This is a genomic window from Flavicella sp. IMCC45537, assembly GCF_057197705.1.
Map to the genome: position 1 here is coordinate 576713 of NZ_CM170067.1, position 57671 is coordinate 634383.

The 57671-nt window shown below is 32.9% G+C and carries 57 protein-coding genes (2 of these 57 running past the window's edge); 29 read left to right on the forward strand and 28 right to left on the reverse strand.

Going from position 1 to position 57671, the window contains the following annotated elements; all coding sequences use genetic code 11:
- From AC2DGP_RS02645 to AC2DGP_RS02655, 3 genes are all read left to right on the forward strand, one after another.
- Nucleotides 1-565, forward strand: the final stretch of a protein-coding gene (locus tag AC2DGP_RS02645; protein ID WP_484491479.1) for a bifunctional aconitate hydratase 2/2-methylisocitrate dehydratase. It extends 2210 nt beyond the left edge of the window; 565 of the gene's 2775 nt are visible here — the last part of the coding sequence; its start codon lies off the left edge, out of view; its stop codon occupies nt 563-565.
- A 111-nt stretch (nt 566-676) separates the two neighbouring features.
- Nucleotides 677-1357, forward strand: a complete 681-nt coding sequence (locus AC2DGP_RS02650; protein WP_484491480.1) for a Crp/Fnr family transcriptional regulator — start codon at nt 677-679, stop codon at nt 1355-1357.
- Between the two features lie 175 nt (nt 1358-1532).
- Entirely contained in the window at nt 1533-2411 is an 879-nt protein-coding gene (locus tag AC2DGP_RS02655; RefSeq protein WP_484491481.1) for a hypothetical protein, read from the forward strand.
- Between the two features lie 71 nt (nt 2412-2482).
- On the opposite strand, the gene AC2DGP_RS02660 is transcribed toward AC2DGP_RS02655, so the two are convergent.
- From AC2DGP_RS02660 to AC2DGP_RS02725, 14 genes are all read right to left on the reverse strand, one after another.
- Nucleotides 2483-3142 carry a porin family protein gene (locus AC2DGP_RS02660; RefSeq protein ID WP_484491482.1) on the reverse strand — a complete coding sequence of 220 codons (660 nt, stop codon included), beginning with the start codon at nt 3140-3142 and terminating at the stop codon, nt 2483-2485.
- 33 nt (nt 3143-3175) lie between these two features.
- Nucleotides 3176-4147, reverse strand: coding sequence for a transketolase family protein (locus tag AC2DGP_RS02665; protein ID WP_484491483.1), 972 nt, complete (start codon nt 4145-4147; stop codon nt 3176-3178).
- Nucleotides 4148-4278: 131 nt separating this feature from the next.
- Nucleotides 4279-4866: a Maf family nucleotide pyrophosphatase gene (locus AC2DGP_RS02670; RefSeq protein ID WP_484491484.1), complete on the reverse strand. Its 588-nt coding sequence runs from the start codon at nt 4864-4866 to the stop codon at nt 4279-4281.
- Between the two features lie 2 nt (nt 4867-4868).
- Nucleotides 4869-5762 carry a UbiA family prenyltransferase gene (locus AC2DGP_RS02675; RefSeq protein ID WP_484491485.1) on the reverse strand — a complete coding sequence of 298 codons (894 nt, stop codon included), beginning with the start codon at nt 5760-5762 and terminating at the stop codon, nt 4869-4871.
- Nucleotides 5763-6218: an SsrA-binding protein SmpB gene (gene smpB / locus AC2DGP_RS02680; protein WP_484491486.1), complete on the reverse strand. Its 456-nt coding sequence runs from the start codon at nt 6216-6218 to the stop codon at nt 5763-5765.
- A 56-nt stretch (nt 6219-6274) separates the two neighbouring features.
- Entirely contained in the window at nt 6275-6907 is a 633-nt protein-coding gene (locus AC2DGP_RS02685; RefSeq protein ID WP_484491487.1) for a hypothetical protein, read from the reverse strand.
- An 84-nt stretch (nt 6908-6991) separates the two neighbouring features.
- A complete protein-coding gene (locus AC2DGP_RS02690; RefSeq protein ID WP_484491488.1) occupies nt 6992-8749 on the reverse strand; it encodes a hypothetical protein in 1758 nt (585 codons plus the stop codon).
- Between the two features lie 242 nt (nt 8750-8991).
- Nucleotides 8992-10158 carry a tetrahydrodipicolinate N-succinyltransferase N-terminal domain-containing protein gene (locus AC2DGP_RS02695; RefSeq protein WP_484491489.1) on the reverse strand — a complete coding sequence of 389 codons (1167 nt, stop codon included), beginning with the start codon at nt 10156-10158 and terminating at the stop codon, nt 8992-8994.
- A gap of 89 nt (nt 10159-10247) precedes the next feature.
- Nucleotides 10248-10739, reverse strand: a complete 492-nt coding sequence (locus tag AC2DGP_RS02700; protein ID WP_484491490.1) for an acyl-CoA thioesterase — start codon at nt 10737-10739, stop codon at nt 10248-10250.
- 11 nt (nt 10740-10750) lie between these two features.
- On the reverse strand, nt 10751-11671 hold the full coding sequence (gene miaA, locus AC2DGP_RS02705; RefSeq protein WP_484491491.1) for a tRNA (adenosine(37)-N6)-dimethylallyltransferase MiaA: 921 nt from the start codon (nt 11669-11671) through the stop codon (nt 10751-10753).
- A 3-nt stretch (nt 11672-11674) separates the two neighbouring features.
- Complete coding sequence (locus AC2DGP_RS02710) at nt 11675-12493, reverse strand: ion transporter (protein WP_484491492.1); 819 nt, start codon at nt 12491-12493, stop codon at nt 11675-11677.
- 10 nt (nt 12494-12503) lie between these two features.
- On the reverse strand, nt 12504-13589 hold the full coding sequence (locus AC2DGP_RS02715) for an exonuclease domain-containing protein (RefSeq protein ID WP_484491493.1): 1086 nt from the start codon (nt 13587-13589) through the stop codon (nt 12504-12506).
- A 23-nt stretch (nt 13590-13612) separates the two neighbouring features.
- Complete coding sequence (locus tag AC2DGP_RS02720; protein ID WP_484491494.1) at nt 13613-14251, reverse strand: YggS family pyridoxal phosphate-dependent enzyme; 639 nt, start codon at nt 14249-14251, stop codon at nt 13613-13615.
- Between the two features lie 100 nt (nt 14252-14351).
- Complete coding sequence (locus AC2DGP_RS02725) at nt 14352-15212, reverse strand: helix-turn-helix domain-containing protein (protein WP_484491495.1); 861 nt, start codon at nt 15210-15212, stop codon at nt 14352-14354.
- Nucleotides 15213-15367: 155 nt separating this feature from the next.
- On the opposite strand from AC2DGP_RS02725, the gene AC2DGP_RS02730 reads away from it, so the two are divergent.
- From AC2DGP_RS02730 to AC2DGP_RS02755, 6 genes are read left to right on the forward strand one after another with little or no spacing between them, the layout of a single operon-like run.
- Complete coding sequence (locus AC2DGP_RS02730) at nt 15368-18610, forward strand: DUF1553 domain-containing protein (RefSeq protein WP_484491496.1); 3243 nt, start codon at nt 15368-15370, stop codon at nt 18608-18610.
- A gap of 25 nt (nt 18611-18635) precedes the next feature.
- Complete coding sequence (locus AC2DGP_RS02735; RefSeq protein WP_484491497.1) at nt 18636-20153, forward strand: DUF1501 domain-containing protein; 1518 nt, start codon at nt 18636-18638, stop codon at nt 20151-20153.
- Between the two features lie 29 nt (nt 20154-20182).
- Complete coding sequence (locus AC2DGP_RS02740; protein ID WP_484491498.1) at nt 20183-21292, forward strand: twin-arginine translocation signal domain-containing protein; 1110 nt, start codon at nt 20183-20185, stop codon at nt 21290-21292.
- Nucleotides 21293-21329: 37 nt separating this feature from the next.
- A complete protein-coding gene (locus AC2DGP_RS02745) occupies nt 21330-22709 on the forward strand; it encodes a DUF2231 domain-containing protein (RefSeq protein ID WP_484491499.1) in 1380 nt (459 codons plus the stop codon).
- Nucleotides 22709-23869 (forward strand): cytochrome-c peroxidase, encoded by a 1161-nt coding sequence (locus AC2DGP_RS02750; protein ID WP_484491500.1) that lies wholly within the window; start codon nt 22709-22711, stop codon nt 23867-23869. Before AC2DGP_RS02745 ends, AC2DGP_RS02750 begins: the two co-directional genes overlap by 1 nt.
- A gap of 2 nt (nt 23870-23871) precedes the next feature.
- Nucleotides 23872-24795, forward strand: a complete 924-nt coding sequence (locus AC2DGP_RS02755; RefSeq protein ID WP_484491501.1) for an SGNH/GDSL hydrolase family protein — start codon at nt 23872-23874, stop codon at nt 24793-24795.
- 31 nt (nt 24796-24826) lie between these two features.
- Here AC2DGP_RS02755 and AC2DGP_RS02760 read toward each other — a convergent pair whose 3' ends face one another.
- From AC2DGP_RS02760 to AC2DGP_RS02775, 4 genes are all read right to left on the reverse strand, one after another.
- Nucleotides 24827-25507: a hypothetical protein gene (locus AC2DGP_RS02760; RefSeq protein WP_484491502.1), complete on the reverse strand. Its 681-nt coding sequence runs from the start codon at nt 25505-25507 to the stop codon at nt 24827-24829.
- A 148-nt stretch (nt 25508-25655) separates the two neighbouring features.
- Entirely contained in the window at nt 25656-26606 is a 951-nt protein-coding gene (locus AC2DGP_RS02765) for a D-2-hydroxyacid dehydrogenase (RefSeq protein WP_484491503.1), read from the reverse strand.
- Between the two features lie 61 nt (nt 26607-26667).
- Nucleotides 26668-27729 carry a 3-phosphoserine/phosphohydroxythreonine transaminase gene (serC, locus tag AC2DGP_RS02770; protein ID WP_484491504.1) on the reverse strand — a complete coding sequence of 354 codons (1062 nt, stop codon included), beginning with the start codon at nt 27727-27729 and terminating at the stop codon, nt 26668-26670.
- A 93-nt stretch (nt 27730-27822) separates the two neighbouring features.
- On the reverse strand, nt 27823-28881 hold the full coding sequence (locus AC2DGP_RS02775; protein ID WP_484491505.1) for an acyl-CoA reductase: 1059 nt from the start codon (nt 28879-28881) through the stop codon (nt 27823-27825).
- Nucleotides 28882-29178: 297 nt separating this feature from the next.
- Between AC2DGP_RS02775 and AC2DGP_RS02780 the strand changes: the two genes are divergently transcribed.
- Complete coding sequence (locus AC2DGP_RS02780) at nt 29179-29472, forward strand: ArsR/SmtB family transcription factor (protein WP_484491506.1); 294 nt, start codon at nt 29179-29181, stop codon at nt 29470-29472.
- A gap of 132 nt (nt 29473-29604) precedes the next feature.
- Here the strand turns inward: AC2DGP_RS02780 and AC2DGP_RS02785 are convergent, their stop codons facing one another.
- Nucleotides 29605-30051 (reverse strand): hypothetical protein, encoded by a 447-nt coding sequence (locus AC2DGP_RS02785; protein WP_484491507.1) that lies wholly within the window; start codon nt 30049-30051, stop codon nt 29605-29607.
- A 69-nt stretch (nt 30052-30120) separates the two neighbouring features.
- Nucleotides 30121-31404: a M28 family metallopeptidase gene (locus tag AC2DGP_RS02790; protein WP_484491508.1), complete on the reverse strand. Its 1284-nt coding sequence runs from the start codon at nt 31402-31404 to the stop codon at nt 30121-30123.
- Nucleotides 31405-31476: 72 nt separating this feature from the next.
- Between AC2DGP_RS02790 and AC2DGP_RS02795 the strand changes: the two genes are divergently transcribed.
- Complete coding sequence (locus AC2DGP_RS02795) at nt 31477-31638, forward strand: hypothetical protein (RefSeq protein WP_484491509.1); 162 nt, start codon at nt 31477-31479, stop codon at nt 31636-31638.
- Between the two features lie 3 nt (nt 31639-31641).
- Here AC2DGP_RS02795 and AC2DGP_RS02800 read toward each other — a convergent pair whose 3' ends face one another.
- Nucleotides 31642-32751, reverse strand: a complete 1110-nt coding sequence (locus AC2DGP_RS02800; protein ID WP_484491510.1) for a MauE/DoxX family redox-associated membrane protein — start codon at nt 32749-32751, stop codon at nt 31642-31644.
- Nucleotides 32752-32753: 2 nt separating this feature from the next.
- Entirely contained in the window at nt 32754-33323 is a 570-nt protein-coding gene (locus tag AC2DGP_RS02805; RefSeq protein ID WP_484491511.1) for a hypothetical protein, read from the reverse strand.
- A gap of 81 nt (nt 33324-33404) precedes the next feature.
- On the opposite strand from AC2DGP_RS02805, the gene AC2DGP_RS02810 reads away from it, so the two are divergent.
- Nucleotides 33405-34316, forward strand: a complete 912-nt coding sequence (locus tag AC2DGP_RS02810; protein WP_484491512.1) for a patatin-like phospholipase family protein — start codon at nt 33405-33407, stop codon at nt 34314-34316.
- A gap of 89 nt (nt 34317-34405) precedes the next feature.
- Nucleotides 34406-36868, forward strand: a complete 2463-nt coding sequence (locus tag AC2DGP_RS02815) for a M1 family aminopeptidase (RefSeq protein WP_484491513.1) — start codon at nt 34406-34408, stop codon at nt 36866-36868.
- Between the two features lie 70 nt (nt 36869-36938).
- Here the strand turns inward: AC2DGP_RS02815 and AC2DGP_RS02820 are convergent, their stop codons facing one another.
- Nucleotides 36939-37391, reverse strand: a complete 453-nt coding sequence (locus AC2DGP_RS02820) for a helix-turn-helix transcriptional regulator (protein ID WP_484491514.1) — start codon at nt 37389-37391, stop codon at nt 36939-36941.
- 297 nt (nt 37392-37688) lie between these two features.
- Here AC2DGP_RS02820 and AC2DGP_RS02825 point away from each other — a divergent pair, with 297 nt between their 5' ends.
- The 5 genes from AC2DGP_RS02825 (at nt 37689) to AC2DGP_RS02845 (ending at nt 42026) form a co-directional block, all read left to right on the forward strand.
- Complete coding sequence (locus AC2DGP_RS02825) at nt 37689-38768, forward strand: M14 family zinc carboxypeptidase (RefSeq protein ID WP_484491515.1); 1080 nt, start codon at nt 37689-37691, stop codon at nt 38766-38768.
- A gap of 89 nt (nt 38769-38857) precedes the next feature.
- Nucleotides 38858-39337: an Lrp/AsnC family transcriptional regulator gene (locus tag AC2DGP_RS02830; RefSeq protein WP_484491516.1), complete on the forward strand. Its 480-nt coding sequence runs from the start codon at nt 38858-38860 to the stop codon at nt 39335-39337.
- 150 nt (nt 39338-39487) lie between these two features.
- Complete coding sequence (cysS, locus tag AC2DGP_RS02835) at nt 39488-40966, forward strand: cysteine--tRNA ligase (RefSeq protein WP_484491517.1); 1479 nt, start codon at nt 39488-39490, stop codon at nt 40964-40966.
- A 2-nt stretch (nt 40967-40968) separates the two neighbouring features.
- A complete protein-coding gene (yidD, locus tag AC2DGP_RS02840; protein ID WP_484491518.1) occupies nt 40969-41226 on the forward strand; it encodes a membrane protein insertion efficiency factor YidD in 258 nt (85 codons plus the stop codon).
- Complete coding sequence (locus AC2DGP_RS02845; RefSeq protein WP_484491519.1) at nt 41223-42026, forward strand: prolipoprotein diacylglyceryl transferase; 804 nt, start codon at nt 41223-41225, stop codon at nt 42024-42026. The genes yidD and AC2DGP_RS02845 overlap by 4 nt, the downstream gene beginning before the upstream one ends.
- 40 nt (nt 42027-42066) lie before the next feature.
- Here AC2DGP_RS02845 and AC2DGP_RS02850 read toward each other — a convergent pair whose 3' ends face one another.
- Together AC2DGP_RS02850 and clpB are read right to left on the reverse strand one after the other, a co-directional pair.
- On the reverse strand, nt 42067-42564 hold the full coding sequence (locus AC2DGP_RS02850) for a DUF1761 domain-containing protein (RefSeq protein ID WP_484491520.1): 498 nt from the start codon (nt 42562-42564) through the stop codon (nt 42067-42069).
- Nucleotides 42565-42701: 137 nt separating this feature from the next.
- On the reverse strand, nt 42702-45287 hold the full coding sequence (gene clpB, locus AC2DGP_RS02855; protein WP_484491521.1) for an ATP-dependent chaperone ClpB: 2586 nt from the start codon (nt 45285-45287) through the stop codon (nt 42702-42704).
- A gap of 214 nt (nt 45288-45501) precedes the next feature.
- Here clpB and ytxJ point away from each other — a divergent pair, with 214 nt between their 5' ends.
- The 11 genes from ytxJ (at nt 45502) to AC2DGP_RS02910 (ending at nt 56048) form a co-directional block, all read left to right on the forward strand.
- Nucleotides 45502-45879, forward strand: a complete 378-nt coding sequence (gene ytxJ / locus AC2DGP_RS02860; protein ID WP_484491522.1) for a bacillithiol system redox-active protein YtxJ — start codon at nt 45502-45504, stop codon at nt 45877-45879.
- A 194-nt stretch (nt 45880-46073) separates the two neighbouring features.
- The gene (locus tag AC2DGP_RS02865) at nt 46074-46511 is read left to right on the forward strand and encodes a cold-shock protein (protein ID WP_484491523.1); all 438 of its coding nucleotides are present in this window, start codon (nt 46074-46076) and stop codon (nt 46509-46511) included.
- A gap of 213 nt (nt 46512-46724) precedes the next feature.
- Nucleotides 46725-47330 (forward strand): DUF4956 domain-containing protein, encoded by a 606-nt coding sequence (locus AC2DGP_RS02870; RefSeq protein ID WP_484491524.1) that lies wholly within the window; start codon nt 46725-46727, stop codon nt 47328-47330.
- A gap of 4 nt (nt 47331-47334) precedes the next feature.
- A complete protein-coding gene (locus AC2DGP_RS02875; RefSeq protein WP_484491525.1) occupies nt 47335-48033 on the forward strand; it encodes a DUF2490 domain-containing protein in 699 nt (232 codons plus the stop codon).
- Nucleotides 48034-48039: 6 nt separating this feature from the next.
- Nucleotides 48040-49458, forward strand: a complete 1419-nt coding sequence (locus AC2DGP_RS02880) for a CotH kinase family protein (RefSeq protein WP_484491526.1) — start codon at nt 48040-48042, stop codon at nt 49456-49458.
- Between the two features lie 4 nt (nt 49459-49462).
- Entirely contained in the window at nt 49463-49780 is a 318-nt protein-coding gene (locus tag AC2DGP_RS02885) for an EF-hand domain-containing protein (protein WP_484491527.1), read from the forward strand.
- 395 nt (nt 49781-50175) lie between these two features.
- Nucleotides 50176-51297, forward strand: a complete 1122-nt coding sequence (locus AC2DGP_RS02890) for a vWA domain-containing protein (RefSeq protein WP_484491528.1) — start codon at nt 50176-50178, stop codon at nt 51295-51297.
- Between the two features lie 3 nt (nt 51298-51300).
- Complete coding sequence (locus AC2DGP_RS02895; protein WP_484491529.1) at nt 51301-52761, forward strand: AAA family ATPase; 1461 nt, start codon at nt 51301-51303, stop codon at nt 52759-52761.
- 3 nt (nt 52762-52764) lie between these two features.
- A complete protein-coding gene (locus tag AC2DGP_RS02900; RefSeq protein WP_484491530.1) occupies nt 52765-53334 on the forward strand; it encodes a uracil-DNA glycosylase family protein in 570 nt (189 codons plus the stop codon).
- Between the two features lie 60 nt (nt 53335-53394).
- The gene (locus tag AC2DGP_RS02905) at nt 53395-54735 is read left to right on the forward strand and encodes a DEAD/DEAH box helicase (RefSeq protein ID WP_484491531.1); all 1341 of its coding nucleotides are present in this window, start codon (nt 53395-53397) and stop codon (nt 54733-54735) included.
- Complete coding sequence (locus AC2DGP_RS02910) at nt 54735-56048, forward strand: DEAD/DEAH box helicase (protein ID WP_484491532.1); 1314 nt, start codon at nt 54735-54737, stop codon at nt 56046-56048. The genes AC2DGP_RS02905 and AC2DGP_RS02910 overlap by 1 nt, the downstream gene beginning before the upstream one ends.
- A gap of 65 nt (nt 56049-56113) precedes the next feature.
- Here AC2DGP_RS02910 and AC2DGP_RS02915 read toward each other — a convergent pair whose 3' ends face one another.
- The 3 genes in view from AC2DGP_RS02915 to AC2DGP_RS02925 are tightly spaced (at most 6 nt apart) and all read right to left on the reverse strand, a layout consistent with a single transcriptional unit that may run on beyond the window.
- Entirely contained in the window at nt 56114-56770 is a 657-nt protein-coding gene (locus AC2DGP_RS02915) for an HAD family hydrolase (RefSeq protein ID WP_484491533.1), read from the reverse strand.
- Nucleotides 56771-56776: 6 nt separating this feature from the next.
- Complete coding sequence (locus AC2DGP_RS02920; RefSeq protein ID WP_484491534.1) at nt 56777-57514, reverse strand: 5'-methylthioadenosine/adenosylhomocysteine nucleosidase; 738 nt, start codon at nt 57512-57514, stop codon at nt 56777-56779.
- A protein-coding gene (locus AC2DGP_RS02925; RefSeq protein WP_484491535.1) for an ABC transporter ATP-binding protein crosses the window boundary here: on the reverse strand, nt 57514-57671 show its 3' end. 547 nt of this gene lie beyond the right edge of the window; the window shows 158 of its 705 coding nt (coding positions 548-705); its start codon lies beyond the right edge, outside the window; the stop codon is at nt 57514-57516. The genes AC2DGP_RS02920 and AC2DGP_RS02925 overlap by 1 nt, the downstream gene beginning before the upstream one ends.

Here is a 57671-nt window from a genome sequence, read left to right on the forward strand (position 1 = left end):
TCGTCCATTATCATTCTACGGTGGAACAAAAACTGTTGATTTAGGGTTTGTTGGATCATGTATGGTGCATAAAGGAGATATGAAAATCTTGGCTCAGATGTTAAAAAACATTGAAGCACAGCAAGGGAAAGTTGAATTCAAAGCACCATTAGTGGTAGCGCCTCCTACATACAATATTGTAGATGAGTTGAAAGAAGAAGGAGACTGGGAAGTATTGACAAAATATTCTGGTTTTGAATTTGATGACAATGATCCAAAAGGTGCTGCACGTACAAAATATGAAAACATGTTGTATCTAGAGCGTCCAGGATGTAACCTTTGTATGGGTAACCAAGAAAAAGCAGAGCCAGGTGATACGGTTATGGCAACATCTACTCGTTTGTTCCAAGGAAGAGTTGTAAAAGATTCTGGTGAGAAGAAAGGAGAATCTTTATTGTCATCTACACCTGTTGTTGTGTTGTCTACAATTTTAGGTAGAACACCAAATTTAGAAGAATACCAAGCGGCTGTTGAAGGAATAAACTTAACAAAGTTCAAACCTTCAAGTAAGTTGTTAGTTCTTTAATTAGAATTGATTTTATAATTTTTAAAAGCCTGAGTTTGTACTCAGGCTTTTTTGATTTTTATTGTAAGGTTCTGTATTTATTCTCGTCTTGAAATAATAAAAAACTGTACGATGTCAAATATTTGGTTCCTAGAAAATATCAATCTATTTCAGAAATTATGTCCTCATAAATTTAAAGAGTATAAAAGCTGTCATGAATTTGATCTTTACAAGAAAAGTGAATATGTTTATTTTTCTGAAGATGCAGCAAATAAAGTATATCTGATAGAAAAAGGGAAAGTTAAAATAGGATACTATACAGAAGACGGTGAAGAAGTGGTAAAGGCGATTTTGACAAAAGGAGAATTGTTTGGAGAAAAAGCAATTTTAGGGCAAGAAAGACGAAATGAATTTGCCCAATCTATTGATAATAAAACTTCTATATGCCCGATCGGGATTCCTGTATTGCATGATTTAATGCGGGATAATCAAAATTTAACCACGAGTGTTTATAAATTTTTAAATTTTAGATTTAAAAAACTAGAACGACGTTTAGAACTGCTGTTATATAAGGATAGTACGGAAAGGGTAGTAGCTTTTTTAGAAGATTTAAAAAAAGAATACGGTTATTGTTGTCCAAAAACAGGAGATACCATTGTAAAGCATCCTTATACGCAAAAGGATATTGCTAGTCTAATCGGTACCTCTAGACCTACTTTAAATATTATTATGAATCAGCTAAAAGATGCTGGTGGTTTTTTATTTGAGCGAAATCAATTTGTTTTTCAAAATTTATCACTACAAGTAAATTAAACTTCTTTTTTTAATCCTTATTATATGGATTTGAGTCTATTTACAAAGAAATGAAAGTTGCTATCGTATATCCGCAAAAAAATAATTTTAAAAAAAATCGCTTAATGTTAGCTAGCTAACATTTAAATATTTTGATAGGTTTTAAATTTGAAATATAATTTTAAAACTTAACAAAATGATACAGAAAAAAATAGCAATTGCTTTATTAGCTTGTAGTACAGCATTCATATCGTGTAACGATGATGAAGGAGGAGAAGAAATTTCAACGTCACAAATTACATTAGACATTGATGGCTTAAATGATCTTGGTGATGATTATAAGTATGAAGGTTGGATTATTGTTAACGGGACTCCAGTAACAACAGGTGTTTTTAGTGTGAATGCCGAAGGTGCATTGTCACAAACAAAATTTGATGTAGACAAAACACAATTGGCAAATGCAACCAAATTTGTTTTAAGTATTGAACCAGCAAACGATACCGATCCTGCCCCAGCTGCTACCAAATACTTAGTAGGTGATTTTAGTGGAAGTTCAGCTACTTTATCAACTGGAATCATTGCAGATTTTTCGGGTATAGCAGGACAATTTGTTTTAGCAACACCTTCAGATAATACCACAAACACAATGAATAATGAAAGTGGAATTTGGTTTATGAAACCTGGAGACCCTGCAACAGCTGGATTGACTTTGCCAACGTTGGCGGCAGGGTGGAAGTATGAAGGTTGGGTTGTTGCCGATGGAACTCCTCTTACTACAGGAACGTTTACTGCAGTAGATATGGCAGATGAGATGGCTCCTTATAGTGGTGCTGATGGTACACCGGCATATCCTGGAGAAGACTTTTTAGAAAATGCTCCGAATGGGGTTACTTTTCCTTTAGATGTTAGAGGTAAAACAGCTGTGATTTCTATAGAACCTTATCCAGATAATAGTGCAGCTCCTTTTACGCTTAAGCCATTGGTGGTAACAGTAGGTCAAGAAACAGCGCCAATGTTACATACGATGAATGATAATGTGACAGCTAGTTTTCCTACAGGAAGTGTATGGAGATAATCTAATTAAAGTTTAAATCAAAAAAAAAGGGAATCCAATGGACTCCCTTTTTTTAATTCTACTAATTTTTTTTAGAATTTATATGATAAACCTACAATTACTTGGTTAGGTTTTTGACCAGACAATGCGTCTAATAAAGGTTCAAGATCTTCTGGTCCATTTATATCAGAGATATCTTTAGCGTCAGGAGAGACAAATCCGGTTTCAAACCTTACATCTAAACCTAATTTCCAAAATTCAACACCAGCTCCAAGAACTAGTCCGACAGAAACTTCTTCTTCCAAAGAGTCCAAAGAACCATATTCAGTAGAAGACTCAGATTTTAGAGTGTATTGAAGATTTGGTCCTAAAAATACATTTCCAAATTTTAAAAATTTCAATCCAAGTAATACAGGTACATCAACTTTAGTTAAAGAATTTTCTATTTTAGTAGATTCAAAACCGTCGATACTTGTTTTCAAGGTATACTCACTTGATAAATCTGTATAAATAATTTCCGGACGTACATATAAACCTAATACAGGTATCTTTACTCTTAACCAAGCACCTGCGTGATAACCACCGTTGCTTCCAACAGATTCAATACTAATCCCGTCAGGAAGTGTAACATATTCAATAGCTTCACCGTTAAGGTCAAAGTTCATACCGGCTTTTACACCATAACTAATTTGTGCGTTCGAAAATTGCAGTGCTCCGAAAACGAAAGCAACAGCCAAAAGTACTTTTTTCATATTAGGTTTTTTTAGGTTACTATGTAAATATAGTTATTTTCTCTTGATCACTTTTTGAACAGCTGCAACAATTGCTTTGTCGTTCAATCCGTATTTTTCCATCAATTGTGCAGGAGTTCCTGATTCACCAAAACTATCATTAACAGCAACAAATTCTTGAGGAATAGGGTTGTTTTTAGCTAAAACACCAGAAATACTTTCTCCTAATCCACCAATGTAGTTGTGCTCTTCAGCAGTAACAATACATCCTGTTTTGGCAACAGATTCTAATACTGCAGCAGCATCTAAAGGTTTGATGGTATGCATGTTTAATACTTCAGCAGAGATTCCAAGTTCTTCTAATTGCTCAGATGCTTGCAATGCCTCCCATACTAAATGTCCTGTTGCTACTATGGTTACATCAGCACCTTCAGTTAATTTAATTGCTTTCCCTATTACAAATTTATTTTCGTGTTCTGTATCTGTATGTTTAGGCATGTAGATTGGTACTACCGGACGACCAAAACGTAAATAAACAGGACCATCGTGTTCTGCGATTGCAATTGTTGCAGCTTCTGTTTGATTGTAATCACAAGTATTGATTACAGTCATACCAGGCAACATTTTCATCAAACCGATATCTTCTAAAATTTGGTGTGTAGCACCATCTTCTCCTAAAGTTAAACCTGCGTGAGATGCACAAATTTTTACATTTTTATCAGAATAAGCAACAGATTGACGAATTTGATCGTAAACTCTACCTGTTGAAAAGTTAGCAAAAGTACCCGTAAATGGAATTTTACCACCAATAGTAAGACCTGCAGCAATTCCAATCATGTTTGCCTCAGCAATTCCGATTTGAAAAAAACGTTCAGGGTTCTCTTCAATAAATTTATCCATTTTCAAAGAACCAATCAAATCAGCACATAATGCTACTACATTTGGGTTTGTTCTTCCTAATTCTGCTAAACCAGCTCCAAAACCAGAACGAGTATCTTTTTGCTCAGTAAAAGTGTATTTTTTCATTATATATTATCTACTATTAGTATGGCACAAAAGTAGTTATTTTTTATAGTTTTAAGAATTTTTATTTCCAACTTTTTCATCGTGTTTTTTAGACTGATTTCTGAGGCTAAAAAAAGCATAAAATAGCGTTGTTAAAGAACTTTGTTTTTTAGAAAATCGTACAATTTGTGGAGGGGAAGTCCTATAACATTTGAATAATTCCCTTCTATTTTTTCAACCCCAATGTATCCTAACCACTCTTGGATTCCATAACTTCCTGCTTTATCAAATGGCTGGTAGGTATCGATGTAAAATTGAATTTCATCATTTGTGAATTCTTTGAAGTAAACCTTTGTAACATCATGTAGTGTGTGAATTTCGCTTATCGTTTTAAAACTGATGGAGCTAATAACTTCGTGACTTTTACCGGACAGGGATCTTAGCATGTCAAAAGATTCCTGTTTGTTTTTTGGTTTTCCGAGTGCCTTGTCTTCAAACCAAACAATGGTATCGGAGGTAATGATCAAATCGTTTTTTTTTATAATATTTTCAAAAGGTTCTGCCTTTAATTCAGCTAAGAAATTTGTAATTTCTTCTCTCTTCAATATAGGATCATAAATTTCCTCTACATTAAATAATTGAACCGTAAAAGGTATTTTTAAATCTTTAAAAAACTGCTGTCGTCTAGGGGAACCAGAAGCCAGAATTATATTAAATTTTTCCGTTAATTTTTGTAACATAATTATGTTGTAATAATGAATAATAAAAGTAATCCAAAACCTAAAATAACTTTTAGGAAATTGCTCAACCAAGTAAAGTCTTTTTTACTTTTTGCAATATATAATTTATACAGGTATATAAAATAGGGAAGGGCAATAATAAGAAAATATATGATTTGGGCAGTAAGGTTACTCTCTAGATTTCGTAATCCAAAATTGATCACAAAATAGATAGGTATAAAAGAAAAAATAAGTAGCAGTTTTACCGTTCTTTCTCTACCTAAAACTATGGGAAGTGTTTTCATTTTGGCATTAAAGTCTCCTTTTTGATCTTCGAGATCTTTAATGATTTCTCTAAAAATATTTATAAAAAAAGAAAAATAAGCAAAATGAATTATCAATAGAACTCCTTCATTTGTACTGGTCAAGTAAGTTTCAAATGAGATCAATAAAATTAAGGTAAAACAGATCAGGCTTGCAATAACTATATTCCCAATCAAAGCTATTTTTTTTAAGCCATAAGAATATAAGTATAGCAATAAAACAATTCCTGAAAAGGTAAATATATGAAGGGGTTTATCGTTATGAATGGATAAAATACTTCCAGAAATGATACCTAAAACAGAAAGAATACTGTAGGTAATTTTAGAATGCTTTATTGATATTTTATGAGGAATATATACCTTATCAGGTTTGTTAATTTTATCACATTCAATATCAAAAAAATCATTGATAATGTAACCTGCTGCTGCAATAGTTAAAACACTAAAAACCAATAAAAAGAACTCGATGTCAGTTAAGTTTTGGCTTGTGTTATAAAAAGTAAAAACCCTGTATTTAATAAGGAGTTGACAAAAAAGAAGTAGTAGTAAATTTTTCCATCGAATTATATGTAACCACAGAAAAACTTGTTTCATTTAGAAATTCTTTTTAATTCTAGCGAGGTCTCTTTTGTTATCTCTGTCTTTTAAAGTATTTCGTTTGTCATGTAGTTTTTTACCTCTACACAAAGCGATATTTAGTTTTGCCCACCCTTTGTCTGTGATAAATAATTTTAAAGGAACAATAGTAAGTCCAACATTTTTCACCTGCTTCTCAAGTTTTTTTAATTCTTTTTTGTTTAATAATAAACGACGAGAACTTTTAGGCTTGTGATTGTAAGAATGACCATAAGTGTATTCCTCAATATACATATTGATAACAAAGAGTTCTAATTGATCATTAAACTCACAGAAACTTTCAGTTATTCTAGCCTTGCTTTGACGAATAGATTTTATTTCTGTACCGGTTAACTGAATACCTGCGGTATAGGTCTCCAGTATTTCATACTCAAAGCGGGCTTTTTTGTTTTGTATATTGATGTTCTTTTGCATGGTTTTGCAAATGTAATTAATATCTAAGGAATATGAATGTACTTATTTTAAAAAGCTTATTCGTTAGAGGATTTTAATTTTTTTACCTCTTTTAAAGAAATTACTTTTTTCTCTTTTGGCTTACAATCAAAAGTTTTTCTCAGGTTTTTAGAAGGAGCGTAGAAATTAAAAACCAATGAATTATTTTTTTCTAAAATAAATAAACTGTTTTTTTTAGAATCAATAATTTGATACTTCTTCTTGTTAAGTTGGTTTCCGAATTTTTCTACGCTGTAGTCCTTAAGAATTTGCTTTTCTTTTTTATCTAGGTTAGGGAATACATAGTTGAAAAGAACTAATTTATTTTTATGAAAGATCACACTACATCGGGTACCAATACCAGCTACTTTAGCCTTGAAAACAAAGTTTTTTATATTTGGGTTTTTATCCGAAACTTCACTGTATTTTGGTCTTCCTAAAAGATTTATAAATTCTGAAGTTGTTGTTTTAAAGTCAATAAAATTATTGAATTTTAACTCATTAGGTGAAAGTAATACCAATTCGTTTTGTTTAAAGTTTTTTTTGAAAAACTCTAAATCGAATTCTTTTGTGAAGTTTTTGTAAAATGTTTGCTTCTTTTCAAAATCATCTATAAACATAGCTTTAAAAGCTGAGAGCAATCCATTTTTACTATGTTTATCAGGTTTCATAAATAATTCTTAGGGGAATTCAAAGATAAAAAAAAACCATCAGTTATAAAACTGATGGCTTGATAAAAAATGATTTCTCTTCTTTTAAAATGTCTGTACTTTTGCTTCTAAAGATGTAAAAGCGTTAATGAAATCAGCATCCTTAAAAATAGATTTGTAATATAAAATACCTTCATTCAGGTTTTTATAGAATTTATTCAGGTATTTTTCCTGTTTCTTGTCAGGACTGATTTTAAATTGTTCAAATTTTTCATTGAAATATTGAACATACATCTCCAGTTCTTTAACAAACATATTGGGTCTTGATATAGGTGTTAAATTAGCCGCTTTCCCATAGATATGTTGCACCATATTTTTTAAAGATACCTTTTTGTCAAAGTAAGCGATATTAGGTCCTGGGCATACCAAAACTCCGGCTTTTTTGTCTTTAGATTCTATTTCATGTTCAATCAAACCAGCATTTGCTAATCCAATACATAAGCATGATTTTTCTGTGATTTTTGCAAATTTATCTTTGTATTGTTCTGCTGATAAATTCTCAGATTTTAATTTTTCAATTTCAGCATTTTGAAACTTTTGAGAGGCAGTACAAATTGATTTTCCATTTTCATCTCTATTCAGAGCCAAGAATTTTTTAGGACAAGGACTACCTATATTGTCATTTTTTAACTTAGAAAGTTTATAGGCGTCATTGGATACGCCTTTGACACTATTAAAAGGGACACCTAAAGGTGAAATATTACTTAAGTATAAATCTTCTTCTTTGGCTTTAGATAGTACCTCCAAGGTATCCGGGTCTACGGTAGTGGCCTCTGGGACTAATAAAAAGGGTGATCCCCATCCTACAGAATTGACATCATAGTTGTCAAGTAAAAATTGATGTTCACTAGCGGTACCAACTCCTCCTTGAACAGTAATCTCAATATCTAATGGCTTTGCTGGAACATGTTTCCCCTTGGCTTCTAAGGCTGCCTTATAGGTTTCGAACGTGTTTTCTATTAAACTTTGTTTGTTTTCTGTGAAAGAGTCCAAAATTGGACCCAATAATAGTCCCTCTGTCGCGAAGGCATGTCCACCACAGTTCAAACCTGATTCAATTCTATATTCAGAAACCCACAATCCTTTTTTAGCGAAAAACATTCCCTGAATAGTTGCCGATCTGTAGTCGCTAACTTTCAAGATTATTTTTTTGTTTAACTGATCCAACTCATTTGGGTAAAAGTCTTCAAATTGTTCAAAATAGCTATATAGTCTAGGGTTCATTCCTGCTGATAATACGATGGAAGACTTTAAAGTACTTTCAGCAAAACCTTTTAAAGCGGTGTGTGCATCATTGTAGTGGGAGGGAAGTGCCTCGTTTTTATGCATACGTCCGTTGTCCAATTTGGTCATGATGTTCACATCAATACTTCCTGGTGCTAAGTTTTCTTGAATCCAATTTTGAATGACCTCTTTAGGCGTATTATTTTCCACCATTTGAACAAGACTTTTTTTAACCTCAGAAATGTCTGGCAGTAAATCTAAGTAATTATCTAGCGCTTCTTTTTTTTCTGTTAAAGACAACTTGAAATCATGAAATTTTTGTTTCACAATAGTATCCATATTATTCAGATAAGAAGTAATTCTGTTTGATCTTGCTTCTGGATCTTTTGTTGAATATTTCTTGAATGGTAAACTGTATTTTTCACTATAAAATGAATTCATGTTTTCTATCAGAATGTCGTCAACAATAGAAACAACCGATGAGATTCCATATTTAGCAATTTTTATAGGGCTATCAACAGTAAACGCTAAACCCATCACAGGAATGTGAAATGAGTGTGTAGATGTTTTTTTAGTCATTATTTAAGTTCTTTAATTTTATACAAAGTTGTTGGAATAAAGAAAAAAAATCTATGATAAATATCATATGATGATCTAAATAAATTTCAATAATAATCTAAAAACATGACTGTTATCATTTTTTTGGTTGAAAAAGAGTTGTATATTTATAATACTAAATCGATCTATGGGTTTTTTGTTGTGAAAAAGAAAAGCCACACTAAAAAAAATAGTGTGGCTTTTTATGAGTTTGAATATTTCAATTAATCATTTGAAGTATGAAGGCTTTCGTTCAATTCAATTGTTTTAGGATTAGGTCTACAAACTAAATGACCGTTAGTACTATCTACTAAGAATAATAATTTATCCTTACCATTTAATTCTGCTCCTTTTACAATGTTTTGTCCTTCCTCTACAGAAGCTCCATTGATATCAATAGGTTTTTTATTTTCATCGTACAACCATACTTTAGCAGCAGCTGTAACGTAAACACCTGCAGCAATAGTACATCCAAAACCAAGAGAAATTCCTGTACCAGAGTTAGCTCCTAATAAACATTTATCCCCTATAGAAATTACATTTTTATTACCTCCTGATAAAGTTCCCATGATAGATACTCCACCACCTAAATCAGAATTATGTCCAACAACAACTCCTCCAGAAACTCTACCTTCAATCATAGCGTTTCCTAAAGTACCTGCGTTAAAGTTAATATATCCTGCTGGCATTACTGTTGTTCCTTCTGCAGCATGTGCTCCTAATCTTACTTGAGAAGCTGAGGCGATTCTTACCCCATTCGGTACATGGTAATCAACCATATATGGAAATTTATCCACATGAGTTACATTTAGACTTTCTCCTTTAAAAGTAGCCTTAATTCTTTCAGCACTTAAGTCCTCAGGTAAAATAGGTCCTTGATTCGTCCAAGCAACATTGTTTAATTTTCCAAAAACACCCTCTAAAGACAAACCATGAGGTTTTACGTGTAATTGAGATAAACATTGTAATTTAAAGTAAGCTTCAACAGCATTTTCTACAGCTGTATCTTTATCAAATAAGAAATACGCTACAACATCAATTGCTTGGTATCCTTCAGGTTGATTATAATTATCTAATAATTGTTTGATTAAAACAATATTAGGGTGTTTTTCAATTTCAGAATGAAATGCTGCAAAATTATCAAAGGCTTTTTGCAATTGTTCCTTAGAAACTGAAATAAATCCATTTTCCGAAGAAGTGTATCCTGTAACATCTTGTAATAAAGCTGCTGTTCCAAAGGCGCTATCCCAGTTTATTGAAGGGAAGTTTACATCTAAAGTTTTATCTCCTTTGGATTTTCTAATTCCTAATCCAAAAGCTAAAGGTTTAGCATATCCTTCTTTTGAAGTTATATCTTGTACGTATTCTTTAAAATTTTCTACAGTATTCATTTTGAAATCTTTTGTTTTATCAAGCGCAAATATACTTAAAACTTAGACATATTTATTCCTTGAAAACTGTAATTTTGGGGAAGTGAAGTTTATTTTCTTTTTTGTTGAGATCGAAAGAATAATTCTCTTGCTTCAAATGTTTTTTGCGGAATTTCTAAAAGAACTTCGGTAAAGATTTTTGAGTACTTTTCTTCGTGAAGTTCTACCTTGTTTTTTCTTAAATTAAAAGGAACAAAAGAAAACCAAGCAACAGATTTTAAAATACTTTTATCCGCATTAAACATTCGCATTTCAACTTGTAAATGCTTTGGCGAATGTCCTATAAGTTGCGATTCTATCACCACAGTTTCCATCGTGAAAACGGGTTTAAGATAACTCACTTGGTTGTTAGCCACAACCCAGCCTAAACCTTCTTCTTTGATGATTTTGAATAAATCAATTCCGTAATTTTCTAAAACCTGATCTTCACGAGCATTGATATAATAATCTACATACCTACCATTATTTAGATGGTTGAAAGGATCACAATCTTGAAATCTAATCTTTTTTGAACTTTCAATAATCTTAGGAAGTGGAGACATATCTACAGTGTTTAGGAGTTTTGGGGTGCTAATTTTTTAGAAACAACCTCAAAAATTATATTCGTATCCGAAAGATAGTCAAACCAAATGGTTTCCGGGTCTTTTTTAAACCAAGTTATTTGTCTTTTGGCAAACCTTCTTGTGTTTTTTTTGATTTCAGAGATGGCAAAATCTAAGTCGTATGTGCCATCAAAATACGAAAATAACTCCCGGTATCCTACGGTTTGTAATGCATTAAGTTCTTTGTGTGGATAAACTGCTTTAGCCTCATCTAAAAGCCCTTCTTTTATCATAATATCCACGCGTTGATTGATTCTGTCATAGATAATTTCACGATCCGCTTTGATCCCGATTTTTACAGTATTAAAGTTTCTCGGTGTTTTTGGTTTATTTTTAAAGGAGGAATAAGTGTTTCCACTCCCAATACAAACTTCCAAGGCTCTGATTACTCTGTGTGGATTATCTAAAGCAATGGCATCATAAGTTTCGGGGTCTAATTGTCTCAATCTTTCTTGTAATGAAATGATTCCGTTCGTTTCAAGGTCTTTGTTTAGCTGTTTGCGAACTTCTGGATTTATTTCAGGAAAATGATCAAGTCCTTTTAGCACAGCATCTACATATAATCCGCTACCACCAACCATTATTACAACCTCGTGTTTTTCAAATAAATCTTCTAATTTATCTAAAGCATCACGTTCAAATTGTCCTACATTATAGTCATCAAAAATAGAACGGTCTTGAATAAAGTAATGGGGGGCTTGTGCTTGTTCTTCTTTAGTAGGAACCGCGGTGCCTATGCTAGTTTCTTTGTAAAACTGTCTTGAATCGCAAGAGATAATCGGTGCATTGTACTGTTTAGCAAGCTTGATACTTAATGCTGTTTTACCAATGGCTGTTGGCCCTACAATAGTTATTAAATTTTTGGTATTCATAAATTAAAATTTATCACCACAATTATGGCAGAACTTAGCGTTGTCATTGTGTTTTTCGGTTCCACAAGTTTCACAAGTTTTAGTATTGGTATGTGTTTTTTTAAACTGGGCAGTGTATTCTGCAGAAACAATTCCTGTGGGTACTGCAATAATTCCATATCCTAAAATCATTACAATAGAGGCAATAAATTGTCCAAGTGTGGTAACCGGGGCAATATCTCCATAGCCCACGGTGGTAAGTGTTACGATAGTCCAATAAACACTCCTTGGAATACTTATAAAACCACTATCTTCTCCAGCTTCCACGATATACATGATACTACCAAGGATAAGGCAAATAACTACAACAGCAAATACAAAAACAGTTATTTTGGCTTTGCTTTCTCTTAGTGCTGCTAATAAGCGATTAGATTCTCCTAGATATCTTGTTATTTTTAGAACCCTGAAAATTCTTAGCAATCGTAAAGATCTTAAAACGATTAATGCATGGGCACCACCAAAAATTAACGACAAGTATTTTGGAATAGTAGATAAGAAATCAATGATGCCATAATAACTAAATATATAGTGCTTTGGTTTTTTTATGGAAATAATTCTTAAAATATATTCTATGGTAAACAGAGCGGTAATAACCCATTCAGAAATATCAAAAATAACGTTGTATTTTTCATTGATAGAGGGCACACTTTCTAGCATAACCAGAACAATACTTGTAAATATTGTTACCAATAGCAATACATCAAACAGTTTTCCTGCAGGAGTATCTGCTTCATAAATCACCTCATGAAGTTTGGATTTCCAAGTATGTTGTTGTGCACTCATTTTTTAGGTTTTAAAAGCGAACTATTTTTTCGGGTCTACCTTTTTCTAAAAATTTCTTGGTGATATAACGTGTTGTTAAATTATCAACAATAGGACTTATCATTGTTTTAACGATGTCAATATTTTCTATTTGATGGGCTAAATCAATAAATGCTGAGCCAACTATTTGATTATCTTCAATGAGTAATACTGATTTTTCATTAGCATGCCTTCCTTTGTTGATCAACATCATATTATCATTGTTAAATACCACAGTGGGAATGTTTTTTCTTCTTTTGGTATTGTATTTAGGTTTGTGTTTTTTGTTAGCTTCAATAAATTTAAGATCTGAAATCAATTCGTTACCTGTCTCTTCAGTACTGATAGAGTAGGTCTGTTTTAATAAGTTTTTTGTTTTTTTAGAAGTTCTTAAATACAATTGATTGATCCCTTTTTTTATGTTTTTATTTTTTCCAACATATAAAACGGTTCCTGCTTCATCATGGATAAAAAACAGTCCTGTTGTTGTTGGTGTTTTATCAATATGATCTAAAATTTTTGTTGGAATCACTACTTCCTTATCCGCAATTACCTTAATAGAACTTTTGGTGATATTTTTCTCAAGATCTTTGTCTAACAAAAGTTTAAATAATTTAACTGTTGCCAAAGCATCACCACTAGCTCTATGTCTATCATTCATAGGAATTCCTAAGGATTTACATAATTTCCCCAAACTATAGGAAGGCATGTCTGGAATCAACTCTTTGCTTAATTCTACTGTACAAAGGGTTTCTCTGAAGTAATCATAGCCTAAACGTCCAAATTCTGTTCGTATAATTCTATAATCAAAGCTGGTATTATGTGCAATAAAAACACAATCTTGAGTGATTTCAATAATTCTTTTTGCTACCTCGTGGAATTTCGGAGCGGTTCGAACCATTTTTTCTGTGATTCCTGTCAAATTGACTACAAAAGGTTGTATCGGTCTTTCTGGGTTAACCAAACTAATAAATTGATCAACAATTTCATGTCCATCAAACCTGTAGATAGCAACCTCGGTAATACCTTCTTCGTTAAATTTACCTCCAGTTGTTTCTATATCTATAATTGCGTACATGTATCTTTTTTACGATAATAAAATTATGATCTTGATCCAAAAATAGCACTTCCAACGCGTACCATAGTACTGCCTTCTTCAATAGCTAATTTATAATCTCCACTCATACCCATAGACAATGTACTCAATTTTGTCTTGTCAAAAAACCTTTTCAACGAATTAAATTCTTGCTTTATTTGATTTTTATCTTCTGTAAAACTAGCCATTCCCATAAGGCCTATGACTTTGACGTTTTCTAGTTGTTTAAATTCTTCTGAGTTAAGAATGGATTCAATTTCTTGAAAGCTTAAACCAAACTTCGTATTTTCTGTAGCAATTTTTGCTTGTAGTAAGCATTCTATGGTTCTTTGATTCTTTTTGCCTTGCTTGTTAATTTCTTTTAAAGTAGATAAACTATCCACTCCGTGGATTAAAGTTACAAAGGGTGCAATATATTTTACTTTGTTTTTCTGTAAATGACCAATCAAATGCCATTGAATGTCTTTAGGTAATGCAGCTGCTTTTTCAACCATTTCTTGCACCTTATTCTCTCCAAAAACACGTTGACCAAAGGCATATGCTTCTTCAATAAATGAATTTGGTTTTGTTTTAGAAACAGCAACTAACGTTACGATTTTAGGAATACTGGTCGAAACCTTCCCAAGATTTTCTTTAATAGACATTACAATTTTATTTGGAATTCAATTTGCTGCAAATATAGTTGATTATTATGGTTTTTTAAGGACTTGAACTTTTTAATGCATTTATAGGTTTTATAGATGGTTAGGAGTTGTTTCTTCTGAAATGAGCAGGAGTGGAGCCTGTTATTTTTTTAAAGGTTTTAGAGAAATAAGAAATGTTTTCAAAGCCTGTTTTATCAGCTATTTCTTTTAAAGATTTTTCTGAGGTTAAAAGTAAAAACTGGGCACGTTCTATTCTTATGTTATTGATATAGTTAATAGGTCGCTTGCCGTATTTTTTATTAAAAATTCTTGAAAAATAATCAGGATTAAGGTGGCAATAATCTGCTAAATGATTTACGGTAAGTTGTTCTTGTAGATGAGAATTGATATATCTTAAAATTTGATTGAAATTTTTGTTTGTATTTTTTTTAGATATTGTTTTTTTTCCTTGAATAAATCTTGCGATTAAAATAGATAGAATCCCTTTTGTTTCGATGTAATCTGAATCGGTGATTTGATTATTTTCTTTAAAAAAGTCAGCAGGAGATAAACTATGTTTTAAAATTTGAGGGTTGCTATTGATCAGTTCTCTGTTGGGGTTGATTTTTATGAGTCTTTCAAATAAATACAAATCATGCTCAGTAGCCTTGGTTTCATAGATAAAATCATTATGGTCGTAAATAGACATTCCTTCCCCTAGCTCTTCAAAAAATGATAAGTAAATCTGTTCATGATAATGGTCGCAGTAATAGTTGCTAGGTGTAAAACTTGGAATCAAATATATATGGTCAGGTATTAAGTGAAATACTTTGTTGTTATGGTAAACGGTAGCATGACCTTCTGTGATGTAATACATCCTAGAAAAAGGACTGATGACATTCTTATAATCCCAATTGGTATCCAGTTTAACTTTTGCAGTATTTAATAAAGTGAGCTGAAGAGCTTGGAGTTTTTTTTTCATTAGAAAATTCTGATTAATTCTTTAAAACCTGATAAATATCCTTGTTTGTCTAGTCCAAATATAGTAAAAAGTCGGATTTGTCTATTTTTTTGTCAGATATATTTACGGAATTTACAATGAAACGAAGGTATTTTTGTAACATACTTATGAAACCAATGATGAAAATAAAATTAACAAACCTTGTAATTATAACATTTCTTATGATTTCTTGTGGTACGGATTTACCAGAATCTGTTTCGGAAGAATATAAATCGTTAAGTAGAAAATTAGATTATAACATAGATGTAAAGCCAATATTGTCGGATAAGTGTTTTTTGTGTCACGGACCAGATAAAGGGAAAATTTCCGCGGGTTTACAATTGCATAGTCCTGAATTTTCATATGCAGAACTTCCTGAGACTCCAGGTAAATATGCAATAGTACCTAAAGCATCTCACAAAAGTGAATTGGTAGCTAGAATTTTGTCAGATGATGCTAAAACCATTATGCCAACTCCAGAATCTCATCTTTCTTTAACGGATAAAGAAAAGGCGATTCTTGTCAAGTGGATTGATCAAGGGGCGGAATATAAAGACCATTGGGCATTTGTAAAGCCCGAATTGGCAGAAGTTCCTGTGGTTAAAGGAAAGCCATTTAATGAAGTGGATAATTTTATTTATGAGAAATTAGAGGAATTAAAATTAAAACCATCACCAAAGGCGGATAAGGAGATATTATTGCGTAGAGCCTCATTTGATTTGATTGGGCTTCCACCAACAGAAAAAGAAATTGAATCGTTTTTAGCGGATACTTCTGAAGATGCATTTGAAAAGCAAATAGATAGGTTGCTAGCTTCACCTCATTATGGAGAGCGTATGACATTAGATTGGATGGATGTCGCTAGATATGCAGATACACATGGTTATAGTAACGATAGATATAGAGATACTTCTCCTTGGCGTGATTGGGTAATAAAAGCCTTTAATGAAAATATGCCGTATGATCAATTTGTTACATGGCAGTTGGCAGGTGATTTGTTAGAAAACCCGACAAGAGAACAACGCTTGGCAACCACTTTTAACAGATTACATCCTCAAAATTTAGAGGGGGGGATTATAGACGAAGAATTTAGGTCGGAGTATGTTGCAGATAGAACAGCAACTGTAAGTCAAGGGTTATTAGGTCTTTCTTATGCTTGTGCGAAGTGTCATGATCATAAATATGATCCTATTTCACAAAAAGATTACTATGAGATGTACAGCTTTTTTAATAATGTAGATGAAACAGGGTTGATTCCATGGGATAATGCTACTCCTGTGCCAGCAATGATGTTGCCTACGAAAAAACAAGAGGAAGTAATTGCATACTTAGAAAACTTGGTAGAAGAAACAATCGAGACTACAGAAGAAGTAAAACTGAAAGAGAGTAAAAAGTCAAAAGATTGGTTGGCATCAAATCAGCATAAAACAATTTCAACACATCAAAGACCTTCAAATCTGATTGCAGAATTTAATTTTGATTCTAAGAAATTGGTAAATAAAATTGGAGGTAATGGGATGAATAATATTCAAATGCGCCAGCAATTTGTTAAAAAAGAGCCCGTAACTCTAAAGCAAGGAAAAAGAGGAAATGGATTAGCGTTAAATGGAGATACTTGGTTGGATTTAGATAAAATAGGAATCTTTCAGCGCAACCAGCCATTTAGTATCGGAATTCAGGTTTTTGTTCCTAAGGAGTTGGAAACCGGAGTGATCTTTCATAAAATGAATAGTCCAGAATTGCATAGTTTCAGAGGATATCACTTAAAGATAAAAGACAACAAACTAGAAGCATTGTTGGCACATGTGTATCCTGATAATGCGATTGTAATTGAATCGGTTGATGAAATTCCTAAAGAGGAGTGGGTGCAAGTTACCATGACTTATGATGGTTCTAGTAAGGCAGATGGATTGTCAATCTATATGAATGGAAAGCAATTAAAAACAACAACTTCTTTTGATAACTTATATAAAGATATCATTTTCCACGGTTTACGTTTGTATGGAAAAAAGAGCCCGAAGTTGGAGCCAGGTTTACGAATTGGTGCCGTTTGGAGAGGAAAAGGTATACGGGGTGCAACCGTTGATGATTTGTTGGTTTTTGACAAAGAATTGAGTGCTATTGAAGTGATGCAAATTGCAGATACCAAAGCATTGAACGATTTGAAGAAAAAGTCAGTCGGTAATTTAAATCCTTCAGAGAAAGCGTTATTAGAAGCCTATTATTTGTCAGCCAAATCAAAGCCTTTTGCAAAAGCGTTGAAAAAGTTAGAAAAGGAACGTTTGGTTTATGTGGATAGTGTGAATAAGGTGCAACAAATAATGGTAATGAAAGAAAGAGTGACACCAAGACAAACTCATATATTAGATCGTGGAAATTACGATTCACCTACAGAAGAAGTATTTCCGAATGCTCCTGAGGATATATTCCCAATGGCTGAATCTTTACCAAAGAATAGATTAGGATTGGCAAAATGGATTACAGATGGAGACAATCCTTTAACAGCTAGAGTTACCGTAAATAGATATTGGCAGAATTTATTTGGAAGGGGGATTGTAAATACTTCAGAAGATTTTGGAAATCAAGGAGAAATTCCGAGTCATCTTGAATTATTAGATTGGTTAGCTGTTAATTTTGTTGCTTCTGGTTGGGATGTAAAAGCGCTGCATAAAACAATGATGCTTTCTAATACCTATCAACAAAGTTCTGTGGTGTCTAAAGAATTATTAGAGTTTGATGGTGAAAACAAATGGTTAGCGAGAGGTCCGGCTACACGTCTTTCTGGAGAAATGCTAAGAGATAATGCTTTGTTCGCTTCAGGTTTATTGGATGCTGAAATTGGAGGTAAAAGTGTACGGCCTTACCAACCCAATGGGCTTTGGAAGGTAAACGGAGATACTTATGTGAGAGATGGATTAGAAGGTCTTTATAGAAGAAGTATGTATACCATATGGAAGCGTACTGTACCAAATCCTACTATTGCAACATTCGATGCACCAACCAGAGACTTATGTTCTTCTAGAAGACAAAAAACAAATACGCCGTTGCAAGCTCTGGTAATCCTTAACGATCCTACTTATGTGGAAGCCTCTCGTGTGTTAGGAAAGCATATGGCTGATACAGGTGATGTGAAAACAGGGATTAAATCAGCATTTAGGAAATTAACAGGTAGGAGTATTTCAGATAGAGAATTACAAGTGCTATCAAAATTACAAGAAACCGAATATGAAAAATTTAAGAAAAACCTTGATAAAACGAAAGGTTGGTTGAATACCGGAGAATTTAAAATTTCAAGTTCAGATGATAAAGCTTTGGTTGCAGCAAATGCAGTAGTTGCAAGTACCATTATGAATTCTGACGCAAGTATTACTAAAAGATAATTGTTTATTTCTAAAAAATATAAATATGTGTAATAATCATGAACATAGTAAATTAAGATCAAATAATAGAGATTTACAAGAAATAGAAAAACAAGTTGATAGGAGACATTTTTTAAAGAAAACATCTTTGGGATTGGGTGCCTTAGCTTTTAGTAGTTTGTTAGGAGCAGATAAAGTATGGTCTTCAATTAATAAAGCTAAATCAGACGAAGAGCTTTTAAAAGCATTCAATAAAAATAATCTAGGATTACCACATCATTTGCCAAAAGCAAAACGAATTATTTATTTATTTCAAAGTGGAGGTCCGTCTCAATTAGATTTGTTTGATTACAAACCGAAGTTGACGGATATGTTTGGAAAAGAATTACCTGATTCTGTGATTGCTGGACAACGTTTGACGGGGATGAGTGGTAGTCAAAGTACTTTGCCAATTGCTCCATCTTCATTAAAGTTTAAACAGTATGGAGAGTCAAGAGCTTGGGTAAGTGAAGCGATGCCTTATCTATCTGAAGTTGTGGATGATATTTGTTTTATAAAAGGAATGCAAACAGACCAGATAAACCATACTCCAGCCATTACATTTATGCAAACAGGACACCAGTTACCGGGTAGGCCTGCGATTGGTTCTTGGTTGAGTTATGGATTAGGATCAGATAATGAAAATTTACCGACCTTTATTACGTTAGTTTCAAAAAACGGAAAAGGACAACCTTTGAAAGCTAGTCTTTGGGGGAATGGATTTTTACCTACAGAACACCAAGGGGTTCAATTTAGATCAGGGAAAGATCCAGTGTTGTTTTTAAGTGATCCAGAAAATTATGATGGACATGATAGAAGGCATATGTTAGATTATTTGAATAACTTAAATGACTTGCAAAGTGATGCTTATGGGGACCCTGAAATTCAAGCAAGAATGTCACAATATGAAATGGCTTTTAAAATGCAAACTTCAGTGCCCGAGGTAACAGATTTATCTGATGAGCCAGATTATATGTTTGATTTGTATGGTAAAGACAGTCGTGATCCAGGTACTTATGCAGCCAATTGTTTAATGGCTCGTAAGTTATTAGAAAAAGGAGTAAAGTTTGTACAATTATATCATCAAGGTTGGGATCAACATGGATACTGTCCGAGTGGTGTAAAGTCAAATTCAAAGAAAACAGATCAAGCAAATGCTGCTTTGATTAAGGATTTGAAACAACGAGGAATGTTTGAAGATACGTTGATTGTTTGGGGAGGAGAGTTCGGGAGAACGGTTTACTCTCAAGGACAGTTGACAACTACCAATTATGGACGTGATCATCACCCTAAAGCATTTACAATGTGGATGGCTGGGGCAGGAGTAAAACCAGGTTTTAGCTATGGTGAAACTGATGATTTTAGTTATAATGTGGTAAAAGATCCGGTACATGTTCATGATTTTCATGCTACTTTGATGCATTTATTTGGTGTGGATCATGAAAAACTTACTTTCAAACATCAAGGACGACGTTATCGATTGACAGATGTTCATGGAAATGTTGTGAATGATTTATTAGCCTAAAAAAGAAACAAAAACCTAAACCAATATACATGGAAAGTTCAAGAAGAAATTTTATTAAAAAATCCAGTTTGGCAGGAGTTGCTTTAGCTTCAATTCCTTCCTTTGGGTTCCATATGATTAAAAAGCCAATAGAAAAGGAAACAATTCTGGGGCATGGAGATTATCAATATAAATTAGTAAAAGACTGGGCTCAAATGAGTTATGTTCATACTCCTTTGTTAAACTGTCATGAAATGCAAATGGATAGTAAAGGAAGATTGATCATGATTGGAGATCATCCTTCCAATAACATCATCATATTTGATAAATCAGGTAAAGTTTTGGATACTTGGGGAACTGCGTATCCAGGTGGACATGGCTTGACAATTAGTAATGAAGGGGGAGAAGACTTTTTGTTTTTAGCGGACTCTGGTTGGTTTCTAGGAAAAAGTGGAAAATGGATCAAACATAACGGTCGTATTTCAAAAACAACAACAGATGGTCGTGTGCTATTTGATATAGGGCATCCTCAAACTATTGGAGTTTATAAACCTGGAGAATCATTTTGTCCGACAGAGGTAGCAATTGGACCAAATGGTGATATTTATGTTGCGGATGGGTATGGTATGAGTAGAATTATTCAGTATGATTATAATGGTCAATATATCAGACATTGGGGAGGGAGTGATAACCCCGACAAAAATTACCAATTGAAAAGTGCGCATGGTGTTGCTATAGATTATCGAGATAAAAACAATCCTATGGTGATTTGTACCTCAAGAAATCAAGCCTCGTTTAAATGGTTTACGCTCGATGGGAAATATGTTAAAACCCTACATCTTCCTAATATGCAGGTTTGTAGGCCAGTTTTAGATGGTGATAATCTGTATGCAGGTGTGTGTTGGTCGCAACCAAAAGTCGGTAGAACAACATGGAAAGAACCTACTGGGTTTGTAACAATTTTGGAAGGAGATACGGTAGTATCTAATCCGGGAGCAACTGCACCATTATATGTTGATGGCGAATTGCAAAAATCGTATCAATTACATGAAAGACCTATATCTCATGGACATGATGTATGCGTAGATAATGATAAAAATATTTATGTATGTCAATGGAATGCCAATAAAACACCTCCGTTAAAATTAGAAAGAATTTAATATAGCCAGGCTATTCATATTTTTAAAGTATATATAGATGAATGAAGTACCAGATTTTGTGATTTTTTTAGGGAGGTTTCACCCGCTATTGGTTCATTTACCAATTGGCTTTTTGTTGTTTGCCTTTTTGTTAGAAATCTTTCAAAGAATCAAGAAAATAAATGAGTTTGATAAAGCTATATCTGCGGCTTTGTTGTTAGGAGGAGTAGGAGCAATTGGAGCAAGTGTTTTGGGGTATATGTTGTCACAAAGTGGTGGGTATAATCAAGATATGTTAGACCAGCATTTTTGGTTCGCCATCGTAACCATTATAATATCCTTGTTGGCTTGGGCCTTAAAAGAGAATTATTTAAAAATAAAATTAGATCAAAACTCTAAAATTCACCTTTATCTAAGTATTGTTATTGTCGTTTTAATAAGTATAACGGGGCATTTAGGTGGGAATTTAACACATGGTAGTGAATATTTATTAGAATATGCACCTTTTGGAAGACCGGAACAATTAGTTTTAGAACCGGTAACAGAAGTGCAAGAAGCAACTGTATATGGACATTTAGTTGCACCAATATTAAAAGAAAAATGTTTGAGTTGTCATAATGAATCCAAGCTTAAGGGTGCCCTATCATTACAGGATTCTATATCTATGTTTAAGGGAGGGAAACATGGTTTTTCTTTGGTTGTAGGTGATGCCAATGCATCAGAAATATACAAACGTGTAATGCTTGATCCGCATGATAAAAAATTTATGCCACCGGAGGGAAAACCTGGATTGACAGATGATGAAAAGGAAATATTAGCGTATTGGATCAATACTGGAAAAGCAGATTTTTCTAAGAAATTGAATGAAATAGAAACGAATGACGAAATTCTAAAAACAGCAAGTAAGTTGTTAGGACTAGATGAAAAAAGTGCTGCAGCAAAGCTAGCAACTGTATCAGAAATTCCTCAAGAAATTTTAAATGAGTTGACTAAGGAAGGATTTGTTTTGAGGGAATTAGTATTTGGATCTAATTTATACGATGTGGTATTGCCAGAGAATTCAAGTAAATCAGAAGAAGAAATGATTAGAAAAATAGATGTTTTGACAAAAGCCAGGAATAATATTTTATGGCTTTCAATTCAAAATAATCATTTGAATGATGCGTTATTAGTTAAGTTAACTGCCTTTGAAAATTTGCAAAAATTACATTTAAATAAAAACCCAATTACAGATGTTGGGATTCAAAAATTGACATCAATTCCAAATTTAAGGAGTTTGAATATCTATGAAACAAAGGTTACACAAAACTGTTTTGAGGCATTGAATTCGATTAAAACCTTGAAAAATGTATATCTATGGAAAACTGAAATTACTGATGCTCAGATTCAAGAGTTCAATAAAAAGGATTCTCATTTAAATTTAATACTAGGTATTTAATGCGGTTTTGTTTCGTTTTGATTGTAGTGTTGTCTTTTGTGGCCTGTAAGGATTCAAATGATACTCTAAAAAAAGAAATAAAAAATGAGGGAGTTTATATCCCTCTTCCGAAAATTGTTTTACACCCAAAAGACAATCCATCTAACAAAGATAAAATTAGGTTAGGTAAATTGTTGTTTTATGACCCGATAATATCAGGGAATAAAGATGTGGCTTGTGTTTCTTGTCATCATCCTGATTTTGGATATGCGGAGGGCTTAGATCTGTCTATTGGTGTAAATGGAGTGGGATTGAGCCGCTCTAGAAAGTTTCTAAAAGGTACTAAAATTCCTATTGTGAAACGAAATGCCCACACGATTTTAAATACTGCATTTAATGGCATTAATGAAAATGGATTTTATGATCCTGCAATTGCACCTATGTTTTGGGATGTTAGAAAAAAGAGTTTGGAAGATCAAGCTATAGGACCTATACAATCTTTAGAAGAAATGAGGGGATTTCGTTACTCTGAAGAAGAAATTTTGGATACCATCGTAGCTAGATTGAATACTATAAAAGAATACCGAGAATATTTTAGCATTGCATTTCCAGAAAATCCAGTTGTAGATATTTCTAATGTAGCCAAAGCCATTGCAAGTTTTGAACGAACTTTAGTGACCCCAAATTCGAGATTTGATCAATATATGGCAGGGGACAAGCATGCTTTGTCTGAGGGAGAAAAAAAAGGATTTGAACTTTTTAAAACTGTAGGATGTGCGACTTGTCATAGTGGTCCTATGTTTTCGGACTATAAATTACATGTGTTAGGAGTTCCAGAAAACCCAAAGCTTTCTTATGTTGATGTTGGTACAGATAGTACATTTGCGTTTAGGACGCCAAGTTTAAGAAATTTACGATTTACAGCTCCATATATGCATAATGGACAGTTTGACGACTTGCAAGCGGTATTAGAATTTTATGAAGATATTGCAATAGGTCATTCGATAAATCCAAATGTGTCTGATAAAGAAATGGATAGCTTGATAGAAAATATTTCTATAAAAGTTAAGGATATGTCATTAATTATTTCTTTCTTTAATAGCTTAAATTCAACAAATTTTGATAAAGAAATTCCTTCTTCGGTACCAAGTAAACTGCCCGTAGGAGGTAACATCCATTAATTATGAAAAAAATAGTATTCCTACCCCTAGTACTCTTTAGTTTTTTAACTTTTGCGCAAAAAATAACATTTAAAATTCCTGAGGATGCCAAAAGAATTGTATTTCTTGGAAATAGCATTACTTATCAAGGGCATTATATTTCTTATTTAGAAGCATATTATAAATTAAAATATCCAGATCGTGTTTTAGAATTTATAAACGTGGGTTTGCCTAGTGAAACTGTCTCACAGTTATCAGAAGAAGGGCACGCAGATGGTAAATTTGAGAGACCTAAGTTACAAGAAAGGTTAAAACGCATCTTAAAGAAAACGAAACCCGATTTTATTTTTGCTTGTTATGGTATCAATGATGGGATATATTTACCTTTTGATGAAACTAGATTTGATGCTTTTAAAAAAGGCATGAATTGGTTAAACAAACGTTTGATAAAAGAAGAAATTCCTGTAATTTATATAACACCAACTATTTATGAGAAGGAGGGAGATTTGGCTTATACGAATGTGGTTGATATTTACTCTAATTGGGTGGTCAGTAATATGTATACAAATGATTGGAATGTGATTGATATTCATACGCCTTTAATGGTTAAAATTGGCATGAATAGGCTGAATAATCCGTACTATAAATTTGCTAATGATGGAATTCATCCAACACAAAATTCTCATTGGTTGATGGCCAATCAAATATTAATCTCGTTAGATGAATTAGAAAGACTTCAAAATACAAGTAAGGAGTGTTTTGATACTTTTAGTAATGGTGATAGAATATTAAGTTTGGTAGAACGTAAGCAAATTATACAAAAAGATGCATGGCTTACAGAAACAAAACATAAAAGACCAAATATGAAAGTAGGCTTACCAATGAGCAAAGCAATATCTGAGATAAAGGTAATTGACGCCGAAATTGATGTTTTAATAAAGGAATAAAAAAAAGCTATCCAATTGGATAGCTTTTTTATTAGGATAATTTAATGCTACAATGATAAAAATCTTGTGCTAATAAAAGACTTTCGTCAGTATATGAGTTGTTGATTTCTCTAATTTTTTTATGAATAGCAAGTAACTCTTCATCCTTAGAGATAAGGATATTAATAGTTTTCATTACTTTAAAAAATCGAGTAATATCTTTTTCAGTAGGAATGGATTTACTTTTTACAGCCTCCATAAACTGTTTGAATTCGTCATATTTATAGATAGAATATTTTTGAGGATATTTAAAAGACAAATAAATTGAAATCATGGCATAATCACCATGAAAATGATTTGTGAACTCCGGATTTGTTTTAATGATCTGATTTCTCATTGTATCACAATCATAAATAAAGAATTCTATTCTAGCTTCTAAATCCTTTTCTTCATTCAAAAGGTTCGTGAACATTCCTCGTACTTTTTCTTGATCGTAATCAAGCATGACAAACATAGCTTCTTTTGGGAAAAAATTTTCTCCTTCCCATAAACGTGTTGAAACATTTTTAGAAAAACTGTTTTCATACATTTGTTTGAAATCATCAGCTTTTAAGTCCCAGTTGTCTTGAAATTGTTTGATAGCATCCCATTTGAACAAAGATTTATAAGCAGAGCTATCTTGGATATGTTCTTTATAGGATTGTATTTTGGAATTGATAATATCTAATACCATATATGTGGGCTTATTTTAAGTAAGGTAAATTTACAATTTTATGAAATTGTAAAATAGAGCAGTATTATAATTTTATATTAAAATTAAAATAAGAGCAAAAAATAAGGCTGTCTTAAAAGACAGCCTTTTAATTTTTATGAAAGAGTGATTATTTCAACAATTCAATAATTTGAGTTGCTAATTCACCACCAATTCTATCTTGTGCTTCACCAGTTGCAGCACCAATATGAGGAGTTAATGAAATTTTAGAATTCATTAATACCTGTACAGCAGGTTTTGGTTCTGTTTCGAATACATCTAAAGCAGCTCCACTTAACTTTCCGCTTTCTAAAGCAGCAACTAAAGCAACCTCATCAACAACACCACCACGAGCAGCATTTGCAATAAAGGCACCATCTTTCATGATTTCAATTTCTTTAGCTCCAATTACGTACTCATCTTGAGCAGGTACGTGTAATGTTAAGAAATCAGCTTGTTTTAATACTTCTTCTTTAGAGATTGTATCAACTTTGATATCTATTTTTTGACCATCGATAAAGTCAAGAGAAATAGTAGCAGATTCCATAAAAGGATCAAAAGCAACAACTTTCATTCCTAGTCTTAAAGCAACTGCAGCAGTAGCTTGTCCAATTCTTCCAAATCCAAGAACACCAAGAGTTCTTCCTTTTAATTCAACTCCACCAGCATAAGCCTTTTTCAAACCTTTAAAGTTTGTTTCACCTTCTAAAGGCATATTTCTATTGGCATCATGTACAAAACGAGCTAAACCTGACAAATGAGCAAATACCAATTCAGCAACTGAATGTGAAGATGCAGCAGGAGTATTGATTACATGAACACCTTTATCTCTAGCGTATTGTACATCAATATTATCCATTCCAACACCACCACGTCCAATAATTTTGATTGATGGACATGCATCAATTAATTCTTGACGTACAGTAGTTGCACTACGTACTAAAATCACATCAATTCCTTCTTCATTGATGTAAGTTTCTAGTTGCTCTTGAGCAACCGTAGTTAAAATTACTTTGAAACCAGCAGCTTCTAAAGCAGTAACACCGCTTTGAGCTAATCCGTCATTTGCTAATACTTTCATTCTATGTTATTTTATAAGTAAAAAATAAAAGTGATGCCGAAAAGCATCACTTTATTAAATGTTATTTGTTTAATTCTTGCATTGCATTTACCAATACTTGAATACTTTCAATTGGCATTGCGTTATAGATACTTGCTCTATATCCTCCAACAGATCTATGTCCGTTGATTCCACTAATTCCAGCAGCAGCAGCTAACGCATCAAATTTTTCTTTTTGAGACTCATCTGCTAGAGTAAAGGTAACGTTCATGTTAGAACGATCTTCTTTTGCAGCAAACCCTACAAATGCAGGATTGTTATCTATTTCGTTGTATAATAAAGCAGCTTTCTCATTGTTGATTTTCTCCATAGCCTCAACACCACCTTTGGCTTTTAACCATTCTAAGGTCAACATAGAAACGTATACAGGGAAAACAGGCGGAGTATTAAACATACTTCCAGCTTTTGCGTGTACAGCGTAATCTAACATTGAAGGAATTGTTCTTCCTGATGTTCCAAAAACTGCATCCTTTACAATGACCAATGTAGTTCCAGAAGGTCCCATATTTTTCTGAGCACCAGCATAAACAACATCAAATTGAGAAAAGTCAATTTTTCTAGAGAAAATATCAGAACTCATGTCTACAACTTTCAATACATCACCACCTGGAAACTCATTTAATTGAGTTCCAAAAATAGTATTGTTTGAAGTAAAGTGAATATAGTCTGCATCAGCAGGAACATCATATCCTTTAGGAATATAATTGTATCCTTTATCTTTTGAAGAAGCAACAACAACTGTTTCTCCAAAGTTTTTAGCTTCTTTGATTGCTTTAGAACTCCATGCTCCAGTATCTACATAGGCAGCTTTACCACCTTCTTTTAATAAGTTGTAAGGAGCCATTAAGAACTCTGTACTTGCACCTCCTTGTAAGAATAATACAGAATACCCTTCTGGTAATTCTAATAATTCTTTTACCAAAGCTTGCGCTTTGTCCATTACAGCGATGAAATCTTTACTTCTGTGTGAAATTTCAATTAGAGATAATCCTAATCCGTTAAAATCAATAACTGCTTCACTTGCTTTTTTTAATACTTCTTGAGGCAAGATAGATGGTCCTGCGCTAAAATTATGTTTCTTCATGGTATTTGATTTCTATAATGATTGTCGTAAAAACGAATCGCAAATTTCGACAATTTTATTTATTTGACAATTTAAAATTTGTAAAATTATCAACTATAATGTTAATAAAAATTTAAGGGTATCTACGTTATCTGCATAATCCCATAATTGAGGGTTTTGTGTTTCACCCAATGGAATAGAATTAAGCTCTTGAATATCACTAGTTATGCATTGTATTTTATCTGAGTCTTGTTTAAGTTTACCCTTTAATTCCTCAATATTCTCATAGTATTCATAAAACAACGATGAAATAGGAGAGGCATAGCTTTTATCTTCTTTTAGCATTAAAAAACCATTTTCTCGAATGTTAAAAAGACTCATTAAATAAACGGCTTTATTATATTCATAGTTGTTTGCATATCTTTCATAATTCACAATGTCTTTATGAGGGAAAGCTGCTTTGAAAATCCTATCTAAATCAAAGTCTTTAGGCAGGAATAATTTAGAGACACTCCTACAACCTAAACCAAAGTATCTAAAAACATCATTCGCCATTTTTTCAAGTTGCTCATCATTTTCTTCCCCTGATAAAACAGCAGCAGTATTTCTGTTTTTTCTAATAATGTTTGGATGTTTACCAAAATAATATTCAAAATAACGAGCCGTATTGTCACTACCTGTTGCGATTACAGCATCAAAACTGTCTAGTTTTTTTTCTGTAAATTCAATTTTACCTTTGAATTCCGGTTCTACGTATTCTAAATATTTAGCTATAAGAGGAATAAAGTTTTTATCGTTTGAAGAAAGTTTAGCTAAAACAGAATGCCCTGACATAAGTACACATAAAAAATCATGGAATCCTACAAGAGGAATGTTTCCCGCCATTATAATAGCAACTCTTTTAGAAGTTGAGATGTTTAACTCATATGCAGAAAGCCACCTTTCAATGTTGTCATTAGTCAAAGCTTCGCTCCAGCTTTCTATGGAAAACAAAACGTTTTCTTGATTGAACCAGCCATTAAACTCTTTTGCTCGAGAAATCTGCATTTTAAAGGCGTCAAAAAATAAATCATTGAATAAGATGTCTTCTTTTTTTGTAATTCCTTTTGTAGCAAATTGACTTAGAAACAAACCTAGTTTGATAAATGCCTCTTTTCGTTGGGTCAAAACCATTGTATAAGTAATTTAAATAAAGTGCAAAGGTACTTAGTTTGTTTAAAGTAAGATTCTAAAAAGTAAAAAACCTTTAGTTGTATAAATGAAAAGTCCTTTGCGGGGTATGACAAAGGACTAGGTATTAAGAGTTATTCATTCTGTGGTATGGGGTAAGTACCATTCAAATATTAATTAACTCCATTCTTATTTCATAGTTTGGGGTATGAACATACTGATTTACAGTTTGTTTGTACAAATATATATTAATATTTGAATAAAACAACATATGTTCATATATTTGTTTAAAAATATTCTATGACTGCTAATCTCCAATCCAATTATTTAAGAAAACTTACAAAAACGGCAAGTGTTCTAAAGGTGATCGCGCATCCTGTTCGTTTGCAGATTTTGGAAGCTTTGGGAGATAAAGGTAGTTTGACAGTTTCTAAGATAAAAGAGATTATTTCCTCAGAAGTGGAACAATCTATGTTGTCACATCATTTGATAAAAATGAAAGACAACGGGGTTTTAAGTTCGGTGAAAAAAGGAAAATTTAATTATTATAGTTTGGTTGATAAGTCGTTAGTTTCCATTCTACCTGCACGCTGATGTCTAAGAAAAAAAACTGGCGATTTTAAAAATTGATACGGTTCGTAATGAGTTCTTCCAAGTGTTTTAAGATTTAAATGTAAACTAAAAAAGGTGAATCCATGGATTCACCTTTTTTAGTTTGACAGTTGCTTATGCTAGAATGTTTGTTTTGAATTTTTTCCAGTATTGCATTATGATAAATGTGCAGATAACAGAGGAGGCCAATCCTTCGATGAGAATTGCAAAAACTACTTTCCCTAAGGATAGGTTTTTTCCCCAAACACTTGAGTTTTCCATTACATGAAGTAATTCGTAATTTATAAAAGTGATATAGAAAATTAATGAAAAAGCTACAGCTAAAACAGCAAAAAAAGAAGTTGAGAAGCCAATGGATAAGTTTGTTAAATAGGTGTTGTTGTGGTTTCTGTAGAGGTTTTGTTTGATCGCTGAATTTACTCCCCATACTACAATCAGAAAATTAAATAATCGGAGTTCTGTAATGTTTTCAAGTCCTAGAACTTTCATTAGAAAGAAATAAGCAACAATTCCAAAGAAAATTTTTAACGCATTGTTGATGATAATTTTTGAAGTTTCCATATGCTTTGATTTGAAGTTTGTATTAGTGGTTCTTTTAAAGATACTAAAAATAAACATCAAATAAAAGCTTTAAAACGTGTCAATATAGAGTTTTAGTAATTTGGCATAGTTTTCAAACTCTGTAAATGGAAGTGTGTGGTATTGGTCGTAAATATCATGGTATGCCTTAATTCCGCCCAACGTATATATGTAAAAGCTAGGTACTCCTTTGTTGTAGAAAAAACAATGGTCACTGTTGCATGCTGGACCTCTTGGTTTAATGGCAGCTAATAAAGAGTATGTGTTGTTTAGGTTGGTTAATTGATTGAATTGATGCATGAATTCTGTAGCATTCACTACTTTAATTCCTTCGTCTCCGGTTCCAGCAAGATCAAAATTAAACAAGAATTTTATTTTATCGAGTGGTGCGAGTGGGTTTTCTGTATAGTGTTTAGACCCTAATAGCCCGATTTCTTCTCCTCCAAAGGCGATAAAAATGATATCGTATTTTGGTTGGTTTGTTTTGAGAGAGTAATGTTTGGCGAGGTCTAATAGTAGGGCAACTCCGCTCGCGTTGTCGTTGGCACCAGGGAAAATGGTTTTTTTACCCATCATACCAAGGTGGTCATAGTGTGCAGAGATAACTATAGTTGAGTCTGTTTGGGAGGAACCCTTGACGTAACCTATTACATTTTGTGTTTTTTCTTTTTCAAGAAATACGCTTTCACAGTTTAAGTAAACGGTTTTAATTTTTTTAGTGTCGATTGTCTTGTTTGTCGTAAAGCTGGCTTTCGAAATTTGCTGTGTGCTACCAGTCCAAGTGAGTTTTTCATGTTTAAAAATAATTGTAGCTCTACATTGAATGTCAGGAGAGTAGACTAGGAAGTTTGTAATTTCGTTTAGCTTTTTTTGATTGTTTTTGGAAACTTCTTTTATTTTTTGAAGGTCGATTAATAAAATTTTATTTTTTGAGTTTTCAATTTTTTCAAGGAGGGTATTTTTATCTAGTAGGTTTTCTATGGAGATATAGGTGGTTTCAAATTCTCCAGAAATGCTTGGACTTGCAGGGTTGATTAAAAAATCAACGCCAGGTTTTAGTTTGTTGTCGTTTAATTTGAGTAAAATTTTGTTGGGCTGCGTGTTGACAGAGGTGTGAAAAGTTTGGAAATAGCTATTTTCAAACTGCAATAGATGTTGTTTTTTAAATTCTTTGGCAATATAAGTAGCGGCTTTTAAATGTCCTTTTTTAACATAGCCTCTGCCATTCATTTTCTTGGAACTTAATTTTTTTACGTTTTTTTTTGCATACGATAGCTGACTGTAGTTGAGTTGAGAAATAAAGATCGCAAAAAAGAAACAAGCTACTTTTTTCATAATATGTTATTTTTTTCAGGTGTTAAAGAATAAGTTTCAATATCATTATCTTTGTTAAATATATTTTTTAAGATGACACTTTTTAAAAAGATTTTAGAGAAACAAAAAGAAAAGAATCACTCTGATGCAAAGCCTGTTAATTTGGAGGCTCTTGTGAATTCTGGTAGAGTTCGCATTTCTCAAAATAAATTAACTAAAATCAAAGATAAATCAAGTGAAAGAGAGGGTAAATGACTCTTACTTGTTGTAAACCACAAGTCTAGTGGTTTTTTCTTTGTTTTCTTTAGCTGAAAAATTTTGAATATATTTTTCTAAATATAAGATACATCTTTTTTCAGGGTAAAATAAAACTCTATTAATTTCTCCAGCCCATTCATTTGCGTAAATAATTGTTTTGTCTTCGTTTGTACGGTAATATTTTTTGATATGCGGTGGTAGATTTTCTTTTAAATCTTCATCAATGAGTTCAATATAGTAGTAATTCAACTTAGAGGTGAAAAAGCTAAATGATAATAGGTGATCATAGTAGCCAAAAAGATTGCTTAGTGGAAGAAGTATTGTAAACAGAATGACGACACTTTTTTTGTAATTGAAATTTTTAAAAAAAGTTTCTAATGTGTTTTGAGTTTGGTAGCTCCAGAATAAAATTATGACACTTAGAATGTTTTGAAGATTCCAAGGGACCACATTGAAACCATAACCTAAATAGAAAAGCATTACAACAATAGTTGCGTGCATCCCTACAATTCCTAAGATTGCTAACTTTCTGGTTTTGTTGATAAATAAACAAACACCCAATAAAGCTTCAATATAAGGAACAGCGTATGTGAAAGCTTGCAATAGTTGCTTAGGAACAAAAGAGAAATGTTTTAAAAGTGCTCCAAGCCATTGTTCGTAGAAAATAGCGTTTAGTTTGTGGATACCACTCCAAAAATAGGTAGCAAAAAACAATAAAGAAACTGTAAAAATGATGGTTCTTTCTCTTCCTTTGTTTGGGAATATGTTGATAAAGAAAATGGTTAATATGCTTTGATAGAAATAAGGTTGTAGTCTGTTCTGGTCAACAAAGCATAGGTAAATATAAAAGAGTGTAATACTGAGTCCGACTACTTTTTTAGGTTTAAAAATTTGAAAGATCATCAAGCCGAAAAAGATTCCGGCGAATATAGTGTCAAAGGGAGTTGTTGGTGTGTATATGTTTTCAAATAATGGAATTGTAGGGAAATCTTTAGTGTTGATCCATAGCTCTGGGGCATATATAGAGGTGACTAAAAAGCCTAAGATAGCAAGGTTTTGTATCCAGGATATTTTTTGACTGTCTGATAATTTATCTAAATATTGTGTCATAATTAATAAAAATAACTTTTTTCAATAATATGCAACGCCTTGCAAAAACGTTCTTCTTTATTTTGTTCTCCATATGCATCCATGGAAATAAGATAATAGGTGTTGTTTTGGTTTTGTAAAAATATTTCAACGCTATTTTTAGGGAAGTTTTTTTCTTTTGAATTGAAATAAAATATATAACCTTGTTTGTCTTGAAAGTTTATTTCTTCCGCTATAACTGTGAATTCCGGGTTGTTTTTTTTGAGTGATTTTGTTCTGTTTTGAAAAAAATCATTGTCAATATTTTTTTTCTCAAAGTATATTCCGATATCGGTAATTACAGTTTCGCTGAGTTCTTTTGTGGTGTCTGCAAAATAGAGTCTGGATTCATTTTCACTGATGAAAAATTCTCGTTTAAAGTGTTTAGGGAGGTTTATTTCAAAATGACCATTAGGTTCTTTACAGTTTTTTAACTCTTCAGAAGAAACTTGTGAAGTACAGTTTAAATTTAGTTTTGTACTAAGTTTATTATTAGTGCAATTGGTGAGTACTAGGGTTCCAAAGAGAAAGTATAAAAGAAAGTGTTTTTTCATAAATAAATGCAGTATTCTGTTTTCAATTGAGTGCAATTTCGCTACATTTATCAAAATTACTAAAAAAGAGAGGAACATTCTATGAAAGCATTGGTTATATCTGGCGGAGGAAGTAAAGGAGCTTTTGCTGGGGGTGTTGCAGAGTATCTTATCAAGAAGCAACAAAAATCGTATGATTTATTTATAGGGACTTCTACAGGAAGTTTGCTGATTTCTCATTTAGCTTTGGGGAGAACTGCGGAGTTGAAAGAATTGTATACAAACGTAACAAATCGTAGTATTTTTGATAACAACCCTTTTTATATTAAAAAAGTACATGGAGAAAAAGTGATAAGTATTAATCACATGCATGTACTTTGGAATTTTATTAGAAAGAAAAAAACTTTTGGGGAGAGTAATAATTTACGACGTCTTATTAAAAAAAACTTGACCGAAGCTTATTATAATGAGTTGCGTGAATATAATAAGGAAGTTGTTGTTACTGTTTCTAATCTAACGGAGAGTACAATTGAGTATAAGTCTATTTATGATTACGCATATGATGATTTTTGCGATTGGATATGGGCTTCGTGTAATTACGTTCCGTTTATGAGTTTGTTCGAGAAAAACAATTGTCAGTATGCAGATGGTGGCTTTGGTAGTTTGGTTCCTATTCGAGAAGCAATAAATCGAGGAGCAAAAGAGGTGGATGTGATTATTCTAGATACAGAAGTTAAGTACTATAACAATCTTCCGGTTAAAAATCCATTTTCTCTGATTTCATCTTTATTTGAGTTTTTGTTAGGTAATGTAGAAAAACACAATGTTACAATTGGTAAATTGGCGGCAAGGCACAAAGATGTAAAGCTGAATTTATATTATACACCAACTGTATTGACTGTGAATTCGTTGATTTTTGATAAGAAAAAAATGGCCTCATGGTGGAAAGAGGGCTATGCTTATGCAGAGTCTATTTATGATCAGCAAACAAATCACATTAAGTTTGATAAATAGTTCTGTATTGGGCTAAGCTTGCTTTTAACAGATAATTATAGGTCAAAATGACTAGGTTGGTTATTTTTGCAGTAAACACCTTTGTCTATATGAAAGTAATGAAAGTCTTAATAATTTTGTTGGTGGCTATACCAGCACTAGTGTTTGGTCAAGGAAATTCAAAAAAAACAAGTTATTTAAATGCTAGTTTGTATGAAAAAGAATTTGAACTGATTCATACAAAATTAGAGGTTGGTTTTGATATCCCAAAAGAATTGTTATTTGGAAAAGAGTGGGTTTCATTAAGGCCTCATTTTTATGAGGCAGATAAATTGACGCTGGATGCAAAAGGCATGCAAATTGCAAAAATCGTATCAGAAGGAAATGAGTTGAGTTATTCAAATAATGGTTCTAAGTTGTTTATTGATCTTGGTAGGTTGTATACAAGGTTAGATACTTTAGAGTTGTATATTGAATACGTTGCGGATCCTTCAAAAGTAAGGCAAGAAGGTAGTAGAGCAATAACAAGTGCTAAAGGATTGTATTTTGTGAATGCAAAAGGCTTGGATGAGGATAAGCCAACTCAAATTTGGACTCAAGGTGAAACGGAGGCAAGTAGTTGTTGGTTTCCTACGATAGATAGTCCAAATCAGAAAACAACTCAAGAGATTTCAATCAGGGTTCCAGATTCTTATGTAACCTTGTCTAACGGAGTGTTAGAGAAGCAGGTAACGCATGAGAATAAGGAGCGAACGGATTATTGGGTGATGAAACAAAAGCATGCTCCTTATTTGTTTTTTATGGGGATAGGTGAGTTTTCGATTGTTAAGGATGAGTGGAGAGGAAAAGAGGTTAGCTATTATGTAGAAAAAGAACAGGAACATTTGGCGAGGCGTATTTTTGGTAAAACGCCTAAAATGATGGATTTCTTTTCTGAAATTACTGGTGTTGATTATGTTTGGGATAAGTATAGTCAAGTGGTTGTTAGAGATTTTGTAAGTGGAGCAATGGAGAATACAACTGCTGTTTCACATGCAGATATGGCATATCAAACAGAGGGAGATTTGATCGATGGTAATTCTTGGGAGCCTATTATTGCACATGAGTTATTTCATCATTGGTTTGGTGATTTGGTAACAACGGAAAACTGGGCTAATATAAGTTTGAATGAATCATTTGCTAATTATAGTGAGTACTTGTGGTTAGAGCATGAATATGGTTATGACCGAGCTGAAGAGCACAGGGTTAAGGCTGTGGATGCCTACAAGAATGGGGGTGTGCAGCATAGAGATTTAGTGAGGTTTGATTATGAGAATAGAGAAGATGTTTTTGATCTTGTGAGCTATAATAAAGGAGGTGCTGTGCTGCATATGCTCAAGAATGATATAGGGGAAGAAGCTTTTTTTAAAGGGCTTCATTTGTATTTAGTTGAAAATCAATACGGGTCAACAGAAGTTCCTCAGTTGAGAATGGCTTTTGAAAAGGTTTCGGGGAAGGATTTGAATTGGTTTTTTGATCAATGGTTTTATGGATCTGGTCATCCTGAGATTAGGGTGTCGCATGATTATAATGTTTTGGAAAAAACGGTTACTGTTACTTTGAGGCAATTGGGGAAAGAGTTTTATTTTCCGATATTGATTGATGTATATGAAAATGGTAAAAAGCGACAAATTGAGTTGTTTGTCGATAATGTTGAGAAATCGGTGACTTTTTCTTATGAGAAATATCCAGATTGGATACATGTGGATGCGAATCATGTGTTGTTGGCAGAGTTTGTAGAGAATAAAACTTTAGCGGAGCATAAATTTATTTTAACACATGCTTCTCATTTTGAGGATAGAAAAAAAGCTTTGTCGGAGTTGGTGAGGCATCAGATGGATAAAAAGATATTCGGAATGGTGGTAGATGCCTTTGATGACGAGAATTATCAAGTACAAGTGTTGGCTTTAGAGAATATTGATCTTAGTGGAAAGTATGCTAAAACAAAAGTGATAAAGAAGATTGAAAATATTGCAAAAACGGCGAAAAATAATCATGTAAAGGCAGCGGCAATAAAGGTAATGGGGCGTTTGGTGTATTTTGATTACCAGCAGTTTTTTGAGAAAAGTTTCAATGCGCCATCAAATAAGGTTAAAGGAGCGGCTTTGGAAGCTTTGTATTATTTAGATAAGGAAGCTGCAATTGCGCGCGCTAAAACATTACCAAATAGCGTAAAAAAAACGATTGCTTATCCTTTGGCAAAGATTTATATAGAGGAGAAAGATGATAAGGAGTTGGAGTTTGTTTCTCATTATATTATACAAGGCATGTATCTCGGAAATAGCGAGGAGACAAAGAAGTTGTTTAAGTCAGGTTTTGATTGGGTTGCGAAATCTAACAATATAAAAGCGTTTAAGAATATAACGGGAGATATTGTTGCTAAAGGGCGTCAATATAAAAAATATGATTTTGATAAACAGGGTGTAAAGCTGTTGCGCAAGATGGTGAGTGAGCAGGATAAGTTGAATAATGCTAATAAAAAAGAGATTATTGGAATTGTGAATGAAGCGCTAGAGGAGTTGATAAGGATTTAGTGTGTATAAAAATTTTGAAATAAAAGCAGTAAACGTAAGTTTACTGCTTTTATTTTTTTTTCCGGTTTTTTTAGGATTGTCTTTTTGTGTACTCTTTAAAAGTTCCGTCTTTGTAGAAGATCATAATTTTTTCTACTTCTTCGTTTTGAGATAGGAGGGTTTGTGTAGTAGGTGTAGGTTTTGATTCAGGACTTGTTTGTGTGTGTTGTGGTAGTTCTTTTGGTTCGTTGAAGATTTCTTGTTGTTTGGGTGTGGATTTTTGAATTTGGTTCTTCAAAGGAGAGGAGGGTGCTGTTGATTTGGGGAATTGACCAATCCCTTTTAGTAACCAATACATGTCGACTTCTTGATATGTTTCGATTGTTTTTAGTACAAACTCTAGGCTTGGTTTGTTTCTTCCAGAGAGGATATGAGAGATACTTGAGCGTGGGACTTCTATAGTTTCTGCGAAGTTAGAGGCAGAAATATTGTAGTATTCCATTACTTTTTTAAGTCTGTTAGAGAAGTTCGAGGTGTTTAACATTGTAGTCGTTTTTGGTGTTTACAAATGTAATTAAATAGATTTAAATAGTCTACCTGTAGGGTTGTTACTTTTTTAAAACATAAACAATAGCTTTAGGTAAGTAATGTAAGTTGTTGGTTTAAATGTTTTTAAGTTATCTGAGAAAGAAGAATGCTGTGTTCGGGGTGATGAAATGAAATAGGTAATGGAAAGAAAGATTTTTTCAAGCGTGTAGTGTACACAAAAGTAAACAAAAACAAAAAAACACATTGTTACAAATGTAAACAGGGGATTATTTACATTTGTAACATGAAAATTATGGATACGAATAAGCTTGAAAATTGGTACGCTTCCAATTTTGAAAAAGAGCTAAAAGGAAAGCGAATATTGTTTGAAGATATTCACCCGTTAATAGAGGGTTTGAAATCGTCGCAATTCGATAAAGAAATTATAGGAACATCAGAGGAAGGGACTTCTATTTATAAATTAAAAATAGGTTCTGGAGAAAAAAGAATTCTTATTTGGTCTCAAATGCACGGAAATGAAAGTACTGGGACAAAAGCTGTATTTGATTTGTTTAAGTTTTTAATTGCTCCAAATGAGTTAGAAGAATTTAGAGATGATATTTTAAATAACTGTACTTTGGTTTTTATTCCTATGCTGAATCCTGATGGATCTAAAAAATTTACAAGGGTAAATGCTAATGATATCGATTTAAATAGGGATGCGGTAAATAGGGTAGCAAAAGAAAGTAATTTACTAAGAGGTGTTTTGGATGCTTTTAATCCCCAGTTTTGTTTTAATCTTCATGATCAAAGAACCATATTTAATGTGGAAGGAACAGAAAATCCTGCTACAATTTCCTTTCTAGCTCCTTCAGAGGATTTAGAACGTACGCTTACCGAGGGTAGAAAGGAAACAATGAGCGTAATTGTGTCGATGAATGCTTTGTTGTCTAAAATAATTCCTAATCATATAGGTAGATATACAGATGAGTTTTATCCTACTGCGACAGGTGATAATTTTCAAAAATTAGGGCATAACACTATTTTAATTGAAGCAGGACATTATTACGATGATTATGACAGAGAAGAGGTGCGTAAGTTTAATTTCTTTGCGATGTTACAAGGGATTCATTTTGTAGCAAAAGAAAGTGATTATTCAAACTATGAGCCTTATTTTGATATTCCAAATAACGATAAAAAATGTTATGATATCATTTATAGGAATGTAAAAAATTCGAACGGAGAAATAGAGGATGTTGCTTATCAGTATGATTATAAAGTTGTAGCGGATGAGTTGGTTTTTGTGAAAGAAGAAGCTCAGAGAGGTGTTTTAAAAGATTTTGTAGGTCATAAAGAATATGATTTAAAGAAAAAAGAAATGAATTTGGATTGAAAATTAGAGATTTCGTAAAGGAAATGTCTTTTTGATAGAAATATTTTATTATTTTTGCAGAATAGCGATTTATTACCAAAATTAAACTCATGAAAAAATATAATTTAGATGAAGTAGATCACCAGATCTTGGATATGTTGATTGAAAATGCAAGAACCCCTTTTACTGATATTGCTAAAAAGTTATTGGTTTCAGCCGGAACTATTCATGTTCGTGTAAAAAAAATGGAAGAAGAGGGGATTATTAAAGGTTCTACGCTGACATTGAATTACGAAAAAATGGGATATGCGTTTATTGCGCACATTGGAATTTACTTAGAAAGAACATCGATGACAAAAGATGTGATTGAGGATTTAAGAAAAATTTCAAACGTGACCGTTGCTTATGTAACTGCTGGAAAGTTTAATATTTTTTGTAAAATAAGAGCTAAGGATACTGAAGATGCTAAAAATATTATATTCCAAATTGATGATATCCCTGGAGTTAATAGAACAGAAACTATGATTTCTTTAGAGGAAAGTATCAATGATAAGAAAAGAATGATGCATGCAATTTTTAGAGATTACTAAAAAGAGGTTTGCTTGAAAATTTAAAACGATAAACAATCTATGTTTATCGTTTTTTTTATTGTAAAAATCAAACTAGAAACTATGCTACATATTTTTTCTAATGTATGAATAGTTTATATCTTTACACACTGTCAATATCGATTAAATAAGATGAGTTTATATAAAAAGAATGCGCTTAAATTATATAATTCTTTAAGCAAAGAAAAGGAAGTTTTTACACCAATAAATGAAGGTTCTGTGGGAATGTATGTTTGTGGACCTACCGTTTATAGCAATGTGCATCTTGGTAATGTTAGAACTTTTATGTCTTTTGATTTGGTCTTTAGGTATTTAAAGCATTTAGGCTATAAAGTAAGGTATGTAAGGAATATTACAGATGCTGGACATTTAGAAAATGATGCTGATGTAGGAGAGGATAGGATTGCAAAAAAAGCTAGGATTGAGCAAATAGAGCCAATGGAGGTTGTGCAGCGATATACCGTTGACTTTCATGAAATATTGCAAAAATTCAATAATTTACCTCCAAGTATAGAACCAACTGCAACAGGGCATATTGTAGAGCAAGTGGAAATCATAAAAGACATCATTGAAAAGGGGATGGCTTATGTAGTAAACGGATCAGTTTACTTTGATGTTTTAAAATACAATGAATCTGGTAAGTATGGTGTTTTATCAGGGAGAAACATTGAAGATTCTATACATAATACAAGGGCACTTGACGGCCAATCTGAAAAGAAAAATCCGCAAGATTTTGCTTTATGGAAAAAAGCAAGCCCTGAGCATATTATGAGATGGCCTTCGCCATGGAGTGATGGTTTTCCTGGTTGGCACTTGGAGTGTACAGCAATGAGTACAAAGTATTTGGGAGAGAAATTTGATATTCATGGAGGTGGAATGGATTTAAAATTTCCACATCATGAGTGTGAAATAGCACAAGCTAATTGTTCTAATGGAACAGATCCAGTAAATTATTGGATGCATGCAAATATGCTGACGTTGAACGGACAGAAAATGGCGAAATCTACAGGGAATAACATTTTACCAGGAGAAATATTTTCAGGCGATAACAACGTATTAGACAAACCTTTTAGTCCTAGTGTTACAAGGTTTTTTATGTTACAAGCTCATTATAGAAGTAATTTAGATTTTTCTAGTGCGGCGCTTGAGGCATCGGAAAAAGGGTATAATAAATTGTTTCAAGGTTTAGGACTTTTGGAAAGTTTGAAAACAAGTAAAGCCTCTAGTGTTGGTATTGAAAAATGGGTTCAGGCATGTTATGATGCTATGAATGATGATTTTAATAGTCCGATTCTGATTGCTAGTTTGTTTGAAGCTGTAAAGTTTATTCATTTAATTAATGATGGAAAGGAAACGATAACTCAAGAGGATTTAAACACATTATCATCTGTATTGAAATCATTTGTGTTTGATGTTCTAGGGTTGGTTGATGAGGCTTCTGAGGATAACTCAGAGAAACTAAGCGGTACTGTTGAGTTGTTGATCAAACTTAGAAAAGAAGCAAGGGATAATAAAAATTGGGCATTGTCAGATCAAATTAGAGATGAGTTATTGGCTTTAGGTATCCAATTAAAAGATGGTAAAGAAGGAACTAGCTTTACTGTAAATTGAGCTTGATCCAGAAAATAATAAGATTTCCTTTTATAGCGTTGGTAAGGATTTATCAGGCTATGATTTCACCGTATTTACCTGCAACATGTAGGTATGCTCCAACGTGTTCTCAGTATAGTATAGAGGCGATAGAAAGGCATGGTGTGTTAAAGGGAGGTTTACTGGCTTTAAAAAGAATAGGGAGTTGCCACCCTTGGGGAAGTAGCGGATATGATCCGGTTCCGGATAAAGAATCTAGAAACAACAATAAAGAAAAATGAATTTTAACGCAATAACTTGGGATCCTTCACTGGGCATAGAATTAGGCTTTTTTACGATACGCTATTATAGTTTAATGTTTGTACTTGCATTCGGTGTAGGTTTAGCCCTGATGAAAAGAATCTATATCAAAGATGGTATAGAGCTTGAAAAGCTTGATAAATTGTTTATGTATACAATTATTGCAACGATTCTAGGGGCAAGGTTAGGGCATGTTTTCTTTTATGACTGGGCATATTTTAAGAATCATTTGGGGGAAATTTTATTGCCTGTAAAATTCAATCCTTTCCGTTTTACTGGGTTTGCAGGGTTGGCGAGTCATGGTGCTGCCGTTGGGATAATAACTGCACTTTATTTTTACAGTAAAAATATTTTAAAAAAGCCGCTGTTGTTTGTGTTGGATAGGGTAGGTATTGTTGTGGCGCTCGCAGGTTTTTTTATTAGGATTGGTAATTTAATGAATTCTGAGATTATTGGTAAACCGACGGGTTCTGATTTTGGGATTATATTCAAAAAATTAGGAGAAGATTTTCCAAGACATCCTACTCAGTTGTATGAGGCGTTTAGTTATTTGGCTATTTTTGGATGTCTGTGGTATTTATATTGGAAAACGGATAAAAAAGAACAATATGGATATTTATTTGGTTTCTTTTTTGCAACCTTATGGTCCGTACGTTTTATTATAGAATTCTTAAAAGAAGCTCAAATAGAGAATAGAGGGGATTGGGATTTGAATACGGGGCAATGGCTAAGTATTCCATTAATAATAGTAGGATTGTATTATATGTTCAGAAAAAAATAATAAAAAAGCCCTTAATTACTTAAGGGCTTTTTTATTGTTCTTAAGTGAATTGGCAAAGTATGCCCCCCATTAATGCTAATGAAACAATCCAATATCCGGCATTGATCATTACATATTTAAAACTTCTTTTTTCGAAAATAGCATTGGTTCCAAAAATTGGAAGTACTAATAGCATTCCGATCATGGTTCCGTGTAAAGCACCGTGTTTAAAGGTTCTGTAGTTATTTCCATATTTCTCCATAAAGTCGGCAGCATAAAGATTGAGCTCTGATCCCTCCACCATTAGGCTTGCGTCACTCATAAGTACAGAAAAGAATCCAAATTGATGAATTACGAAGGTTCCTAAGATAAAAGCCATAAGGTAGCTTAAAATATAGCAGTATAGAAAAACGATCGGGTTTGGTTTTTCAAGGGTTTCTAATGTGAAATTGCACTCTTTCATCCAGGAGCTTCCAAAAACTTTTGGGTTGTACCAAATAAATCCCATAAATAAAGGAACAATTGCAGCAATAGCAATAACAACAAAGTTAAATTTCATATTCTTTTTTTTTAGGTTAGTAAGTAAATATAAGAATAATCTTAATATAATATAGTTGGTAGGCTTAGGCGAAAATGGAGAATAAAAAAAGTGCATTCGGTGAATGAATGCACTTTGAAAATCAATTTTTTTAGTAATTATGAATTTCTAAAAACAAATTTTCCGTCAAAAGCGTCTAATAAAATTTTTTGTTCAGCTGTAACTTTACCAGCTAAAATTTCTTTAGAAAGTGAATTTAACACCTCTTTTTGTATCACACGTTTTACGGGTCTTGCCCCAAATTGAGGATCGAATCCTTTGTCTGTAAGTTCTTCAATAGCTTCTTTTGTAGCATCTAAAACAATTTGTTTTTCTGCGAGCATTTTTGCTAATTTACTAATATGAATGTTCACAATATTCTTTATTTCCTCCTTGTTTAAAGGGGTGAACATGATTACTTCATCAATTCTATTTAAAAATTCAGGTCTTACTGATTTTTTCAATACCGCCATGACATCAATTTTCGCTTTTTCGGCTATACTAGCTCTATTATCTGCTGAAGCTTTTTCAAAATGTTCCTGGATACTTTCCGCTCCAATATTAGATGTCATAATAATGATAGAATTTTTGAAGTCCGCAATACGACCTTTATTATCTGTTAAACGCCCTTCATCAAGTACTTGAAGCAAGATATTGAAAGTATCAGGGTGTGCTTTTTCAATTTCATCTAGTAAAATTACTGAATACGGTTTTCTTCTAACAGCTTCCGTGAGTTGACCTCCTTCATCATAACCAACGTATCCAGGAGGAGCTCCAACCAATCTGCTTACAGAATGACGTTCTTGGTACTCACTCATATCTATTCTGGTCATGGCATTTTCATCATCAAACAAATAGGAAGCTAAGGCTTTTGCTAGTTCTGTTTTCCCAACACCCGTTGTTCCTAGAAACAAAAAGGAACCTAATGGCTTTTTATCATCTTGTAATCCAGCTCTAGACCTCCTTACAGCATCAGATACCGCTTCAATAGCTTCTTCTTGACCAACAACTCTTTTGTGAAGTTCATCTTCTAAGTTTAATAGTTTTTCTCTTTCGCTTTGTAGCATTTTTTGAACAGGTATCCCAGTCCATTTAGCAACAACTTCAGCAATATCATCAGAAGTAACCTCTTCTTTTATTAATGCGTTCTCTTGATTGTTGACTTCAACCTGTAATTTATCAAGCGCTTCTTGGGCGTCTTTTATTTTGCCATAACGCAATTCTGCTACCAATCCATAATCACCATCTCGTTCTGCTTTATCAGCTTCTAATTTGTGACTTTCAATCGCTTCTTTGATCTTTTGAACTTTATCTACTAAATCTTTCTCGCTTTTCCATTTACTATATATGGAATCTCTTTGTTCTTTTGTGTTGGCGAGTTCTTTTTTAAGCTGGGAAAGTTTCGTTTTGTCGTTTTCTCTTTTGATTGCCTCTAACTCAATTTCTATCTGCATGATTTTACGATCAAGAACATCAAGCTCTTCTGGTTTAGAGTTGATTTCCATGCGCATTTTAGAAGCAGATTCATCCATTAAGTCAATTGCTTTATCTGGCAAGAAACGGTTAGTAATATAGCGCTGTGAAAGTTCAACAGCGGCAATCACCGCTTCGTCTTTTATTCTAACTTTGTGATGTACTTCGTATTTGTCTTTAATACCTCGTAAAATTGAAATAGCACTTTCAGTATCCGGTTCATCCACAATTACTTTTTGGAAACGTCTTTCTAATGCTTTGTCTTTTTCAAAGTATTTTTGGTATTCATCTAGAGTAGTGGCTCCAATAGCTCGCAATTCACCTCTGGCTAAGGCTGGTTTAAGAATGTTGGCGGCATCCATAGCACCGTCACCACCTCCAGCGCCCACAAGAGTATGTATTTCATCAATAAAGAGTACTATAGATCCATCCGAATTGATCACTTCTTTAACTACAGATTTTAAGCGCTCTTCAAATTCTCCTTTGAATTTAGCTCCGGCAATCAATGCTCCCATATCTAAAGAAAAAATTTGTTTATCCTTTAGGTTTTCTGGAACATCTCCTTTGATAATTCTATGCGCTAATCCCTCTGCGATGGCAGTTTTACCAACACCTGGTTCTCCAACTAACATTGGGTTGTTTTTTGTTCTACGAGATAAAATTTGTAAAATTCTACGGATTTCTTCATCTCTTCCAATTACAGGGTCTAATTTTCCGTCATTGGCAAGCTGATTTAAGTTTTTTGCATACTTGCTTAAACTGTTATATGTGTCTTCCGCGCTTTGAGATTTAACATTCTCTCCTTGTCGAATTTCATCAATAGCGGCTTTTAATCCTTTTTCTGTAACTCCTTGATCTTTTATTTGTTGTGAAACCGTGTCTTTGCTTTTAAAGATTGCAATTAATAGATGTTCAATAGAGACATACTCATCATTCATTTTTTTTGCAATGTTATTTGCGTCAATGAACATTCTATTTGCTGTAGCAGAAAGACTTAGGTTGCCTCCAGAAACTTTTGGCAAGCTGTCAATGGTTCTGTCTAATACCTCTGTAAAAACAGGAATATTAATTTCTAATTTTTTTAATATGAAAGGAGTAACATTTTTGTCAACATTTAAAATAGCCTTAAAAACGTGAGCCACTTCAATTTGTTGTTGTCCTAAGCCTTGAGTAATCTCTTGTGCTTTTTGTACAACTTCTTGTGATTTTATGGTGTAATTATTAAAATTCATAACTCGTAATTTTTAAATTCAATCTAACATTGTCAAATAGCATTCCTTTTTATTGATGGGAGTAAAAGAGGTCAAAATGTCTTGTAAGGTCTTGTAATTAGAGACAAATTGTCTTTTTAGATTGATTTTTAACGACAATATTTCAGGTTTTAAAAAATAGTTAGTTTTGAAAGGATAGCTTATTTTTGTCGTCAATTAGACAAAACAAATAAAGATGGGAATATTAAGCGGAGTTTTTGGTTCAAAATCGGAAAAAAAAGAAACACCAGGTATTAACTGGATACAATTAACAAAAGAGGAGCAATTGGAGGGCTTGAGTAAAACTTCTGTTTTGTTTAAGCATAGTACACGCTGTGGTATCAGTAGTTCTGTGATCAAACGTTTTGAGAAACAACATGTAGATCTTAACGATCAGGTGGACTTCTATTATTTAGATTTATTAAATTTTAGAAACATTTCTAGCGCAATTGCAGAAAAATTTCAGGTAATTCATCAATCGCCTCAAGCTGTTGTTGTTAAGGGGGAGGAGTTGGTTGCCCATGGGTCTCATTATGACATTTTGGAACTTGATCTGAAGGAGTTTTTAGAGTAATTTTATTTAGGTAATTTAGGAGTTGGTTTTAAAAAACGGTTAACTCGATAAATTTATCGAAATGTTAGGGTTGGTATAAAAATATTTAAGACTATCTTTGCTACAAGAAAAATTTTAAACAAAATCTTTCAATTCTCGATGAAATTTTATAATTTGAGTATTGAAATTAATTAACAGAAACGGAATTATATTACATGGCTAAATCAGAACAAAGCTTCAACAAAAAAGAAAAAGAAAAGAAACGTTTGAAAAAACGTGAATTGAAAATGAAGAAAAAGGAGGAGCGTAAGGCCAATGCTACAGGTGGTGATATGATGATGTATGTTGATCAATTTGGGAACCTTACAGAAACTCCACCGGATCCAGCAGAAAAAGTGATTATTGATGCGGAAAGCATTGAAATTGGAATCCCTAAAAAAGTTGAAGAAGATATTGATCCTGTTCATAAGGGTAGAGTTGCTTTCTTTAATGACTCAAAAGGTTTTGGATTTATCAATGATGCTGATAATGGTGAAAAATATTTTGTACACGTTAATGGATTGTTACAAGAGATAAAAGAAAATGACAAAGTCCAGTTTGAACTTGAAAGAGGAATGAAGGGAATGAATGCAGTAAAGGTTAAGAAAATTTAATCTTTTAGAATTTATAAATAAAAATCCGGATACAATTTGTATCCGGATTTTTTTTTGCTCTTAACTGAATGTAAGTCTTTGTTTTTTAGTTGTTAAAGAGGGTGGTGTTTGTAAAAGGTTACTAAAATGTAAAATATTTATTAGGGTTTTTAAGATTGAGTTTGTTTCAATAATAAGAACATGAGTTGATAAAAGCTCAAAAACCCTATTAAGATGGAAATTTACCAAATACCTGTTTTTGATGATGATTTTTACAAAATGCTTTTTAGGTTTTGTATTAATATTAGTTTTCTTACAATTATCATTAGGTTTTTGTATTACCGAGGTTCAAAGAACAAAGAATATTTCTTTACTTATTATATGATTAGTGTAATCGTATTTTTTTTATGTTTCACTTTAAAAAAATACGAATTGGATTTGGGGATGGCGCTTGGACTTTTTGCCATATTTGGGATTATTAGATATCGTACCAATTCAATTCAAATAAAGGAGATGACTTATCTCTTTATTATCATAGGGGTATCTGTAATAAATTCATTGGCAAATAGAAAGATGAGTTATGCTGAAATTCTTGGGGCTAATACATTAGTTATTATAGTATTGTCACTTACAGAGTGGTTTTGGACTTTGAAACATCAAGTATCCAAAGATATTATATATGATGTTCTTGAAAACGTTAAGCCTTGTAACTACCAAATTTTAAAAAATGACCTGGAAATGAAAACAGGATTGACTATTGATAAAGTTTCAATAGGAGAAATAAACTTTCCTAAAAAGAGGGTTAAAATAACAGTTTATTATGAAAATGGAAATTCTTAAAAAAATGAAATTATATTGTAAAACCATAAAGTTATGCGTCGTAGTTGTCCTTGGAATGTTAGCTTTTGAATCAGAGGCACAAGGGGAATATGTAGAGGTAAGAGACTTGGAAACCTGGTCTAGTATCAATTTAAAATACAAGGTTAATAAAACTTGGAAAATGTCTTTTCAAGGGCAGTTAAGATTAGAAAATAATAGTTCTGAAGTAAGTCAATATTTTGGACAGTATGATCTAACATATGCTCCATTTAAACATTTCTCTTTTGCAGGAGCTTTACGTTATGTAAGAAAGAATGATAATACTGGAAATGTTCAGGGGTATGAGAATCATTTTAGGTATCACCTCGATGGAATTTTTAAACACAAAGCAGATCGGTTTAAATTCAAATACAGACTAAGGTATCAGAATAAAAATGAAATAGGGGTTGATGATGAGTCACGACAATACTTTCGTTTCAAAGCAGGTTTGGATTATAATATAAGAAAATGGAAACTGGACCCTGAACTTTCCGGAGAACTTTTTCATGGTTTAGGGAATCAGAATAATGAATTGGAAGGGTTTCGTATTACATTTGGAACTTCTTTTAAAGTTCATAAAGCGGGTGCTGTAGGTGTGTTTTATAGGTTTGAAGAAGAGCTTAACACCACTTACCCGAAATCTCGAAACATTTTAGGATTTAAATATACTTACTCATTAAAATAAAATAATATGAAAATTAATAAACTTAAATATGTACTTGTTGCATTTGTATTGGTAACCTTTGTAGCATGCAAGGAAACCATTTATGTGGAAGCTGATGAATTGGAAACTGAAGTTGAAAATGATAAAGAACCTGGAGAGGGCTTGGATGATTGGACTACAGAGACGCATACCAAGGATGGAGCGATAAATTATGAAATGGTGTTTCCACAAGACAAGGTAAATAGGATAGATATAGTTTTATCAGCAGCAGAACACGCAAGTATGCAGTCTAATTTGGCTTCTATTGTTGGATCAACAGGAGGTGGTCCTGGTGGAGGTGGTGGGAATTTCTCAGATGAAACACCAATGTATGTAGCATGTGATTTTTATTTTAATAATACGCAGTGGTATGAAGTTGGGGTTCGTTATAAAGGAAACTCTAGTTTGTATTCAGCATATAGAAGTGGAAATGGTAAGTTTCCGTTACGTTTTAAATTTGATGAGTTTGAAGATGATTATTCTGAAATAAAAAACCAACGTTTTTATGGATTTCAACACCTTTCGATGAATAGTAACTTTAAAGATGACTCCTTTATGCGAGAAAAAACAGCTTGCGATTTATTTAGAGACTTTGGAGTGCCAGCTGTAAAAACAGCATATTATGAAATTTATGTAGATGAAGGAAATGGTTCGCCTATTTATTATGGACTTTATACAATGGATGAGGTTGTTTTTGATACCATGTTGAATTCTGTATTTGGTAGCGAAACTGGAAATTGCTACAAACCAGATGGTGATGGGGCAAAGTTTTCTTCTAGTGGTTTTACCTTAGATGATTTTGAAAAGAAAACCAATGAGGATGAAGCGGATTGGTCTGATATTCAGGCAATGTATGATGCACTACATACTACAACTAGAACGACAGATGTTGAAAGTTGGAAAGATGGATTAGAAGCTGTTTTTGATGTTCAAGGGTTTTTAAAATATTTAGCAGTTAATAATACTATTCAGAATTGGGATACTTATGCTAATATGACCCATAATTATTATTTGTATCATGATCCAGCAGATGATCTGATCAAATGGATTGTTTGGGATAATAATGAGGCATTCAATAGTGGAGGTGGACCAGCAGGTGCAGTTTCAATAGATATGAGTGAGGTGAGTTCGGATTGGCCATTGATATCTTATTTAATAGCTATTCCTGAATACGAAGAGGATTATAAGACGTATTTGGAGGATTTTAATAATAATTATTATGTTCCTGCTGCTATGGATGCGATTTATACGAACTTATCTAGTTTGATTTATACTAGCGCCACATCAGAATCTTCGGGATATACGAATTTATCAGGAGGAGCTTCTGGCTTTACATCAGGTGTAGCAACTATAAAAGCGCATTGTGAAGCAAGAAATACAGTTGTAGATAATTATTTAAATGATTAATCATATGAAAAGAGAAATTATAGTATTAGTAGGGCTGGTAATTGCACTTATGGTTTTTGCAGGTTGTAAATCCAATAAACCCACTCAAAGTCGGGAGGGTCAAAGAGCACATAAAAGGCCAACTGTTGAGCAGTTGTTTGAAAAAATGGATTCAAATAAAGATGGGAAGCTTTCAGAGAAAGAAGTCAAAGGACCTTTAGCAAATGATTTTGATAAAATTGATTTAGATGAAGATGGGTTCTTGTCAAAAGAAGAGATAGAAAAAGCGCCTAAGCCTAATAATAATAGGAATAGGATGGAGCAAAACAGGCCTGAGTTTTAAGTGTATTCATTTGCCGGTTATTTACAATTTTAATTTTTAGGTATTAATAAAAATCAGTTTGTGTAAGGTTTATTGAATTTGGTCGACAGAAAATAGTAGTTCATCTAAATATATATGTTTTACAGTATGTTTTTATGAACTTTGAGTAAACGTTAAAACTTACGCTATGGTACGAACAAAGGAAATATCCAAACAAAAAGTGATTCAGACGGTAGTTGTAATTAATACCTTATTATTAGGATTGATATTTATTGCAACAAAAATTTAAAACTACCCACAAGATAATAGAAAGACATGGTTTTCCATGTCTTTTTTTTGTTTAATAAAATTAAGTATAACATAAACAAAAATTAAAACTTTTTTGTAATTTTACTTGAGTCCATAAATCAGAAAGAATGAAATTGAATAAAAATAGACATGGTTTTAAATTTTCAGCTTTTAAAGAAGAAGAGAAATCTAAATTTGATCAGTTATTTGGCATATTTAAAGAGATAATTACACATACTTCTGGGGATTTTGATGAAGCTATTAAATGGATGAAAACATTAGACAAAGAATATAAGTTAACTGATGAGACTTATTCTTTAGATGATTTTATTGACGAGTTAAAGGAGCGTGGCTATTTGAAAGATGAAATTGATCCAAACGGAAAGGGTAAAACAAAAATCACATCAAAAACAGAAAAGGCGATACGAAAAAATGCTTTAAACCAGATCTTTGGGAAAATAAAGAAAAATGGTTTAGGAAATCATAAAACAAAGCATAGTGGTTTAGGAGATGAAAAGACAGGAGATTTTAGGGCGTTTCAGTTTGGTGATTCTATCGATAGTTTGTCAGTTACAGAAAGTCTTAAAAATGCGCAAATCAATAATGGGTTAACAGATTTTAGTTTAACTGAGAAAGATCTAGTTATTGAGGATACGCATCATAAATCACAAATGAGTACGGTTTTAATGATTGATATTAGTCATAGTATGATTTTGTATGGAGAGGACAGAATTACTCCGGCAAAAAAAGTTGCCATGGCTTTATCAGAATTAATTACATCGAGGTATCCTAAAGACACCTTGGATATACTTGTTTTTGGAAATGATGCATGGACAATTAAAGTAAAAGATTTGCCTTATTTGCAAGTAGGCCCTTATCATACAAACACCGTTGCTGGGTTGAATTTAGCAATGGATATATTAAGAAGGAAAAGAAATACCAATAAGCATATTTTTATGATTACCGATGGAAAGCCAAGTTGTTTGAGGTTACCTGATGGTAGGTATTATAAAAATAGTAATGGTTTGGATCCATATATAACTGAAAAGTGCTATAATATGGCGGCATATGCCAGGAAATTGCATATTCCAATCACAACATTTATGATTGCAAGAGATCCTTATTTGCAAAATTTTGTAGATAAGTTCACAGAATCAAATAAAGGCAAGGCTTTTTATACAGGATTAGAAGGTTTAGGTGAAATGATATTTCACGATTATGAAAACAATAGAAAAAAACGCATGCGATAAATTATGGATATAACGATAAAAACTTTAGGTGAATTAAAAAAATCTGGATATGTTTCGAAAAGCATAAAAGCAGAATTAAGAGATAACTTAATAGTAAATATTAAGGCTAATAAAAATTCTTTTGAAGGAATTCATGGTTATGAAAACACGGTGATTCCTCAATTAGAAAGAGCAATTTTATCTCAACATAACATAAATTTATTAGGGTTAAGAGGACAAGCAAAAACAAGGTTGGCAAGATTGATGGTTCAGTTATTGGATGAATATATTCCGTTTATTGAAGGCTCAGAAATACATGATGATCCATTGCTTCCTATTAGTTCCTACGGACGTGAAACTGTTGAGAAAATGGGGGATAAGACTCCTATTGCATGGCTTCATAAAGAAGATCGTTTTTTTGAGAAATTGGCAACACCAGATGTAACAATTTCTGATTTGATTGGTGATATTGATCCTATCAAAGCAGCAACATTAAAATTGAGTTATGCAGATGAAAGGGTTTTGCATTATGGAATGATACCAAGAGCGAATCGTTGTATTTTTGTAATCAATGAACTACCTGATTTACAGGCAAGAATTCAAGTAGCGTTGTTCAATATTTTAGAAGAAGGAGATCTTCAGATTAGAGGCTTTCAGTTAAGAATGCCTGTAGATTTACAATTTGTTTTTACTGCCAATCCGGAGGATTATACCAATCGTGGAAGTATTGTTACTCCGTTAAAGGATAGAATAGGTTCTCAAATACTTACGCATTATCCAGAAAATTTAGAGGTTGCAAAAACAATTACGGCACAGGAGGCAGCGCTTCAAGAAACGAGGTTGTGTGATATTCATATTCCTGAGTTGGTAAAAGATTTAGTAGAACGTATTGGGTTTGAAGCAAGAAAGAGTGAATACGTAGATGCTAAAAGTGGAATAAGCGCCAGAATGAGTATTACCGCATATGAAAACTTATTAAGTTCTGCAGAATACAGAGCCTTAGGTGCTAATGAAAATAGTACCTCCATAAGATTTAGCGATATTTTAGGGATGGTTCCTTCAATTATCGGAAAAATTGAATTAGTGTATGAGGGAGAGCAAGAAGGTGCTGCTTTTGTAGCTGAAAAATTAATTGGTGAAGCGGTAAAGACCTTATTTCTTGAAAAGTTCCCTAAAATATCGAAGCTCAAAAAAGAAAATCAAAAAGATGCATATGATCCATTATTAGATTGGTTTTTTGAGGAAACAAATTTTGAATTGTTTGATAATGGTGTTGAGGTAGAATATAAATCTGCTTTAGATGATATTGCACCTTTGGATGATTTGATAGAAACATATGCAAAAGAAACTGCAAAAGAAGATTCCTATTTTCTAAAAGAGTTTATTTTATGGGCGTTGGTAGAGTTTGAAAAGTTAACAAAAGAGAGGGTTAAAGAAGGGTATTCTTTTAGAGATCAGTATGGCGCTTTGTTTTCTGATATGTAGGAAATGAAAGAGCTTTTACAAGAAATTAGAAATTGTAAGGAATGCGCCCCTTTTTTGAAACAGGGGTGCAGACCTGTTTTGTCAGCATCAAAAAAATCGAAGATCATTATAATTGGACAGGCGCCTGGAAGTGTAGTGCATCGTACAGGGATTCCGTGGGATGACAAAAGTGGAGAGAATCTAAGAAACTGGATGGGAGTTGAAAGAGATTTGTTTTACAATGAAGATTTTATATCGATCATTCCAATGGGATTTTGTTATCCAGGAAAAGGGAAGTCGGGGGATTTACCTCCAAGAAAAGAATGTGCTCCGCTGTGGCATTCAAAATTAATTAAGGAATTAGAGGAAGTAGCTTTAGTGTTGTTGGTGGGTGGATATGCTCAGAAGTATTATTTAAAGGATACAATGAAGCGTACGCTTACTGAGACTGTAGTTGCTTATTCGGATTATTTGCCAAAATTTTTCGTATTACCACACCCTTCACCAAGAAATAATATTTGGATGAAAAAAAACGAATGGTTTAAAGATAAAGTACTCCCTGTTTTAAAAAACAAAATAGAAGAATTACTTTAAATATTGCATTATCTGCAATAATCTAAAAGGCTAACAGTATCTTTGCAAAAATTCAAAGGTATGTCTAAAACATTTTCTAGTCTTGGAATTCAAAAAGAGTTCTTAAAATCTTTACAAGGGGTTGGTATTGAAAATCCTACTGAAATTCAGGAAAAATCTATTCCGGTAATATTAAATCAAACAGATGATTTTGTAGGGTTAGCAAAAACAGGTACTGGTAAAACAGCTGCATTTGGTCTGCCTTTATTGCAAATGATTGATCTTTCTGTGGATGAGATTCAAACATTAATTTTGGCTCCTACAAGGGAGTTAGGTCAGCAGATATACAATAATTTAAAATCGTATTGTGTTCACTCAGATGAAATTTCAATAGCTTCTGTTTGTGGTGGTGTTCCGATTAAACCACAAATTGAGTTACTTAAAGATAAAACACATGTAGTGGTGGCTACTCCAGGAAGGTTGATTGATTTGATTCAACGAGGAGAGATAGATGTTACAAAAGTTAAAAATTTTGTTTTAGATGAGGCGGATGAAATGATCACCTCTCTTAAAGAAGGATTGGATAAAATTGTTGCGGTTTTACCTAAAAAAAGAAGAACGTTTTTGTTTACTGCTACCATGCCCGGTGTTGTAAAGCAGTTGATTCAGAATTATATGTCAAAACATATTACTCAAGTTTCTGTTGATATGGCGGTTACAGGTAATAATAAAATTGATCATAAATATGTTGTTGTCGAACCCATAGAAAAGTTAAATGTTTTGATGCATTTTCTGAATTCTAATGAAGGTGTTCAAGGGATTATATTTTGTAAAACGAAAGCAGCAGTAAACAAGTTAGCTAAAAATTTAGCGATAAATAAATTCTCTTCTGGAGCAATTCATGGAAGTTTATCTCAAGGAATACGAGATAGGATTATGGGACAATTTAGAATGGGGCATATTAATATTTTAGTAGCAACAGATTTGGCTGCAAGGGGGATTGATGTGAAAGATATTGCCTATGTGGTGAATTATCATTTGCCTGATACTTATGATACCTACGTCCATCGATCTGGAAGAACGGCTAGGGCAGGTGCTGATGGTTTGGCATTGTCTGTGATTCAACAAGAAGAAGTGGAGGATCTGGATGGTTTTGAAAATGAACTTGGAATTCGTTTTGGGGAATTTGAAAAAGCAACTGCGCAAAGTATTGAAGAAAATAATGGTTTGTTATGGGCAAAGAAGATATTTAAAACGAAACCCAATCATAATGTTTCTAAGGAATATAAGAATAAAATTCATACAATTTTTCATCATTTAACAAAAGAAGAGTTGGTTGAAAAATTATTTGCGAATTATGTGATGCAGCAAGAAAATAGTGCTTTAGAAAAGGAAACTTCAAAAAAGAAAAAAAGAAAGTAATGGCCAATAAAATAAAAGATCAACAGGAGATTTTGAATAAATTAAACATTTATCAATTGAATCCTATGCAAGAAGAAGCGTTAGGAGTAATTGACTCTAATGAAAATACGGTCATTCTTTCACCAACTGGGACCGGTAAAACCTTAGCGTTTTTATTGCCCCTTTTAGAAAGGTTAAATCCTGCTATACAAGAAGTCCAGGCAGTAATAGTAGTTCCGTCTAGAGAACTTGCAATTCAAATAGAACAGGTAATTCGTTCTATGGGCTCAGGATATAAAGTAAATGCAATTTATGGAGGAAGGGCTATTGCAAAAGATAAGATAGATTTAAAAACAACACCATCAATTTTGATTGGTACACCAGGTAGGTTGTCAGATCATTTCGGTAAAGAGAGGTTTACAACGAAAGAAGTTAAGACTTTGATTATTGATGAGTTTGATATTTCTTTTGAGGTAGGTGCAGGCGGAGATATGCAGCGAATTGTGAAATCTCTATCAAATGTTGATAAAAAAGTACTTACATCTGCAACTCAGGATATGGAAATTCCTAGATATATACAGATGGAGAAAGCGGTGACTTTAAATTATTTGACGGAAAAAAAAGATGCGAAACTGACCTTAAAAACGGTTATATCAACTTCTAAAAACAAGCACAATACTTTGGTTGAATTGCTTGAAATGTTAGGGGATGAACCAGGAATTGTTTTTTGTAATCAAAAGAATACGCTTGAAGATTTAAGTTCGTTTTTGACTAAGAAAAAAATTATACACACTTGTTTTCATGCAGGAGTAGATCAAAAAGAACGAGAAAGGGCTTTGATTCGTTTGAGAAATGGCTCTGCCACTATATTGTTAGCAAGTGACTTAGCGGCTAGAGGTATTGATATTCCGGAGATGAAGTATATTATTCATTTTGAAATTCCGGAAGGTGCTGAGGAATTTACGCATAGGAATGGGAGAACAGCAAGGGTAAATGCCAAAGGTACTGCTTATATGATAAAATGGAATAAGGAGGAGTTGCCAAGTTTTGTTGGCAAATCAGCTGTTCAAAACCTATCAGGGAAAAGTGTTATAAAGGCACCATTCTGGGAAACATTATTTATTTCAGGTGGTAGAAAGGATAAAATATCTAAAGGTGATATTGCAGGATTGTTTTTTAAACAAGGGAAAATAAACAAAGATCAATTAGGTGTTATCGAGCTTAAATCTGATTGTGCGTTTGTTGCTGTTCCTAAATCTATAGCATTTAAATTGGCACAAAGTTTAAATAATACAAGGTTGAAAAAGAAAAAAGTTAGGGTCTCTATATTATAAAGCAGTGTTATTAGTTAGTTTTTATTATGAGAGAGCCAGACAATTTAATGAATCATTCACAAGATTTATTTTATCAAATCAAATAATTCTTGTGGAGAGTCAATGATATAATCGGGATTTAGTTTTTGTAAATTTTCTTTAGATCTAAAACCCCAAGAAACCGCTACGGATATCATTCCTGCATTTTTTGCAGTAGCGATGTCTACAGAAGTATCTCCAATATAAACAGTGTTTTTAGGAGTTGTTTTCAGTGTTTTGCACATGTTTACAACGACTTCAGGATTTGGTTTTTTTAACTTTTCCGTTGTCATCCCTTGTACATGTAAAAAAATATCGGGTAGTTTCGCTTCAACTACCTTTTTAGTTAATTGATCTGCTTTGTTTGATAAGATAGCTAAAGGAATGTTTTTAGCATATAATTGAGTTAGTAATGTGTTGATTCCTTCATATACAGCTGTTTTGTTTGTGCAGTTAGTTGTGTAATGTTGCATCATTGCATCAAAACATGAGTCAACAATATTGTTTGAACTGTCTGCTGGAACTGCTTTGGAAACAAGGTTTTTTATTCCTCCACCAATAAAGGTAGCATAAGTAGCGTAGGAGTGTGTTGGGAAATTTGCTTGATTTAGCACATAGTTCATGGAATCCGCAATATCTTGTATCGAATTAACGAGTGTTCCATCTAGATCAAAAATAATTCCTTCTGCTTTAATTCCTGTCATTATTGGTTAATTAAGATAGTGTTCTAAAATTCCTTTTGCGTATTTGCTGGCAACTGCCTTTGTGAATTCTTGGAAATCTATAGGAGCATCGTCATTCGCATTGTCTGAGATGATTCTAATAATTGAAAATGGAATTCCATATTCATAACAAACTTGTGCTACAGAAGCTCCTTCCATTTCAACACATAAGGCATCGGGAATTTCTTTTTTTAGTTCAGATACTTTGGCTTTAGAACTTATAAATTGGTCACCGCTTAGAATAGCTCCTTTTCTGATGTCCACTGAATTAATATCAAACAGAGACAATTTATCAGCGCTAATATAATCAGCAATGTTTTTAGCAAAATTTGCACTAGACATTTCAAGTCTATTGTTTTTCTTGGTTTCAAAGTAAGTTTTTCCTAAAAGAGGAATTTCAAACTTTTTAAAAAGGGGAGTGGTATCCATATCATGCTGAAATAATTTTGTGCCCAATACGATATCCCCAACCTTAAGCTTATTGTCTAAAGATCCAGAAACTCCTGTAAAAATAATTTCATCTAGTTTGAAGTCGTTTATCATTTGGGTAGCAGTAATTGCTGATGCAACTTTGCCCCATCTAGAGAATGCAATGACAACGTTTGTTGAATTGATGGTACCGTTGTAATAGGTTCTCATTCCTTTATCTGTAATACGCACGTCTTCTATTATGTCAATCAATGATTGAACTTCTTCGGGCATGGCACTTATGATTCCTATGTTCATTATTTTAGGGGGTCTTCGGTTAATTTTTTTAGATTATTGGTTTCTTCAATAATAATCCCATCTTTCATTTCAAGCGTTTTATCAGCCATTTCTGCAAGTTTTTTATTGTGGGTGACTATGACAAAGGTTTGTCCCATTTCTTCACGTAATTTTAGAA

What these genes read in the sequence shown, in the direction of transcription:
- AC2DGP_RS02850 (WP_484491520.1), bottom strand. Translation starts at nt 42,564, where the DNA reads ATGAAATTTAACTTTGTTGTTATTGCTATTGCTGCAATTGTTCCTTTA.
- AC2DGP_RS02825 (WP_484491515.1), top strand. Translation starts at nt 37,689, where the DNA reads ATGGATACGAATAAGCTTGAAAATTGGTACGCTTCCAATTTTGAAAAA.
- AC2DGP_RS02755 (WP_484491501.1), top strand. Translation starts at nt 23,872, where the DNA reads ATGAAAAAAATAGTATTCCTACCCCTAGTACTCTTTAGTTTTTTAACT.
- AC2DGP_RS02715 (WP_484491493.1), bottom strand. Translation starts at nt 13,589, where the DNA reads ATGTACGCAATTATAGATATAGAAACAACTGGAGGTAAATTTAACGAA.
- AC2DGP_RS02650 (WP_484491480.1), top strand. Translation starts at nt 677, where the DNA reads ATGTCAAATATTTGGTTCCTAGAAAATATCAATCTATTTCAGAAATTA.
- AC2DGP_RS02710 (WP_484491492.1), bottom strand. Translation starts at nt 12,493, where the DNA reads ATGAGTGCACAACAACATACTTGGAAATCCAAACTTCATGAGGTGATT.
- AC2DGP_RS02920 (WP_484491534.1), bottom strand. Translation starts at nt 57,514, where the DNA reads ATGAACATAGGAATCATAAGTGCCATGCCCGAAGAAGTTCAATCATTG.
- AC2DGP_RS02875 (WP_484491525.1), top strand. Translation starts at nt 47,335, where the DNA reads ATGAAATTATATTGTAAAACCATAAAGTTATGCGTCGTAGTTGTCCTT.
- AC2DGP_RS02655 (WP_484491481.1), top strand. Translation starts at nt 1,533, where the DNA reads ATGATACAGAAAAAAATAGCAATTGCTTTATTAGCTTGTAGTACAGCA.
- AC2DGP_RS02775 (WP_484491505.1), bottom strand. Translation starts at nt 28,881, where the DNA reads ATGGTTTTGACCCAACGAAAAGAGGCATTTATCAAACTAGGTTTGTTT.
- AC2DGP_RS02915 (WP_484491533.1), bottom strand. Translation starts at nt 56,770, where the DNA reads ATGACAGGAATTAAAGCAGAAGGAATTATTTTTGATCTAGATGGAACA.
- AC2DGP_RS02865 (WP_484491523.1), top strand. Translation starts at nt 46,074, where the DNA reads ATGGCTAAATCAGAACAAAGCTTCAACAAAAAAGAAAAAGAAAAGAAA.
- AC2DGP_RS02660 (WP_484491482.1), bottom strand. Translation starts at nt 3,142, where the DNA reads ATGAAAAAAGTACTTTTGGCTGTTGCTTTCGTTTTCGGAGCACTGCAA.
- AC2DGP_RS02815 (WP_484491513.1), top strand. Translation starts at nt 34,406, where the DNA reads ATGAAAGTAATGAAAGTCTTAATAATTTTGTTGGTGGCTATACCAGCA.
- cysS (WP_484491517.1), top strand. Translation starts at nt 39,488, where the DNA reads ATGAGTTTATATAAAAAGAATGCGCTTAAATTATATAATTCTTTAAGC.
- AC2DGP_RS02730 (WP_484491496.1), top strand. Translation starts at nt 15,368, where the DNA reads ATGATGAAAATAAAATTAACAAACCTTGTAATTATAACATTTCTTATG.
- AC2DGP_RS02760 (WP_484491502.1), bottom strand. Translation starts at nt 25,507, where the DNA reads ATGGTATTAGATATTATCAATTCCAAAATACAATCCTATAAAGAACAT.
- AC2DGP_RS02780 (WP_484491506.1), top strand. Translation starts at nt 29,179, where the DNA reads ATGACTGCTAATCTCCAATCCAATTATTTAAGAAAACTTACAAAAACG.
- AC2DGP_RS02800 (WP_484491510.1), bottom strand. Translation starts at nt 32,751, where the DNA reads ATGACACAATATTTAGATAAATTATCAGACAGTCAAAAAATATCCTGG.
- AC2DGP_RS02805 (WP_484491511.1), bottom strand. Translation starts at nt 33,323, where the DNA reads ATGAAAAAACACTTTCTTTTATACTTTCTCTTTGGAACCCTAGTACTC.
- AC2DGP_RS02885 (WP_484491527.1), top strand. Translation starts at nt 49,463, where the DNA reads ATGAAAAGAGAAATTATAGTATTAGTAGGGCTGGTAATTGCACTTATG.
- AC2DGP_RS02810 (WP_484491512.1), top strand. Translation starts at nt 33,405, where the DNA reads ATGAAAGCATTGGTTATATCTGGCGGAGGAAGTAAAGGAGCTTTTGCT.
- ytxJ (WP_484491522.1), top strand. Translation starts at nt 45,502, where the DNA reads ATGGGAATATTAAGCGGAGTTTTTGGTTCAAAATCGGAAAAAAAAGAA.
- AC2DGP_RS02870 (WP_484491524.1), top strand. Translation starts at nt 46,725, where the DNA reads ATGGAAATTTACCAAATACCTGTTTTTGATGATGATTTTTACAAAATG.
- AC2DGP_RS02895 (WP_484491529.1), top strand. Translation starts at nt 51,301, where the DNA reads ATGGATATAACGATAAAAACTTTAGGTGAATTAAAAAAATCTGGATAT.
- AC2DGP_RS02700 (WP_484491490.1), bottom strand. Translation starts at nt 10,739, where the DNA reads ATGTCTCCACTTCCTAAGATTATTGAAAGTTCAAAAAAGATTAGATTT.
- AC2DGP_RS02740 (WP_484491498.1), top strand. Translation starts at nt 20,183, where the DNA reads ATGGAAAGTTCAAGAAGAAATTTTATTAAAAAATCCAGTTTGGCAGGA.
- AC2DGP_RS02685 (WP_484491487.1), bottom strand. Translation starts at nt 6,907, where the DNA reads ATGAAACCTGATAAACATAGTAAAAATGGATTGCTCTCAGCTTTTAAA.
- smpB (WP_484491486.1), bottom strand. Translation starts at nt 6,218, where the DNA reads ATGCAAAAGAACATCAATATACAAAACAAAAAAGCCCGCTTTGAGTAT.
- AC2DGP_RS02690 (WP_484491488.1), bottom strand. Translation starts at nt 8,749, where the DNA reads ATGACTAAAAAAACATCTACACACTCATTTCACATTCCTGTGATGGGT.
- AC2DGP_RS02905 (WP_484491531.1), top strand. Translation starts at nt 53,395, where the DNA reads ATGTCTAAAACATTTTCTAGTCTTGGAATTCAAAAAGAGTTCTTAAAA.
- AC2DGP_RS02725 (WP_484491495.1), bottom strand. Translation starts at nt 15,212, where the DNA reads ATGAAAAAAAAACTCCAAGCTCTTCAGCTCACTTTATTAAATACTGCA.
- AC2DGP_RS02670 (WP_484491484.1), bottom strand. Translation starts at nt 4,866, where the DNA reads ATGTTACAAAAATTAACGGAAAAATTTAATATAATTCTGGCTTCTGGT.
- AC2DGP_RS02665 (WP_484491483.1), bottom strand. Translation starts at nt 4,147, where the DNA reads ATGAAAAAATACACTTTTACTGAGCAAAAAGATACTCGTTCTGGTTTT.
- AC2DGP_RS02750 (WP_484491500.1), top strand. Translation starts at nt 22,709, where the DNA reads ATGCGGTTTTGTTTCGTTTTGATTGTAGTGTTGTCTTTTGTGGCCTGT.
- AC2DGP_RS02795 (WP_484491509.1), top strand. Translation starts at nt 31,477, where the DNA reads ATGACACTTTTTAAAAAGATTTTAGAGAAACAAAAAGAAAAGAATCAC.
- AC2DGP_RS02790 (WP_484491508.1), bottom strand. Translation starts at nt 31,404, where the DNA reads ATGAAAAAAGTAGCTTGTTTCTTTTTTGCGATCTTTATTTCTCAACTC.
- AC2DGP_RS02675 (WP_484491485.1), bottom strand. Translation starts at nt 5,762, where the DNA reads ATGAAACAAGTTTTTCTGTGGTTACATATAATTCGATGGAAAAATTTA.
- miaA (WP_484491491.1), bottom strand. Translation starts at nt 11,671, where the DNA reads ATGAATACCAAAAATTTAATAACTATTGTAGGGCCAACAGCCATTGGT.
- AC2DGP_RS02785 (WP_484491507.1), bottom strand. Translation starts at nt 30,051, where the DNA reads ATGGAAACTTCAAAAATTATCATCAACAATGCGTTAAAAATTTTCTTT.
- AC2DGP_RS02845 (WP_484491519.1), top strand. Translation starts at nt 41,223, where the DNA reads ATGAATTTTAACGCAATAACTTGGGATCCTTCACTGGGCATAGAATTA.
- AC2DGP_RS02830 (WP_484491516.1), top strand. Translation starts at nt 38,858, where the DNA reads ATGAAAAAATATAATTTAGATGAAGTAGATCACCAGATCTTGGATATG.
- AC2DGP_RS02890 (WP_484491528.1), top strand. Translation starts at nt 50,176, where the DNA reads ATGAAATTGAATAAAAATAGACATGGTTTTAAATTTTCAGCTTTTAAA.
- AC2DGP_RS02695 (WP_484491489.1), bottom strand. Translation starts at nt 10,158, where the DNA reads ATGAATACTGTAGAAAATTTTAAAGAATACGTACAAGATATAACTTCA.
- AC2DGP_RS02820 (WP_484491514.1), bottom strand. Translation starts at nt 37,391, where the DNA reads ATGTTAAACACCTCGAACTTCTCTAACAGACTTAAAAAAGTAATGGAA.
- clpB (WP_484491521.1), bottom strand. Translation starts at nt 45,287, where the DNA reads ATGAATTTTAATAATTACACCATAAAATCACAAGAAGTTGTACAAAAA.
- AC2DGP_RS02900 (WP_484491530.1), top strand. Translation starts at nt 52,765, where the DNA reads ATGAAAGAGCTTTTACAAGAAATTAGAAATTGTAAGGAATGCGCCCCT.
- serC (WP_484491504.1), bottom strand. Translation starts at nt 27,729, where the DNA reads ATGAAGAAACATAATTTTAGCGCAGGACCATCTATCTTGCCTCAAGAA.
- AC2DGP_RS02720 (WP_484491494.1), bottom strand. Translation starts at nt 14,251, where the DNA reads ATGTCTATTAAAGAAAATCTTGGGAAGGTTTCGACCAGTATTCCTAAA.
- AC2DGP_RS02745 (WP_484491499.1), top strand. Translation starts at nt 21,330, where the DNA reads ATGAATGAAGTACCAGATTTTGTGATTTTTTTAGGGAGGTTTCACCCG.
- AC2DGP_RS02765 (WP_484491503.1), bottom strand. Translation starts at nt 26,606, where the DNA reads ATGAAAGTATTAGCAAATGACGGATTAGCTCAAAGCGGTGTTACTGCT.
- AC2DGP_RS02880 (WP_484491526.1), top strand. Translation starts at nt 48,040, where the DNA reads ATGAAAATTAATAAACTTAAATATGTACTTGTTGCATTTGTATTGGTA.
- AC2DGP_RS02910 (WP_484491532.1), top strand. Translation starts at nt 54,735, where the DNA reads ATGGCCAATAAAATAAAAGATCAACAGGAGATTTTGAATAAATTAAAC.
- AC2DGP_RS02735 (WP_484491497.1), top strand. Translation starts at nt 18,636, where the DNA reads ATGTGTAATAATCATGAACATAGTAAATTAAGATCAAATAATAGAGAT.